Source organism: Streptomyces sp. NPDC054883 (assembly GCF_053610645.1).
In genome coordinates this window covers 1-57,671 of the sequence record NZ_JBSGYT010000038.1, presented here as the reverse complement: position 1 = coordinate 57,671, position 57,671 = coordinate 1, and the positions used below count along the sequence as shown (strand labels likewise).

Below are 57,671 nucleotides of genomic sequence, written 5' to 3'. Positions count from 1 at the left end.
GCCTGATGGCGCTGACGAACCTCCAGATGGTCTTCGCCCCGGAGCGGGACGACGCCCCCGAAGCCGTCAAACCCTGGCTGGACGCCGCGCTCCATACCGTCAGGGACGAGCTGCAGCTGGTGAACGACCAGCTCAGCCGCGACGACGCCTTCCCCGACGCGGCTCGGGGCCCGTTCGGCGCGATGACCGACAACGGCATGCTGTGGCAGCAGCAGCAGTGGGCCGACAGCGCGGCCGCGTTCCAGATGCACGGGGCCAGCTACTTCCGCGAGCTGTCGGAGCTCAACCGGGCCGGGATGGCCAAGGAGATCGCCGGGGGACAGGGCGAGCGGAACTGGGTCGGCGACGTCAGGAACAAGCTGACGACCGCGCTCCAGCAGAGCGTGCTGTGCCACTACACGGGCAGGGCACGGGCCGCGACGATGCTCGGCCAGGGGCAGATGAAGTCCAAGACCGAACTGCTCAAGGCGGACCCCGACGCGCCGAACACCTCGGAGGCGTACGACAAGCACGTCCTGGCCAACGAGGGCTTCGTCTTCTTCTTCCTGGAGGTGCCGGGCAGCCCCTTCCGGGAGACGAGGTTCACCGGCGACGCCGGTGACGAGCCGGCCCGGATCGAGATCCCCCTGATCCGGTCCCCCCTGATGAGCCAGGGCTGGCTGATGCTGAGCGACTTCGCGCAGCGCGAGTACCCCACCGTGCGGGCGAAGCCGGGGGACCCTGCGCAGACGCAGAGCCGGCTGGGCACGCGCCTGGACACCTTCTCGGACGAGTTCTCCCTGCCGGTACGGAACTTCGACGTCGGGGCGGGGAAGGCGGAACTGCCGGACACGGACGAGATGATGGAGGCGATGGGGGCGGAGCAGGACCCGGAGCGCAGGAGCCAGGTCATGTTCGCCATGACCCAGGCGCTGGCGGACCCGCACAGCGCCATGACCTACGGGTCCGGCCGGCAGGAGCAGGTCCATTCCGAGCGGCTGCGGTCCAACACCCTGATGGGCCGGGACATCGTGCCGGGTCTGGTGGAGCGGGGGATCGTGGAGATCCAGCGCATCGGGGAGGTGAATCCCCAGCTCGCGGCCCGGCTCAAGGCGATGTCCGGGGACGAGCTGATGCGCTACCTGCTCAAGGACCTCCTGCGGCCGCAGGTGATGCTGCCGAACACGGTCGACCTCAGCAACGCCGGCGTGGTCACGGCGTCCGGGCAGCAGATTGCGATCCCGACGGCCTGACCGGCCGGGGACGGGGGAGAGGGCCAAGATCAAGTCATCTTCGGCCCTCTCCCGAGGACGGCCCCCCGGGCCGCGTTCACCGTGCGGAACTTGGCGTCATGGGGTCGTACCGGCGGTAATGGGGACGTCTCGCCGATCGTCCGGGAGCCTGTTTTCGGACGGGGAGGCAAGGACTCCCCTTTGCTCGGGGGAAAACCTGACAGACGATGTCCCCACTGCTTGACTCACCTGAGGTCGCTCAGCACACCGCTCACATTGAGGACCTCGTGGCACTCCTGCGCCTGACGGCCGGTGGCCGGGGTGCCCGGCTTCGCGCAGGTCACCTGGACCGTCACCGTCTCGTTCTCGGTGATCCTGATGGGGGTGACCCAGTGATAGTCCTGGTTGCGGAACGTCTCCAGCGCGATCGTCGTGACCTTGCGTTCGCCGAAGTTGATGGTCACCACGCCCTCGTCGCCCTGGAAGTTGGCGACGACGATGTCCGTGATCCCGAACGTCTTGCCCGCGGGCACGGTGTAGGTGCCGGTCTTGCTCTGGCCGCCGCCGGTCTGCAGGTCGATGGTGGCCGAACCCTGTTGTCCGCCGCCCCCGCCGGTGCCGGTGCCGGTACCCGTACCGGTGCCCGTACCGCCCGCTCCCGCCCCGGGCTGGAGGTTCTTGCCCCCGCCGCCCGGCTGCTGGGCGCCGCCGGTCGCGGGATTCTGCCCGTTCACCTCCGCCCCGGGCACCGGCCGCTTCTGGGCCACCTCGTCGGCGGCCTCCTTGGCGGTACTGCGCACGGCCGGGCGTACGAGCATGAACCAGGCGAGCAGCAGCGCGAGCAGCGCGGCCAGGACCGCGAGCAGCCACTTCGGGAAGACCGGGATCTGGACGAACTCAACGTCCAGCGGCGCCCGGACGACGTCCGGTTCCGGGCGTTCGGTGTCGTCCTCGGTGGCGGCTTCGGCCACGTCCAAGGTGAAGGGCCAGGTCACCGGCGATCCGAACCACACCGGCCGGCCGGTGCGGACGCGCAGCCGCACCTGCGACGACTCGCCGGGCTCCAGCTCCAGCCCGGTGGGGCGGAAGTCGAACTTCAGCTCCTCGCCCGGCTGTGCGGGGGTGAAGGCCACCTTGACGGGGCCGTTGCCCTCGTTGCGCACGGCCAGCCGATAGCGGCCGCGCAGCCATCCGCGGCGGCGTCTGGGAGCGCTCTCGGCGCGCAGTTCCCGGAACTCCCCGATGTGCACGGTGGTCTCGGGGACCCGTACGGCTTCGGGGTGCTCGGTGGGCAGCAGGCGCACGGCGAGCGGCACGTCGCCCGCACGCACCTGCGGCGAGCGCGGCGGCGCCAGACGGAGCGTCACCGTCTCGGAAGTGCCCGGATAGAGGGAGACGCGGTCGGGCTCCACCGTGGTCCAGGCAGCGCAGTCGCCGACGACTTCCAGGCGGTACGCCTCGACGATGTCGCCGTCGTTGCGAACGATCAGGCTGGTGGACGCGGTACCTCCCGGCATCACCGACACCGGCGGGATGTCGAGGCCGGGCGCGCCAGGGCTGGGAGAGGCTGCTGGGGATGTCACACGGCGACGCTACGGCGGCGCCCCGGCCGCCTCCACGGTCGCGAGGGCAACGCCCCGGGCAGCCCCGATGCCCCCGCGGCCCACCAACTCCCGCCACAACTCCATCTGTTGGCTTCCGCCCACGGAATCCGATCCCGAAGCGTTCCCATCGACGCATCACAGACAGGTACGGCACATGACCTGCGTTGACCACAACGGACCCGTCCCCGCCTTCGGCGCCACCGCGCCCCAGGCACCGGCCCCGGCCGGGAACTCACCCGGAACACCCACCGCCGGCCCCGGCCGGCGGGTCACCGTCGCCGTGTACGCGTCGGACCCCGTCCTGCACGTGGGGATAGTCCACCAGCTGCGCCAGCGTCCCGAGATAGAGCTCGTCGACGACGCCGGCTCCCACCGCGCCCGGGTGTCGCTCGTGGCCGTGGACAAAGTGGACGACGAGACGGCCGCGCTGCTGTACCGGCTGCGGCACAACCCCGAAACGCGCACCGGTCTCGTGGTCGGCACGTTCGAATCGGGGGACGCCTTACAGCGGGCCATCGAATGCGGGGTCACCGCGGTCCTGCGGCGCGCCGAGGCCGACCAGGACCGGCTGCTGCGGCTGGTCCTGGCGATAGCCAAGGGAGAGGGCGTGCTGCCCGGTGACCTGCTCGCGAAGCTCCTCGACCACGTCGGCGTCCTTCAGCGCTCCTCGCTCGACCCGCGCGCGGTGTCCCTGTCCACCCTGACCGCGCGCGAGGCGGACATGCTGCGCCTGGTGTCGGAGGGGCTGGACACCGCGGAGATCGCGCGCAAGACCTCGTACTCCGAACGGACCGTCAAGAACGTGCTGCACGAGATCATCACGCGGCTGCACCTGCGCAACCGTACGCACGCGGTCGGGTACGCCCTGCGCAACGGGCTGATCTGACCGTACGGCGGCGCGCGGCTGCCCGAAAGCGCAGCCGCTGCTTCCCCCGGGTCCGGCCCCGCGGCCCTGCCGGCCGGCGGGGCCGGTCGGCAGGGTGGCGGGGTCATACGTAGATGCAGTACCGGACTGTGAGGTGGACCGTGATGGGCACGGGTGACTCGGGCAGTCGGCGACACCGCTGGGGGAGGGCCGGCGCTCCGCTGCTGCTGCTGGTCCCCCTGCTCGCGGTGACGGCGGCGGCGGGACCGGGCGCCGGGGCGGCGCGGTCCGTCGCGGCCGACGCCGGGGACAGCCGGGTCGTGTACGCCGGTACCCGCCACCGGAGCCTGGGCCGGGTGGCGGCGACCGGCAAGTCCAGCCCACCGCTGTTCGGGGAGGGCCCGGCCCACCAGGACGTCCAGCCCGCCGCGCTGGGCGACCGGCTGGTCTTCGCCAGCCGCCGGGACGAGCCGGCCCCGCAGGTCTACCTGCGGTCCGCGGACGGCTCGGTACGCCGCCTGACCAGCGGCCTGGACGCGGCGAACCCCCGGCTGACCCCGGACGGCAGGGCGGTCGTCTTCGACGCGGCCCAGCCGGCCAGGCCCGGCGGCGGTACCCAGCGCGACCTGTGGCGGGTACAGGCCGACGGCACCGGGCTCACCCGGCTGACCGACACCCCCGCGAACGAGGAGCACCCGACGGTCTCGCCGGACGGCGCACGGGTGGCGTACTCCTCCGACGGCGACCGGGCCGCCGGACGGCAGGTGTACGTACGCGCCCTGCGGGGCGGCCCGGCCACCCGGGTCTCGGATCCGGGCAACGGCACGGCCACCGAGCCGGCGTGGAACCCGGTGGACGACGCGGTGAACCGGGACGTGATCGCGTACACCGCCACCGGGCCCAACGGGCCCCGCCTGTGGTGGACCGACGGGCGCGGCGGCGGGCCGCTCCTGTCCGGCGCGCAGGCGGGCTGGCGCACCCACGGGGCAGCCTGGCTGCCCGACGGGGACGGGCTGCTCTTCCTCAGCCCGGACCGGACCTGCTCCTGCGAGGGCGACTGGGACCACGTGTTCCGGGTACCGGCGCACTCGGACAAGGCCCCCGACGTGGTGCTCAGCGAGGACCGCGAGGTCGGCTCGCCGACCTGGCTCGGTCCGTTGAACGGCGGCGGGACGGTGGTCGAGCGCACTTCGGCGGCCGGGCCGCACGTGGTGACCCTGCAGGACGCGCGGATGGACGGCTCCGACCCCCGCGACCTGGGCCTGACGATCCTCAAGGAGGATCCGGCCGCCGACACGAACACGGACCCGGCCAAGGACCCGCTGTTCCAGCCCGCCGCCGGGTCAGACCCGTGGACCGAACGGCAGAACTACACGCCCGACGGCCGCCGGATCGTGCTGACCCGCTTCGAGGACACGCCCGACGGCCGCATCGAGCGCATCTGGACGGCCGACGCCGACGGCGCCGACGCGGCGCCCCTGCCGCTCGCGGGCCGCGGCCCCAAGGACTGGGACACCGACCCGGCGTTCTCCCCCGACGGCAGGCTGCTGGCCTTCACCCGGACCTCGCCGGGCGGTGCCGGCGGGGCCTCGGGCCGGGGGCGCATCCTGATCGCGGACGCCGCGACCGGGGCGCTGCGCGGCGAGGTCAGCTCGCCCGAGGGCCAGGCCTGGGCCGGTGACGCCCAGCCCACGTGGTCCTCCGACGGCACGACCCTGGCCTTCACCCGCAACCACGTGATCAACGGCGGTGGCGGCAACAAGCACGTCTGGACCGTGCCGGTGGACCACCTGGACCGGCAGCGCGACCTGAGCGCCGGTATCTGCCCCGGTGCCTGCGAGGTCATCGACGACAGCCCGGCGTTCTCACCGGACGGGGTCACCCTCGCCTTCAACCGCAAGAAGGGCGGCGGCCGCCTCGACGAAAGCGGAGGCATCCTGCTGACCTCCGCGACGGGCGGCTCCTGCCGGGTCCTGTTGCCCGCCGCCGCCCGAGACGTACCCGGGGCCTGCGGCCGGGACCTGCCCGACACCCCGGCCGGCGGCCCGTTCCAGCCCCGCGACGCCGCCTGGACGGCCGACGGCAAGAGCCTGGTGCTCAGCGCCCGCGGCTCCCGGGCGGCCAACAGCCCGGAGAAGCTGAAGCTGGTGGACGTGGCCTCCGGCGCGCACCGCCTGCTCGTCACCGGCCTGCCGGGCCGGCAGAAGGAACCCGGCGTGCAGCAGTCGGTGGACCTCGCGGTCCAGGCGCCCGACAAGGCCGCGCCGCTCACCGTCGGTGACTCCGCCACCGTCCGGGTCGATGTCGTCAACCACGGCCCGGCGGCCTCACCGGGCACCCGGCTGACCGTCGCGCCGCCGGCCGGCCTCACCGTGACCCGGCTCACCGCGCCCGGCGCCACCTGTGACGCGGCGGCGCTGACCTGCGCCCTGGGCGTGGTGCGCCCCGGCGCCACCGTCCCGGTGACCGCCACCCTCACCGGCGTCACCCCCGGCGACCAGCCCGTGGACTGGTCGGTCACCGGCACCGTGCTCGACCCCCGCCCCACCGACAACGCCGGCCGGACCGTGGTGCCGGTGCGCGCGGTGCCCGAGCCCCCGAACTCGCCCCCGCCCACGCCGACTCCCACCCCGCCGGCCCCCACCCCGCAGCCGCCGACCCCGGCTCCGCCGACCACGCCGCCCGCGCCGCCGGCCGGGCCCGGGCTGAGCCTCACGGCGCAGCCGAACCCCGGCTACGTGGGGGGCCGCGTCGTGGTCACGTACACCGTCCGCAACGGCCGCAACGCCCTTGCCACCGGCCTGCGGCTGCGCATCGGCCTCCCCGAGGGCGTCCCCCACGGCGGGCCGCCGCCGGGCTGCGACCAGGCATGGACCTGCGCGCTGCCGGACCTGGCCCCGGGCGCCCGGACCGTCCTCCAGGTCGTCCTCAGTCCCGACAAGGCACTCACCGGCCTCCTGACCGGCGCCCTCACCACGACCGGCACCGACGCCGACCCCGGCGACAACGACGCCCGGGAGCAGCTGCGCATCCTCCAGCCGCGCATCGTCGCGGTACCGGCGATCGGCAAGCCCGGCTTCGTCACCTCGGTGCGCGGCGAGGACTTCCCGCCCGGCGTGCCGGTGCGGTTCACCTGGCAGCCGGGCATCACGGCGGCGGCGGCGCCGACCCGGCCCGGGCGGGACGGCCGGTTCATCGGCCAGCTGCTGATCCTCGCCAAGGACCAGACCGGCCCCCGGACCATCACCGCGAGCGGCCCCGGATTCGCCCCGGTGCAGACCGGCTTCCTGGTGGTCAGCGGCACGGTCCAGCCGCCCAACGAGATGATCCGCCGGTGATCCACGAGGTCGACGAGGGGCTCCGCCGGCTGCTGGCGGAGTCCGGGCTGGAGGCGTCGGGCGTCGAGGTGGTGTTCGACGCGCCGACGCGGGACTGGGCGGCGCGCCGCAGCGCCCCCACGGTCTGCGTGTTCCTGTACGACGTACGCGAGGACCACACCCGGCGCGCCAGCGGCGGGGGCGAGGTGTACGACGCGGACGGGTTCCTCGCCGCGCGCCGCGCCCCGGCGCGGTGGTTCGAGCTGACGTATCTGGTCACCGCGTGGGCGAGCCGGCCGCAGGACGAGCACCGGCTGCTCTCCCAGGTGCTGGCCTGCCTCGTGTCGACCGACTCGCTGCCCCCGCGCCTGCTCACCGGCTCGCTCGCCGAACTCGGCCTCATCGTGGGCATGGACGGCGGCGGCGCCGGGCTCGACGCACCCGCCGCCTCCGACGTGTGGTCGGCGCTGGGCGGGGAGCTGAAACCGTCGCTGGGACTGCGCGTACGGGCGCCGCTGGCCGGGGCGACCACGGCCGTCGCCCCGCCGGTGACCGAGGGGCTCGCCGTACGCTCCGAGCAGCGGACCGGCCGGGCCGGGCCGGACGAGCGGGACGCGCCGGAGGCCCTGCGCCGCCTGCGCTACGTGGAGGTGGCCGAGCCGGGCCGGGAGGGCTTCGGCGGCTCCCGGGAACGGGCGCAGGCTCCCGCGCGCCGCCGACGGGGGGAACGGCAGCCGTGACGCACACCGTCCGGGCCCCGGTCCACCCGGTCCCCTACCTGTGGACGCGGCTGCGGCTCGTCGAGGAGCGGGTACGGCAGGCCGTGGCGCTGCGGCGCGCCGTCGATCCCGATCCGGACGACCCGTACCGGGGCCAGTACCTCACCCCCGAGGCGGCCGCCCGGATCCTGGACCCGGGGCAGGAAGCCGCCCTGCCCGCGCTCGACCCGCAGGATCCGCCGCCCGGCTCCCCGCTGGACGTCCTGGCCAGGCGCTTCGCCCTGGCACCGCTGGACGTGGACCTGCTCCTGATCGCCGTCGCGCCGGACCTGGACGCCCGCTTCGAGCGGCTCTACGGCTACCTCAACGACGACCTGACGCGCCGCCGGCCGACCGTCGCACTGGCTCTCGAACTGTGCGGCCGCACCGGGACGGCGACGGCGCGGTTCCGGCTCGCCCCGACCGCGCCGCTCGTCGCGGGCGGCCTGCTGGAGGTCACCGAGCCCGAACGGCCGCCCCTGTCCCGGGTGCTGGCCGTTCCCGACCGGGTCACCGCCCACCTGCTCGGCGACGCCTCGCCCGACCCCCGGCTGGCCGACGTGCTGGGCGAACCCGCCGTCGACCCGGCCGTCGACCCGGCCGAGCTGCACCGGGCCTCCGCGGCGGCCGGCAGCGGCACCGGCCACGTCCACCTGCGGACCCGCGGCGGCGACGCCGAGGGGCTGGCCGCCGCCGCGCTGCGCGCGCGCGGGCTGCGCCCCCTGGGCCTGACCGCGGCGGCGCTGGCGCACGACACCCGCGCCGTGCCCGGCCTCGCCCGGGCCCTGGCCCGCGAGGCCCGGCTGCTGGGCGGCGGTGTGCTGCTCGGGCCGGTGGAGGAACTGCCCGACAAGCCCGACGAGCGGACCCGCCTCCTGCGCACCCTGTGCACGGTGCTGCGGGACATCCCCCTGTTCACCTACGGCACGAGCGGCTGGGAACCCGCCTGGGCGGCCGACACCCCCGTCACCCTGACGGTGGCGGCCCCCACCCCCGAACGGCAGGCCGTCCGCTGGCGGCACGCGCTGGAGCGGGCCGCCGGGGCGCACACCGGGGCGGGCGGACCGGCCGGGGCCGACACCGGGGCCGACGCGCTCGCCCGGTCCGTGTCCGCACACCGCCTCGACGCCGGGCAGTTGCGCCGCGCCGCCGGCGCGGCGGCGCGTACGGCCGCGCTCGACGGCCGCCCGGTCTGCGCCGCCGACCTGCGCACCGCCGTCCGCGCCCAGAACGGCGCGGGCCTCGCCCGCCTCGCCCGCCGCGTCGAGCCCGCGGTGGGCTGGGACGACCTGGTGCTGCCCGCCCCGACCCACCGCCGGCTACGGGAGCTCGCGGTGCGCGCCCGCCACCGCGACCAGGTGCTCGGCGAGTGGGGCATGCGGCCCGGCGGCGGGCGCGGGCGCGGGGTGATCGCGCTGTTCGCGGGCTCCTCCGGTACCGGCAAGACCATGTCGGCCGAGGTCGTGGCGGCCGACCTGGGCATGGACCTGTACGTGGTGGACCTGTCGACGGTCGTGGACAAGTACGTCGGAGAGACCGAGAAGAACCTGGAGCGGATCTTCACCGAGGCGTCGGCCGTCAACGCGGTGCTGCTGTTCGACGAGGCCGATGCGATCTTCGGCAAACGCTCCGAGGTGAAGGGCGCCCACGACAAGCACGCCAACATGGAGTCGGCCTATCTGCTCCAGCGGATGGAGTCCTTCGACGGCATCGCCATCCTGACCACCAACCTGCGGGCCAACCTCGACGAGGCGTTCACCCGCCGCCTGGACGTGGTCGCGGACTTCCCGGTGCCCGACGCCGCCCAGCGCCTGGCCCTGTGGGAGCGCTGCCTGGGCGGCCGGCTCCCCAGGGCCGGCGACCTCGATCTCGCCTTCTGCGCCGACCGGTTCGAACTGGCCGGAGGCTCGATCCGGGCCTGCGCGGTGACCGCCGCCTACTTCGCGGCCGCGTCGGGGGAGCCGCTGACCATGAGCCAGGTGGTGACGGCCGTCGCCCAGGAGTACCGCAAGCTGGGCCGGCTGGTGCTGGCCGGCGAGTTCGGGCCGTACGTGGACCAGGTCGCGCACGTGTGAGCCGGGCGGCGGCGGACGGGGCGGCCGCGCTGCCTGGACGGTCCGGCGGGGGCGACCGGGAGGGCAGCGCACCTGCCCCCGGCCAGGTCCGAACGCACCTCCCGCCGGTGATCGCCGCCGGAAAGGCTGTGGGCGGACCTGATGCACTGGCCGTAATACGAAGGAGCGAGCAATGGCGACGTACCTCACCCCGGGCGTGTACGTGGAGGAGGTGCAGTCCGGTGCCCGCCCCATCGAAGGGGTCGGCACCGCCGTCGCCGCGTTCGTCGGGTTCGCCCAGAGCGGGCCCTTCCACGAGCCGACGCTGGTCACCAGCTGGGACCAGTACACGCAGCACTTCGGCGGCTTCACCGAGGGCGCCTACCTGCCCCACTCCGTGTACGGGTACTTCGCCAACGGCGGCGGCGCCGCGTACGTCGTCCGCATCGGCGGGTCCGGCGCGGACGCCTCCGCACCGGCCGCCACCGGCGGACGCCCCCAGCCCCGCGCCGTGGAGCCGGTCGAGCTCGGCGGCTTCCTGGTCGCGGCCCGGCCGGGCGTCACCGGAGTGTCCGTGGAGATCGCCGACGCGGACGGCGAGAACCCGCCCGAGGACCGCTTCAAGGTCCTGGTCCGCCAGGGCGACCAGGTCGCCGAGACCTACGAGGCGTCCGCCCGCAAGAACGTCAAGGGCTACCTCGTGGCCCTGGCCCGCACCTCGAAGCTGATCGAGGTCACCGAGCAGCGGGGCGCGGTCCAGACCCGGCCCGCCGGCCAGACCGTGGCCGTCCCGGACGCCGCGGCCGCAGCGCCCGCTCCGGCCGGCCAGGGCGGCGGCGTGGCCCGGCTCGACCCGGCCGAGTACGTCGGCGACGCGGGGGCCCGTACCGGGTTCGCCGGCCTGGAGACCATCGACGAGATCACCATGGTCGCGGTGCCGGACCTGATGAGCGCCTACGAGCGCGGCGACATCGACTCCGAGGGCGTGCGCACCGTGCAGCTCGCGGTGATCTCGCACTGCGAGCAGATGGGCGACCGGGTGGCGGTCCTCGACAGCCCGCCCGGGCTCTCCGCGCAGCAGGTCCGCAGCTGGCGCAACGACGAGGCGGGCTACGACTCCCGCTACGCCGCCCTCTACTACCCGTGGATCCGGGTCTTCGACCCGGCCGCCGGGCGCAACGCGACCGTCCCGCCGAGCGGTCACATCGCCGGTGTGTGGGCGCGCAGCGACGCCGAGCGCGGTGTCCACAAGGCCCCGGCCAACGAGGTGATCCGTGGTGCGGTGGACCTGGAACTGCGCCTGAGCAAGGGCGAGCAGGACCTGCTGAACCCGATCGGGGTGAACTGCGTACGGGCCTTCCCCGGCCGGGGCATCCGGATCTGGGGTGCCCGCACCTTGTCCTCCGACCCGGCCTGGCGCTACCTGAACGTGCGCCGCCTCTTCAACTACCTGGAGGAGTCGATCCTCCTGGGCACCCAGTGGGTGGTCTTCGAGCCCAACGACGACCGCCTCTGGTCGAGCATCCGGCGCAACGTGACCGCGTTCCTGACCGAGGAGTGGCGAAACGGCGCGCTGTTCGGGCGCACGGCGGCTGAGGCGTTCTACGTCAAGTGCGACCGGGACAACAACCCGCAGGAGTCGATCGACCTTGGCCGGGTGATCTGTGAGATCGGCGTGTCGCCCGTGAAGCCCGCGGAGTTCGTGGTGTTCCGGCTGGCCCAGTTCTCCGACAGCACGAGCCTCGTCGACGAGTGACCCGCGCGACCGCCACATTCGTTTCCAGCAAGGAGAGGTGACAGACAGTCATGGCAGAGGGCGATGCTCTTTCCACCCATATCTTCGGCGTACAGCTCGGTGGTTACCTGGTCGAATCGGTCCAGGAGATCAGCGGCATGACCGTCGAGGAGGAGGTGGTCGAGGTCCGTCAGGTCAGCAAGGACGGCAAGCAGATCATCCGCAAGCAGCCCGGCGCCCGCCAGGCCGGCGAGGTCACGATCACCCGGGGACTCGACAAGAGCAGCGAGTTCACCAAATGGATCAAGGAGACCCTGAACAACGGGGCCGTCGACACCGCGCGGCAGAACCTCACCATCGAGATCAAGGATTCCACGGGCGAGACGGTCCGCCGCATCCAGCTGATGAACGGTTGGGCCTCCAAGTGGGAGGGCCCCTCCCTCAAGGCCGGCGAGTCCGCCGCGGCCACCGAGTCCGTGACCATCGTGTTCGAGGAGATCGTCGTCGAATGAGGCGGCGTACGGTGACGGCGGGCAGCCTGGAGGAGATCCTCCAGGTCACGGCGCCCGCCACGACCCCGGAGCAGGCGGCGGCACCCCCCGCCGCCGCTCCGGCGGCGGCGGCGCGACAGGACCACGGGCTGCGGACGGAGTTCGAGTTCGAGCTGCCGCGCGGGTACGTGGACGAGGCGGGCACCGTGCACCGGCACGGGTCGATGCGGCTGGCCACCGCCCGCGACGAGCTGCGCCCGCAGATCGACCTGCGGGTCAAGGAGAACCCGGCGTACCTGAGCGTGGTGCTGCTCAGCCAGGTGATCACCCGGCTCGGCACCATCACCGACGTGCACGCCGGGGTCGTGGAGCGGATGTACGCGACCGACGTGGCGTTCCTCCAGGACTTCTACCGGCGAGTCAACAGCGAGGGCCACACCCGCGCGGCGGTCACCTGCCCGCACTGCGAAGGCGGCTTCGAGGTCGACCTGTCCGGTGGGCGCCTGGGGGAATCGTGACGTACGCGCTCCCCCGGCTCAGGGAGGAGATCGCGTACATCGCCTACCACTTCCACTGGCAGCGCGACGAGATCCTCGACCTGACCCACGGTGAACGGCAGGAGTGGGTCACCGAGATCGCACGTATCAACACCCGGGTCAACGAAGGCGGTTGAGCAGATGGCATGGCGGGACAGGCTGCGCCGGCGTGCCGCGGCCACCCCGGTGGCGGCGGCCTCCGGTACGGCGTCGGCCGCGGCTGCCGCCGCACCGGCCGTCGGCATGCCGGCCGTCGGGGTGCCCGGCGACTGGGACGGCGGCTGGCGCAGGACGGCGCCGCCCGTGCTGACCGTGTCCCGCGCGCCGATGGGCGTCAGCGACGGGCTCGCCTTCCGGGCCGGCCTGGCCGCGTGGCGCGACCCGTCGTTCGACACCGGGCTCGCCCACGCCCTGCTGCCGACCGCCCCGGCCGGTCTCGTACGCGGCGTCGCCCGCCCCGCCACCGCCGACCCCACCCACACCGGCGGCGGCCCGCTGCTGCTGCGGGCGCTGCGCCGCCCGGACGAAGCGGAGGCCGCGCCGGGGGAGCAGACGCCGTTCGAGCCGGTACGCCGGTCCGGCGCGGCGGCGGTCGCCCGTGCCACCGCGCGTGGCGGCCCGGCGGCCACGGAGCCCGCCGCATCGCGCTCGCCGAGCCGGGGCCGGGCCGTACGGGGCTCCGCCTCGCCGTCGCCTGGTGCCGACCGCTCGGGTCCGCCTGCCGGCGGCGCGCCGGGCCCGGTCGCGGGGCGGGCTTCGGTCCGTGGCGGCGCGGGATCCGGGACCCCGGGTACGCCGACGCCCGCACAGCGGGCCGTGTCGGGGGCGCCGGACTCCGCCTCGCCGTCGCGCGGTTCGGCCGGCTCGGGCGGCCCCGCCGGTGGCACGCCGGACCCGGTCGTCGGGCGGGCTTCGGCCCGTGGCGGCGCGGGATCCGGCAGGCCGGGCGCGCGCGGTGCGGCTTCGTCGGCGGACGTTTCCGGGCCGGGTTCGGTACCGCCTGCCTCCGCCATGGGCACCCGTGGCGGCGCGCCGGGCCCGGTCGTCGGGCGGGCTTCGGCCCGTGGCGGCGCGGGATCCGGGACCCCGGGTACGCCGACGCCCGCACAGCGGGCCGCGTCGGGGGCGCCGTCTACTGGGCGGGCCGTGCCGGGCTCCGCCTCGCCGTCGCGCGGTTCGGCCGGCTCGGGCGGCCCTGCCGGCGGCACGCCGGGCCCGGTCGTCTCCGGGCCGGACCGGCCCGGGCCGGGTTCCGTACCGCCCGCCTCTGCCATCGGCTTCCGTGGCGGCGCGCCGGGCCCGGTCGTCGGGCGGCCCTCCGCCCGTGGCGCGGCCGCGGCCGCGGACGATTCCGGGCCGGGTTCCGTACCGCCTGCCTCCGGAGGTGACCGCTCGGGTGCGCCTGCCCTCGCGCGGGCCTCCGCCCTCGGCGGCGCGCGGGCGGCGGGCGGGACGGCTACCCGTGGCCTCACGCCCACGCACTCCGCAGCGGTGCTCGGCACGCCGCCCGCTGCCGTACAGCGGGCGGGCGCCGGCACCGCCGTGTCCCCGGACGCGCCCGGCCGTACGCCGACGCCCGCACGGTTCCCGCTGGTCCGCCGCATCGCGGTGGTCCCCGGAGCAGCCGCCGAAGCCGCCCCGGCCCAGGGTGCGTCCGCCGGGCCCGTCCCCGCCTCCGCCACAGAATCCGGATCCCGGTCCGTCCCGGCCGACGCCGGCGCCCGTCCCCGCCGCACGGGCGGGGAACGGTCCGCCCAGCGGGCCGTGGCGTCCGGGTCCGCCCCGGCCGCCACCGAGTCCCGGTCACTCCCGGCCGACGCCGGCGCCCGTCCCGGCCGTACGGGCGGAACCCCATCGGTCCAGCCCGCTTCGGCGGGCCGACCGGGATCCACGCGAGCCCCCGGCACAGCAGGATCCGGGCATGCACCGGGCGTTGCCGGGTCCCAGGGCGGTCGACCGGGAGCCGGGTCCGTGCCCGAGGCGGCCGCCGTGGTGCGGGCGCGCGCAGTCGGCCGGTTGCTGACCGTCGCCCGGGTGCCCGCGACGTCCGGGCGGCGCGTGGCCGTCGTGCGTCCCGCCGTTCCCCCGGTGGTCACGCCGCCCGTGCAGCGTGCCGGCAGCCGCGCACCGCTCGGCGCCCCCCTGGCCGAACTGCCGCCCACCGCGGTGCCGTCGGCCCCCGGCGCAGTCGCGGTCACAGCCGGCTCCGCTCCCGCCCCGGCGATGCCCGTGGTCCAGCGCCGGGTGGAGCCCGGCGACGGTGCGCAGCTCCACGCGGACCGCCCCGAGGCGCCTCGCGGGCCCGGCGGCCCGGGCGGAGCCAAGCCGCGCGTACGGAGCGGGCTGGGGGCGCCGCTGCCCTCGCTGCCGCCGACCGCCTCGGTGCCCACCGCCGCGCGGCCCCTCTCCCGTGCCGACGTACAGCGGGCCCCGCTGCTGGGGGAGCGGGGCGGCGTACAGCGCCGTCCCGCCGCGCCCGCCACCGCACCGGACTCCCCGGTCGCGTCCCCGGTCGTCCGGCGGGCCACCGCACCGGCCGGGACCGGCGTCGCCCCTACGGCACCGCACCTCTCGGGCCACCCCGACGCCCCCGCCGGGTACCGGCGCGCCGGCCGGCCGGCTCCGCCCGTCGTTACCCCCGCCGGCACCGAGCGAAGCGGAACTCCGCCCCACCGGCACACCGTCCAGCTCCTGGCGGCGCGGCCGCTGACCCTCGGCAGCACCGGTGACATGGGGAGCGCCGCCGCCCCCGCACCCCGCCCGGCGCAGAGCCGTCCCGTCGTCGCGGCACGCTGGCCCGGCCCGCCGCCCGCCCCGCCGGTCCAGCGCGCAGCGCCCGGCCGGCCGGCGCCGACGCCCGCGATGCCCGTGCGTGCCCCTGCCGCCGCCCCCGTCGTACGCCCGGAGCCGGGCCGCCACCCGGCGTCCGTCCCGGTCGCGGCGCCCGCCGCCCGGCTGCCCGTGACCGCCCCGCAGGCGCCGCCGCTCGTGGTCCAGCCCGCCCCGGCCGGGCCGTCGGCGCAGCCCGTCCCCGTGGTGCGGCCCAGGACGACGTCCCCGGCCGGCCGGCCGGCGGACCCGCCGTCGGTGCAGCGCGAGACGACCCGCAGCCGGGGCAACGGCAAACCCGCACCGGCCCCGGAGGCCACCGCCCCCGCCCGACCCGGGAGCACACCACAAAGCAGCGGCGGCGGCGGCGACCTCGACCTGGACGATCTGGCCCGCCGGCTGCTCGACCCGGTCGCCCGCCTGCTGCGTACCGAACTGCGGCGCGGCCGCGAACGCGCGGGCAGGCCGTTCGACGGCCGCCGCTGAGACGCACCCCGCCGAGAACACGTACGAACGAGAAACGGACCACGGACCGATGACGGACAACATCTTCGCGACCAGCGTGTTCTTCCGGCTGGCGATCGGAGGCAACGACCTCGGCGCCTTCCACACCTGCTCCGGCATGGGCGCCGAGGTCGAGCTGGAGAGCTACGCCGAAGGCGGCAACAACGGCTTCACGCATCAGCTGCCCGGCCGCGTGACCTGGTCGAACATCACCTTCACCCGGCCCGTCACCGCCGACACGGCGAAGATCGGCCGCTGGCTGGACGAGACGCTGCGGCGGGTCGAGCCCAAGGACGGGGAGATCGTCGCCCTGCGCCCCGATCTGAGCCGGATCATCAGCTGGCAGGTGTTCGGGATAGTCCCGGTGCGCTGGCAGGGCCCGTCCTTCGACCCCGCCAACTCCGAAGCGGCGGTGGAAACCCTGGAGATCGCCCACGAGGGCCTGCTCCCCTCCTGACCACCCCGCCCCCCGTCCCCCGCTCCGGAAGGAACCCCACGGCCATGGCCTCATCGGCACGCGCCAGCCGCGCCCGGGCCCAGCTCACCCTCAAAGAGCCCCCGGCCTCGGTCGGGGCCAAGCCCGGCGGGACGATCGCGAAGCTCGACCTGCAGTTCAACCCCTCCACCCTCCAGCTGGGCAAGACCACCGAGTGGCGGCGCACCCCCTCCCGGATGGCCGGCCAGTCGGCCCTGCCCGAGTTCGTGGGCAGCGGCCCGCGCACGCTGAGCCTGGAGGTGTTCCTGGACGCCACCGCCAAACACGACAACTCGGTGGAGCAGGCGGTGGAGAAGCTGATGAAGGCCTGCGTGCCGACCCCGGCCAGCCTCGGCCGCAAGAAGCCGGCGAGCCCCTGGGTGCGCTTCGAGTGGGGCAGCGCGCGCACGACGTCGTTCGACGGGGTGCTGTCGAACCTCTCGGTCTCGTACACGCTCTTCGACGTGGACGGCAAGCCGCTTCGGGCCACCTGCTCGCTGTCCATCGAGGAGGCGAGCGTCGATCCGCCCGGCCAGAACCCGACGTCGGGCGCGCGCACCGCCCGCAGTACGCACACGGTGGTGGCGGGCGACAGCCTGGCGATGCTGGCCTGGCGCGAGTACGGCGACGCGACGGCCTGGCGCGCCATCGCGGAGGCCAACCGCATCGACGACCCGATGGCGCTCGTCCCCGGATCCGAACTCGTGGTGCCGGGCTTGCAGGACACGGACGGCGCGGAGGAGCAGCGGTGAGCGGAGCCGAATCCGGGGGCCGGTCGTTCGCGGCGGACCCGATCGTGGAGTCGCCCGGCGAACTGGCGCCGATCTGGGCGGCGCAGCTGGTGAGCTGCGTGGTGGACGAGAACGTGGGCCTGCCCGACACGGCGGTGCTCACCTACCGCGACCCCGATCACGAGTTCCTGCGCGCCACCGGGATCACCATCGGCAGTCCGCTGCGCGTGTCGGTGATGACCGTGAAGGGCCAGGCGCGGGAACGGCTGTTCAACGGCGAGGTCACCGCCCTGGAGATCGACCGGGACCGGACCGGCTCGTTCACCGTCGTACGTGCCTACTCCAAGGCGCACCGCCTCCAGCGCGGTCGCAGGGTGGTGGCCTACCGGAACATGACGGCCGCCGCGATCGTCCGCAAGGTGGCCGCCGGCGCCGGGCTGGCCGTCGGGAAGGTGGAGGCGGCGCCGGTGACGTACAAGCAGCTGTCGCAGGCGAACGTTTCCGACTGGGACTTCCTGCAGTACCTCGCGGCCGAGAGCGGCGCGCTGGTGCGCGTCGACGACCAGGGCCTGCTCCAGTTCACCAAGCCCACGAAGGCCTCCGGGGCACCAGCCCCGTCGACGTCGGCCGCGCGCAACCCGATGGTCCTGGAGTACGGACGCAACCTCCTCGCCCTGCGCGCCGCGCTGTCGGCCGCCGACGGCGCCTCGAAGGTGCAGGTGCGCGGCTGGGACGTGACCACCAAGCGGCCGCTGGTCGCCGAGCAGCCGTCCGTGGTCAGCGACACCGTGCTCCCGGGCCTCAGCCCCCAGCTCGGCGCCCGGTTCGGGAAGTCGGCGGTGGCCGTCACCGACACTCCGTACCGTACGCAGGCCGAGACGGCGGCGGTCGCGAAGGCGGCGGCCGGCCAGGTCAGCGCCGGTTTCGGCGAGCTGGAGGCGGTGGCCGAGGGGAACCCGATGCTGCGCGCGGGCAAGCCGGTGGCGCTCGGCAACGTGGGACAGGCGTTCTCCGGCCGGTACACGGCGACGGCCGTGCAGCACGTCCTGGAGCCGCACGGCGGCTACCGCACCACCGTGTGGGTCAGCGCCAGCCCGGACCGCTCCCTGGCCGGCCTGGTGACCGGCGCCAACGCGCCCGGGCGCGGCCCGCGCATCCCCGGTCTGGCGATCGGCGTGGTGACGGACGTACGCGAGCCGAACGGCTCCCAACGCGGCGCGGTCCGACTGCAGTTCCCCTGGCTGGACGACACGTACGTCACCGACTGGGTGCGCACCGTCCAGTGGGGCGGCAAGGGCGGCGGCGGTGTGGTGAGTCCCGAGGTCAACGACGAGGTGCTGGTCGGCTTCGAGCAAGGGCTGCTCGACAGCCCGTACGTCATCGGCGGCCTGTACAACGGCGTGGACCAGCCCTCTCCGCACGACGTGCCGCTGATCGACAAGACCAGCGGCAAGGTCAACCGCCGCTCGGTGGTGTCGCGTTCGGGCCACCGCGTGGAGCTGCTGGACGCGCGGGCGCCGGGGCCCTCCGGACTGCGGCTGGTGACCGGGGACGAGCGGCTCGAAGTGCGCATGGACGACCGCCGGGACCGGATCGAGCTCACCGTGTACGCGGGCCGGGGCCGCCCGCTGACCTCCGTCCTCCTGGACAAGAACGGCATCACGCTGGACGCCCGGCAGGGCACCGTGAAGGTGTCCGGCCGACAGGTGGACATCGACGGCACCGCCGGGGTCAGCATCGGCGGCCGGTCGGTGCAGGTGAACGGAAAGTCGGACGTCACCATCAACGGCGGGCTGCTCGGCGTCCTCAAGGCCCGCCTCATCCGCATCAACTGACCTTCCCTCCTCCCCTCCCGCGACCTCTCCTCCCACGACCGCTTTCCCCTAGGAGCACCCGATGCCAGCCGCAGCACGTACCGGCGACCCCACCAACCACGGTGGCCGGATCGGCACGCCCCCGCCCGGCGCCGCCGCGACGGTGGCGACGGTGCTGATCGGCGGCCTGCCCGCGGCCGTCGTGGGCAGCCTGCACGTCTGCCCGGTCGTGCCGCACGCGGCCCTGGGCCCGGCCAACGTACTCGTACCGAACCCGGCCGCGGCCACCGCGGGCGTGGTGCTCATCGGCGGGCTGCCCGCCGCCCGGGCCCGCGACCAGACCGCCTGCGGCGCGATGGTCCTGACCGGCGCCCCCACCGTCCTGATCGGCGGTGTGTGATGAGCGAGCGGTTCATCGGACGCGGCTGGGCCTTCCCCTTGCGCGTCGGGCCGACCGGGGGGATCGCCATGGTCGAGCGGGAACGGGAGCTGGAGGAGGCCATCCGCCTCGTGCTCGGCACCGCGCCCGGCGAGCGGCCGATGCGGCCCGAGTTCGGCTGCGGCATCCACGAGTACGTCTTCGCCCCCGGCGACGGCGACACCGCCGGGCGGGTCGCCCAGCAGGTGCGCGAGGCGCTGGAGCGGTGGGAGCCCCGGATCGCGGTGGACGAGGTCGCCGTGGCCTTCGACGCCGTCGAGGCCGGCACCCTCTACATCGATGTGCACTACACGGTGCGCACCACCAACGACCGGCGCAACCTGGTCTTCCCCTTCTACACGATCCCCTCCGAGGAGGGGGCCGAGGAAATGGTCGCGGACTGATGGCCCTGCCCTCCCCCAACCTGGACGACCGGCGGTTCCAGCAACTCGTCGACGAGGCGAAGCGGTACGTGCAGCAGCGCGCCCCGGAGTGGACCGACCACAACGTCTCCGACCCGGGCGTCACCCTGATCGAGACCTTCGCGTACCTCGTGGACCAGCTGCTGTACCGGCTGAACCGGGTACCGGACAAGAACTACCTGGCGTTCCTGGACCTGCTGGGCATCCAGCTGTACCCGCCGTCGGCCGCCGTCGCCGACGTCGACTTCTGGCTGTCGGCTCCGCAGCCCGAGACGGTGACGCTGCCCGCCGGCACCGAGGTGACGACCGCGGCCGGCGAGAGCGATCCGCAGACCGACACCGAGGCGGTGGTCTTCGCGACCACCGACGACCTGCGCATCGTGCCGAGCGAGCTGACGCGCCTGGTCACCGCGCCCCGTACCGGTGACGTGACCGACCGGACCGGGGCGCTCGCCGAGGGCCTGGACATCCCCTGCTTCCAGGCGGCGCCCGAGCCCGGCGACGCGCTGTTGTTCGGCCTGCCGACGGCGGTACCGCGCTGTGTGGTCGCGGTACGCCTCGACAGCCGCGTCGAGGGTGTCGGCGTCGACCCGCGCCAGCCCCCGCTGGTGTGGGAGGCGTGGGACGGCGGCCGGTGGCAGCGCTGCGAGACCGGCGACGACAGCACCGGCGGCCTGAACCGGCCCGGCGAGGTCATCGTGTACGTGCCCGCCGGGCACACCGCGTCGCTGATCAGCGGGATCCGCGCGGGCTGGCTGCGCTGCCGGGTCACCGAGGCGGAACCCGGCCAGCCGTTCTACTCGGAGTCCCCGACCGTCCGCGAGGCCGAAGTGTTCACCGTCGGCGGCACCATGGCCGTGGAGCACGCCGAGCGGGTGGCCGACGTACCGCTCGGCGCGTCGGAGGGGGTGGCCGGGCAGACGTTCCGGCTCGGCCGGCCGCCCGTACTGCTCGACGGGGAGCCCCCGGTGGTGGAGGTGTCCTCCGCGGAGGGATGGCAGCGCTGGGACGTGGTGGAGCACTTCGGCCGCTCGGGGCCCGAGGACCGGCACGTCCGCGTGGACGCCACGACCGGCGAGTTCCTGTTCCCGCCGGTGCTGCGCGAGGCCGACGGCACGCTGCGCCCCTGCGGCGCCGTACCGCCCAAGGGCTCGCAGGTCCGCGTGGCCCGCTACCGCACCGGCGGCGGCCCTGCGGGCAACGTCTCCCGCGGCGCGATCTCCGTCCTGCGCAGTTCCGTCCCGTACGTCGCCCGGGTCGTCAACCGGGAGGCGGCGCGCGGCGGCGTCGCCGGGGAGAGCATCGACAACGCCAAGCTGCGGGCCCCGGAGACGCTGCGCATGCAGGAGCGCGCGGTGACCGCCGAGGACTACGAGATCATCGCCCGCCAGGCGGCGCCCTCGGTGCGCCGCGTCCGCTGCCTGCCCGACCGGGACGGCGGGGGAGGCGCGGGCGCGGTACGGGTCCTCGTGGTGCCGGACGCGGTGGCCGACGAGGGAGACCGGCTGCGCTTCGAGCAGCTGATCCCCTCCGACCAGGTGCTCACCGCGGTCACCACGAGCCTGGACGAACGGCGCCTGATCGGCACCCGCCTGATCGTGGAGCCGCCCGTCTACCAGGGCGTCACCGTGGTGGCCCGGCTGTCGGCGCCCGAGGCGGACGCCGACCGGGTCCGGGACGCGGCGCTCGCCGCGCTGTTCCGCCACCTCAACCCGCTGCGCGGCGGGCCGGACGGCACCGGCTGGCCGTTCGGGCGGCCGGTGCAGTACGGCGAGGTGTTCGGCGTGCTGCAACGAGCCATCGGCGACGTGCTGGTGGAAGAGATCCGGATGTTCGCCGCCGACCCGGTCACCGGGCGGCGCGGCGCCCCGGTCGACCGGATCGACATCGGCGCGGGCGCGCTGGTCTTCTCCTACCAGCACCAGGTGGTCGTGACGACGCACGAGCCGGAGGCGCGCGGATGAGCCGGGCCGCCGTCCCGGGCCTGCCCAGCCGGTACCCGATCGGCGAGCAGCTGCCCGCGCTGTACGCCGAGGACGACTTCGCGCAGCGGTTCACGGCGGGGCTGGACACGGTCCTGGCCCCGGTGTTCGCGACCCTCGACAACCTGCCCGCGTACTTCGACCCCCGGCTGGCGCCGGCCGACTTCCTGTCCTGGCTGGCCACGTGGGTCGGCGGCACCGACGACCCCCGGTGGCCGGTCGGGCTGCGCCGCGAGGCGGTGGCCCGCGCGGTGGAACTGCACCGCCGGCGCGGCACTCGGCGCGGCCTGGTCGAGGCCCTGCGGCTGGTCCTGGGCGTCGTAGCCGAGGTCAGCGGGGACGGCGGGGCCGCGTGGTCCCGTACCGCGGGTGCGGAGCTGCCGCCCGCGCCGGCCGGGGAGGTCCTGGTACGGGTGTGGCCGCTCGCCGGGGGTGGCGCCCACGAGGTGGACGCGGACCGGGTGCGCGCGCTGGTCCGCTCCCTCTGCCCGGTCCACACGGTCTGCCGGGTCGAGGTCCTGCCGGGCCCGCCCGAGGGTGAAGGAAGGTGACGGCGATGCGCGCGTGCCCCGTGTGCGGTGCCTCGAACGGCCCGACGGACGACTTCTGCGGCAATTGCGGCTCCTACCTCGGCTGGTCGCAGCCCGCCGCCACGCGGGAGACGCCGCCGCCGGAGCCGGGCGGCGCCACCCCGGCCCCCGCGGCGCCGCCGACCGAGCCCGCGCCGGCCGCGGCGCCGGCCGACGGCGCCCCGACCGACCCCGCGCCGCCGAACAGCCCCCCGCCGCCGCGCACCACGCCGCCGGCCGACCCCGTACCCCCCGCAGGTCTGGGGCACGCCGCCGCGGAGGCCGCGGCCACGCCGGCCGGCTCCGCGCCGCCCGCGGGGCGGCCGGCCGCCGATCCGCTGCCCGTGCGCCCGGCGAGGGCCGTCGCTCCGCGGCCGGTCGTGAACGCGCCCCCGGTGGGCGACGACGTGGACGGGGTGCCCTGTCCCTCCTGCGGTACGCCCAACCCGCCCGACCGTCGATTCTGCCGCCGTTGTGCGACGCCGCTGACGCCCGGCACCGTCGCGCCGCCCCTCCCCTGGTGGCGGACGATCTGGCCGCTCCGCCGCCGCACCCGCGCGGGCTCCGGCCGGCTGGTGCGCTTCCTCGTGATCCTGGCCGTCGTACTGGCCCTGTGCGCCGGCGGGTTCCTGCTGCTGCCGGCCGGCCGCCGGCTGATCGAGGACACCCGGGACAAGCTCGGCAAGAGCAAGGCGGTGACCGCGACCCGCGTCGAGGCGACCGCCGAGCTGCCCGGGCACCCGCCGGCCGGCACCACCGACGGGCTCAGCAACCGCTACTGGGGCGCGCCCGGCCCCGGCGTCTCGGTGACGTACACCTTCGCCAAGCCCTTCCGCCTGGTCGGCGTGATCGTCACCAACGGCGCCTCGCCTTCCCCGGAGGAGTACGCGCGCCAGGGCCGGGCGCTCCGGATCGAGATGGAGGTGACGGTGCGGGACGGCGGGACGGTCCGCAAGAGCCTCGCCCTCAGCGACAAACCGGGCCCGCAGACCTTCACCACCGGCATCAGCGACGCCACGTCGACCCGGCTGACGCTCGACGCGCCCGCCGGACTGGACCAGGGCCGCCATCTCGCCCTGGCGGAAGTGGAGTTCTTCCAACGCGCCTGACGCCTGCCCGATGCCGTGCAGCCACGATTCCCCCGGCCCTACTGGTCGGTGTGGAGCGCGGTGCGCAGCGTCGCTGCGGCCATGGTGATGGCGGTGTCGGCTGCGGGCGTCGCGCGCAGCGCGTTGAGCATCACGAAGTCGTGGATGACGCCCTGGAAGCGGACGGCGGTGACGGGGACGCCGACGGTGCGCAGTTTGTTGGCGTAGGCCTCGCCCTCGTCGCGCAGGACGTCGGCTTCGGCGGTGATGACCAGGGCCGGGGGCAGGCCGGTGAGCTGGTCGGTGGTGGCGCGCAGCGGGGAGGCGGTGATCCGGGCGCGGTCGGCTTCCCCGGTGGTGTACTGGTCCCAGAACCACTGCATGCCGTCGCGGCGCAGGAAGTAGCCTTCCGCGAACCGGTGGTAGGAGGCGGTGTCGAAGGCGGCGTCGGTGACGGGGTAGAAGAGGACCTGCTGGCGCAGGTCCAGGCCGCCGCGTTCTTTGGCCATGAGGGTCAGGGCGATGCTCATGTTGCCGCCGACGGAGTCGCCGGCCACCGCGATCCGGGTGGCGTCGAGCCGGTGGGCGGCGCCGTCGGTGACGATCCAGCGGGCCACGGTCCAGTTCTGCTCGATGGCGACGGGGTAGCGGTGTTCGGGCGCGAGGTCGTATTCGGGGAAGACCACGGCCGCCCCGGCGCCGACGGCGAGTTCGCGTACGAGCCGGTCGTGGGTGCGGGCGTTGCCGAACACCCAGCCCGCGCCGTGGATGTAGACGATGGCCGGCAGCGGGCCTTCGGCGCCCGCCGGGCGGACGATCCGGGCCCGCACCTCGCCGGTGGGGCCGCCCGGGACGGTCACCCATTCCTCGTCGACGGCGGGCGCCTCGACCTGGCCCGACTGGACCTCGTCGACGGCCTTGCGGCCCTCGGCCGGCGGGATCTGGAAGAGGAACGGCGGCTTGGCGGTGGCCTCCGCGAAAGCGGCAGCGGCCGGCTCCAGGACCGGACCTGCACTCTGCTCAGTCATATGGGCTCCAGGGCATGGATCGCCGAGGGCGGGCATGTGTCCCTCAGCCGTCGTGGTACCCGCCGTCCGGCAGGCACCACCGCAAAATAGCGCCGCCGACGTCTCCGGCAGGTGACGCGGACGGTCGCCGCGCCGCCCCCGGCCGCCACAAGGGAATCCCGCAAGACGGTCGTACCGGTCGACGGCTGTGCGACAGCGATGGAGCCGCAGAGGCCAAGAGCGCTGCTGTGGTCGTCCCGTGGGCCGCTGTGGCGGCGGGCCGCACGGAACGCGGCGATCCCGGCCCGGGGAGCGTGCCGAGCGAGCCGGGTCCCGGGCCGGGCCGCGGCCGGCCGAGACGGCGGGTGGTGACCTCAACGAGGTGAGGACGAACCAGGACGCGGGCGCGGGCAGAGCGCGCAGATCGGTGGGGCGGGGGGACAGCGCCGAAAGCGGCAGCCGGCCCGGAACGCGGCGTCTTCCCGTGGGCGGTGGCCGGCACCGCCGCGCTGATCCGGCACGCCGCAGTCCCGGGGTGGACGGACGCCGAGCGGTGGAACACCGACCGGGGCCGTCACTCCGTCGCTTTGCGTGCCCGTCGCTGCGGCCGGCTCCCGTGCCGGGTCCGTACGACCAGGGCGATCGCCGAGGCGGCGAACAGCCCGGCGGTGATCAGCAGCCACCGGGCCAGGAAGCCGTCGGCGGGGAGGGCGGTCGCGGCGGTGTAGTGCCCGACCTGTTCGAGGATCAGCGGCCACCAGACGAGCAGCAGGACACCGGAGACGAACGCGGGTACCCGGACGTGGTTCACGCTCGCCCGCGGCCCGGTCCGCCCGTCATCGGGCCACCGGCTGAACAGTGCCCGCATCGCGCGGTCGGTCACCGAGTACAGGGGGAGCAGGACCAGGTCGTGCAGGAGGGCCGCGCCGACGAACCAGACGGCCACGCCGACGGGGTCCCCTTCGAACAGGCGCAGGCCGGCGTAGACCGCGAGGGCGAAGGAGGCCAGGACGAGGACCAGGTGCAGCGGGGAGGCGCCGTAGCGGCGGCGGAGGGCGGCCCGGGCGCTCATGCCGGCTCTCCGAAGGTCAGCCGGGTGACCCACTTGGTGTTGTGCACCCCGGGGGCCCCGGGGACGATGATCCGCGCCGGGTGGCCGTGGTCGGGGGAGAGGGGCGCCCCGTTGACCCGGACGGCCAGCAGCGAGCGGCTGTCGCGGACCTGGTTGTCGCGCAGCACGGCCGCACTGAACGAGCCGCCGCGCTGCACGGATTCGACCAGCACCCGAGGGGTGCGCACGCCGAGCCCGACGAGGGCGGCCAGCTCGGTGAGCCGGACTCCGCTCCACCGCTGGTCGGGCGTCGACCAGCCTTCCACGCAGGCGATCGGCAGGGCCGACTCGTGCTGCGGCATGGCCAGCAGCTGCTGGTACGTCAGGTCCACCTGCCGTCCGGCGCCGCGTACGGTCAGCCGCCAGGCAGGACCGATGTCACTGGGCCGGACGCCGACCGAGGCGGCGGTCTTGTTGATCTGGAAGCCGTTCGGGCCCCGGCCCGGGTCCCGGCCGTGCGGTGCCAGCAGCGCGGTCCGCCGCCACCATCCGCCGACGCTCTGCCCCGCCGTGACCACCAGCAGGGCCACCGACCCGAGGCCGACCATGGCCACGGCGCCCCGGCGCGAGATGCTCGGCGCCGCCGGCCGCGGCGACACCAGCCCGGCGGCCTCCTCGGAACCCGCCGAGGGTCCGCCCGGACGGCGCCCGACGGCCCGCAGCGCCCTGGGCAGCCGGAACGACACGTGGACCACGAAGGCGCCGATGAACACCCACGCCCCGTAGAAGTGCAGCGTGTAGAAGGACCCGGGGAAGATGTAGTGCAGCTGTACGTTGAGGATCCCGGTGACGAACTCGAAGCCGGCGCCACCGACCAGCAGGAGCAGGGACACCCGGTCCAGGGCGTGGCCCACCGAGCGGACCGGAGGCCACTCGAACAGCTTCGGAATGACCGACCACAGCTTCGCCAGCAGTACCGGCACGAGCACGATCCCCAGCGTTACGTGGACGCCCTGGGTCAGCCGGTAGAGCCAGTACGGGGAAGTCGGCCAGGAGAACAGGTAGAAGCCGAGCCATCCCTTGTCGGGAGTCTCGTCGTTGACCGCCGCCAGATCCGGGTTGTACGCCGCGTACGACAGCAGACCGGTCACGAACAGCACGGTGATCCCGCACAGCAGGACCAGCCCGAACACCGCGGTGAGCCACGGCCCCCGCAGGGGGCTGCGCCAGAACCCCGGACGCGCGGGTCCCGGGGGAGGGCCCGCGGACCCGGCGGACGCCACGAGTGCGCGTACCCGGGCCACCGGCCCCGCCTTCGTCTTCTCGGCGGCGGCGGGCTTCCCGGGTGGAGCGGCGCTCCCCGACGGGCGGCCGGTCGGCGCGCCGTCGGCGCCCCCGGACGCGTGTCTCCCGGGGTGCCGTGGTGTGCCGCCCGTGGGCTGCCCACTGCCGTGCCCACCCATCAGGTAACCTCCGCCCACGGCTGTCCCGTGCTCACCGGAGAGCCACTCTCACCGAGAACCTCCAGATCAGGGCGGTCCGGCACGGGTGACACGCCGGATACGCCCTCTTGGGTCACCGGCCGCGAGCCGCAGCCGCCGCCGGGACGGAAGCACCCCGCGCGGCCCGCCACGGCGCCGCCCCGCCCTGGCCGCCGACCTGCGGGCACCGGCCCCTCTGAATTCCTGCCGCGGCCGCACGAGCAGGTCCGCATGTGCGGGCGCGAAGGGCCGGAAGTAAGCTATTGGGGGCCGGCGATTCGAATGGTGACGGCGTCCGCCGCCCCCGTCGCCGAACCCGGAAGCAGCGAACACGTATCCGGGTTGCAACGCCACCTCAGCCTCGCTGGTGCACCGCCTCGGCGTGCCGAGCCCGCTCGAGAACGGGCCCCGCCGCAGTTGCAGCCCGCTTACCGGCCTACAGGTACTGGCGCCCCAGTCCGCGCAGCCACAGATGCCCGAAGGTGAAGGAGGCGGACCGGATGCACCGCATCGGACACCGCAGAGCGATGGCCACACTGGCGCAGCCCCCGGAGGAGATCGGCCGGGCGGGCTGGCTCTTCATCGGTGCCGCGACGATGGCGGCGGGAGCGTTCTTCCACGCCGTCGCGGGCTCCGTGGAGATCGTCAGGGAGATGCTGGGAGGAGAGCCACCGGCCGCGCCCGAACCGGGTGGTGAGCCGGCCCGGCACCACAGGGCCGAGCCGCAACTGGACGGGTGGATCGTCTTCGGAGCCGTCTTGCTGGGGGCGACCACGCTCTTCCACGCCGCAGCGGCTCTGGTGAAGGTCATCAAAGGGCTGCGGGAGCACGGCCCCGGAGGGACAGGCGGATAGGCCCGGGCTCCCGGATCCCGTCCCCGGGATCCCGTCCCCGGGATCCCGTCCCTGCTACGCATGTCGTCCGTGGCCGGACAGCGCACCCCCACGGCCGCGCCCCCAGCGGGTCAGTACGGCCGGGCGCGCTTGGCGAAGGCCGGTGCCAGTTCGTTCCGCGAGGCGCTCGGGAAGGCGACGGTGTCCGGGTCGCCGTCGGAGACGTAGCGGTTCTTCCCGGCTGCGAGCTTGTCCAGCCAGCGCGACGAGCCGAACTCGGCGTCCTCGTCCTTGGGCCCCGCCGAGCGGATCCGGGGGATCGCGCCGGGGGTGAACGCCTTGGCGAACGGCGAGACCGAGGGGTTGGCCCCGACGAGGTACACCCCGTCGTAGCGGTAGCCGGTTCCCCGTACGGCGACGCCCTCCGGCTGCGGCATGGCACCGAAGGGCAGCGCGAGCGAGGTGACCCGGGTCCCCGGCGCGGCCTTCTCGATCGCCTGCTGTCCGGCGTAGATCGCCCGCGTCGCGCCCGCCTGGTCCAGGGAGCGCAGGTTCTCGTGTCGGTCGGTGTGGTTGGCGACCTCGTGCCCGTGCTCCTTCAACCAGGTCAGGGCCTTGGCGGAGCCCGTGGCGGAGAAGGCGTCCGCGTTGACGAAGAACGTCGCCACCGGCTTGAACGCCGGGTGCTTCTTCGCCGTCTCCGCCAGGATGGCGACGGCGGTGTCCGGGGCCGGGGTGCCGTCCGGGCCGAGGCGCACCTGGCTGTTGGTCGAGTCGTCGAAGGTGAGGACCACCGGGTGGGTGCCGGCCGGGATGTCGATGCGGCCCGTCTGGAAGTCCCGGGCGGTCACCGGTACGTAGTCCTCGCGGGCGAGGCGCTCCAGCTCGGCCCGGAAATCGGCCGGGGTGCGGTCGTAGACGCTGGCCGGCTTCTCGGTGAGCTGGTGGTACATCAGCACCGGCACCTGGCCGAGTTCATTGGCGCCGACCTCGGCCGGGGCCTTCGCGGCGGCCGGGCTGACCGCCGCCCGGGGGGCGGCCGCACGGCGTTCCCCGGCGGCCGGTGACGGTCCGGTGGAACAGCCGGAGACGAGCAGGGCGGCGCCGGCCAGGGCGCCGAGCGGGATGAGCGGGTGGCGCATGAGAAGCCCTCCAAGGCGGACGTGTCGCGCCATACCTACCTGCGGGAGGAGCCCGGATACCGCACTGTCCCCTGGGTGGCGTAGCCGCCACGCCGGGACGGAACGCCGCCGTTCGTATGAAATACGGGCGGAAAGGGACGACCGGCACACCGTGCGGCAATGAATGGAGGCAGCATCCGGCCCACGGCACGAAGGACGTCATGATGTCGCCCATACGCATATCGAACCCGATCCCCTCCCTCCGCCGCCCAGCCCGTAAGGGCGCCCTGATAGCGACGACCGGGGCGCTCGCGCTGGCCGGAGCGGGAGTCGGAGCCTGGACGTTCCTCGCGCCGGGTCCGGCCATCCAGGGTCTGGGCGACGGCGCCGTCCTCGACGGGCGCAAGGCCGCGCAGGTCAGCGCCTACCTCGCCGCCGACGAGGCCGGCGGCAGGGAGAACCTGCACGCCACCCTGGACGGCGCGGCGGTCCCCGTCACCGCCGAGGGCGCCCGCCTCAGACTGGGCCTCACGCACCTCAAGGAGGGCCGGCACACGCTGGTGGTGGAGGGCGACAGCAGTCTCCCCTTCGCCTCGTACCGCAAGACCCTCGGCTTCAGTGTGGACGCCACCGCCCCCGAGCTGAAGGTGGCCGACCCCCAGATCAAGAACGCCGCCGCCCCCGTGACCATCACCGGCAACGCCTCAAAGGACGCCGAGGTGACCGTCAACGGCAAGAAGGTGCCCCTCGACAAGGCCGGGGCCTTCAAAATCACGATGCCGAAGGGCACCCCCCTCGTGACGGTCACCGCAGTGGACCGCGCCGGGAACACCACCACCAAGAACGTGTCCGGCCGGGGACGCCGCCCCCTGATCCGGGCCGCGCACATCACCGCCATCGGCTGGGGCGACGACACGCTGCGCGGCGGCATCCTGGCCCTGGTCCGCAGCGGCAAGCTCAACGCCGTCGAGCTGGACGTCAAGGACGAGGACGGCGAGGTCGGGTACGCGTCCCAGGTGCCACTGGCCCGCCGGATCGGCGCGGCGAAGGGCTACTACGACGCCCGCAAGGCGATCGCCGAGATCCACGCCGCGGGCGCCCAGGTCATCGGCCGCATCGTGGCCTTCCGCGACCCCAAGCTCGCCGCGGCCTCCTGGAAGGCCGGCCAGCGCGACCAGCTCGTGCTGACCCCGGGCGGACAGCCCTACGACGGCGGCCACTACGGCGCCCTGTCCTTCACCAACTTCGCCAACCCCGCGGTCCGCAAGTACAACCAGGACCTCGCCGTCGAAGCGGCCCGGCTCGGCTTCGACGACATCCTCTACGACTACGTGCGCCGCCCGGACGGCCCGCTGACGCACATGCGCTTCCCCGGCATCGGCAGCGCCACGCCCGAGCAGTCCATCACCTCGTTCGTCGCCGACACCCGGACCGCGCTGCGTCCGCACGCCAAGTACCTCGGCGTCTCGGTCTTCGGCATCGCCGCCACCCGGCCCACCGAGATCGCCCAGGACATCGGGGCGCTGGTCAAGGTCACCGACTACATCGCACCGATGGTCTACCCGTCCCACTGGGGGCCGGGGGAGTACGGCGTCGCACAGCCCGACACCGCCCCGTACGCGATCGTGCAGCGCTCGCTCGCCGACTTCGCCCGCCAGGCGAAGGGCACGCAGACCGAAATCGTGCCCTGGCTCCAGGACTTCTCGATGGGCAGCACCTACGGGCCCGCCGAGGTGGCCGAGCAGATCAAGGCCGCGGCGGCCAACAAGATGAACTCCTTCATCCTGTGGAACGCCGGTGCCCGCTACCAGGGCGCCGCGCTCCAGCAGATCACGGCGCACTGACGGAGCCGGCCGCCCGGATCCGGACGGCCGCCGGCCGGGTGGGAGGCGGGGCAGCGGCCCCGCCTCCCACTGCCGTTCCCGGGACGGACCTCCTTCCGGAGGCGGCCTGTCCCGGGAAACAGGGACCGGCGAAACGGGACTTATCGCGGCGGCGGGCCGTCCATACGGTGGAGGTGCAAGCAAGCGGAGTCAGCGCCGCGCGTCCGCAGCGGCGTGCGGCCGAGGGAGTTGTCTTGGCCACTCAGGATCCGACCGGCCGGCCCACCGAGCCGTCGGTCAGCGTGTTCCGTGCATCGCGCGCCCAGCAGCGGATGTATTTCCTCCACGAGATGGAGGAGGGCAGGCCGACCTACCACATGCCGGTGTTCTACGCCCTCGACGGCGAGGTGGACCCCGGCATCCTCCGCCAGTGCGCGCAGCAGCTGCTGGACCGGCACGAAGCCCTGCGCACCCGCTTCGAGCTGCGCGACGGGCAGTTGCTCCAGTGCGTCGACGCCGCCGCGCGGCTGGACTGGTCGACGGGCACGGCCCGCACCCCCGAGGAGGTCGCGCGGTGGATCTCCGCCGAGCACCACCGGCCCTTCGACCTGCGTACCGGCCCGCTCTTCCGGGCCGCGCTGCTGCACACCCGGGAGGACGCCGGGCGGGACGGCACCGGCGCGGTACTCGCCCTGGGCATGCACCACATCGCCGGCGACGGCTGGTCGTCCGCCATCCTGATCCGCGAACTCCTCACCGACTACGCGGCCCTGAGCGCGGACGCCGGCGCGGACCCGCTGCCGGAGCCCGGGTTCCAGTACGCCGACTTCTCCGAGTGGCAGGACGAGTGGCTGCACACCGGGGGCGCACGGCAGCAGCTCGAACACTGGGCCCGGCAGCTGGACGGCGAACTCCCCGTCGCCCCGCTGCCCCGCGACAAGCGGCCCGCAGCGGCCGGCGACCCCGAGCGCGGGGCCGCCGCGACGTACGGGTTCGAGGTCCCCGCTGCCGTCCTGGCCCGGATGCAGACGCTCTGCCGCGCCACCGGGAGCACTCCGTACACGGCCATGCTCGCCGCCTTCCAGGTGGTGCTGAGCCGCTACACCGGTACCGAGGACGTGTTGGTCGCGACCCCGGTGGCCAACCGGAACCGCGAGGAGTTCCAGGACACCGTCGGACTGTTCGTCAACACCCTCGTCCTGCGCGCGGACCTCAGCGACGACCCCGCCTTCCGCGAGCACCTGGAGCGGGTACGGGACACGGTCCTGGACGCGCAGGACCACCAGGACCTCCCCTTCGAGCGGATCGTCGAGCAGGTGGGCCCCGAGCGCACCGACGACGGCCCGCCCCTGTTCGACGTCATGTTCGGCTTCCACGACGAAGGCGGGATGACCGACGGGCTGCCCGGACCGCGCGCCCGGCTGCTCGAAGGCCCGCCCGGCACCGCCAAGTTCGACCTCACCTTCGACGTCGTGCGCACGGGCACCGCGCTGCGCTGCCGGCTGGAGTACCGCGCCGACCTGTTCGAGGCCGCCACCATCGAGCAGTTCGCCCGCCACTACACCCGGCTGCTGGACGCGGCCACGGAACGCCCCGACGAGCACGTCAGCCGGCTGCCCATGCTCTCCGCCCGCGAACGGGCCGGCCTCAGCTCCCCGCAGCCGGCCCGCCCCGGTGAGGCCGGCCCCGGCTGCGCGCACGAGCGCTTCGCCGAACACGCCGCCCGCACCCCGGACGCCGTGGCCCTCGTCCACGGCTCCACCCGGCTCACCTACGGCGAACTGGACCGGCGGGCCAACCAGGTCGCGCACCGGCTGATCAGGCAGGGCGTCGGCCCCGACACCCTGGTCGGGCTCTGCGTCCGCCGCTCCGCCGACCTCGTCACCGGCCTGCTCGGCATCCTCAAGGCGGGCGGCGCCTACCTGCCCCTCGACCCCGACAACCCGTCCGAGCGACTGCGCTACATCATCGGCGACGCCCGGCTCGGCCACGTCGTCGGTACCACGGACACCCGGCCGCTGTGGGACGCGCCCTCCCTGCACACCGTCGACCTCGCCGCCGACGCCGAACTCGCCGCCGAACCGGAGACCGCCCCCGCCGTCACGGTCACCCCCGACCAGCTCGCCTACGCCATCTACACCTCGGGCTCGACCGGCCGGCCCAAGGGCACCCTCGTACCCCACCGCAACATCACCCGGCTGTTCACGGCGACCGACCACTGGTTCGGCTTCGGCCCCGACGACGTCTGGACGCTCTTCCACTCCATCGCCTTCGACTTCTCCGTCTGGGAGCTGTGGGGCGCCCTGCTGCACGGCGGCCGCCTCGTCGTGGTGCCGTACGCCACCAGCCGCTCGCCCGAGGAGTTCCACCGGCTGCTGCGCGACGAGCGGGTCACCGTCCTCAACCAGACCCCCTCGGCCTTCTACCAGCTGGCCCGCGCGGACGAGGAGTACGCGGACCGGCGGACCGCCGACGACCCGGGACTCGCGCTGCGCCACGTCGTGTTCGGGGGCGAGGCGCTGGACGTCAGCGCGCTCGCCGGCTGGTTCCGGCGCCACGGCGACACCCGCCCGCGCCTGGTCAACATGTACGGGATCACCGAGACGACCGTGCACGTCACCTACCGGCCGCTCACCGCCCGCGACGCGGCCGAGGGCCGGGGCAGCGTCATCGGCGTACCCATCCCCGACCTGCGCCTCCACCTCCTGGACCAGCGCGGCCGCGCCGTGCCGCGCGGCGCCGTCGGCGAGCTGTTCGTCGCGGGCGCGGGCCTGGCCCGCGGCTATCTGCACCGCGCGGCGCTCACCGCCGAGCGCTTCCCGGCCGACGGCACGGCGACCGGCACGGACGCCGCGGAGGCCGGCGCCACCGGCATCGCCGGTGCGGGGCAGCGGCTGTACCGCACCGGCGACCTCGCCAGGGTGCTGCCCGACGGCGACCTCGAATACCTCGGCCGGATCGACGGCCAGGTGAAACTGCGCGGCTTCCGCATCGAGCTCGGCGAGGTCGAGGCGGCCCTCGCCAGCCACCCGCTGGTCGACGCCGCGGTCGCGCTCGTCACCCGGGACGGCGCCGGCTCCGACACCCTGGTCGGCTACCTCGCCGTACCGGGCACGGACGGGGGCCCCACGGGCCCCACCGTGGAGGCCCTGCGCGCCCACCTGGCCGAACGCCTGCCCGCGTACATGATCCCCGGCGCCTTCGTCACGCTGCCCGCCTTCCCGCTCACCGCCAACGGAAAGGTCGACCGGCGCAAGCTGCCCGCACCCGGCACCGCCGGCCTGGCACCGGCCCGGTCGTACGAGCCGCCGCGCGGCCCCGTCGAGACGGCGCTCACCGAGATCCTCGGGCAAGTGCTGGGCCACGAGCGGGTCGGCGCCGAGGACAACTACTTCTCCCTCGGCGGGGACTCCATCCGTTCCCTCCAGGTGCTGGCCCGCGCCCGGGAGCGCGGCATGCGCTTCGCGGTCGTCGACCTGATGCGCCACCAGACGGTCCGCGCCCTCGCGCCCAGCGTGGTGGTGGAGGACCCGGCGGCGGCCGGCCCGGGGCACCCGCAGGCCCCGTACGAGCCGTTCTCGCTGGTCGCCGAGCGGGACCGGGCGGCGCTCCCGGACGGGCTGGAAGACGCCTATCCCATGACCCGGCTCCAGGCCGGCATGCTGTTCCACAGCGACCTGCCCGCCGCCGGCGGGCGGACCTACCACAACGTCGCCTCCTACCACGTCAAGGCTCCCTACTCGGAGAACGCCTGGCGGCGCGCGGTGGCGGCGGTCGCCGCGCGCCACGAGATGCTCCGTACGTCCTTCGACCTCAACGGCTTCGGCGAACCCCTGCAACTCGTCCACCGCGGGGCCCGGCCCGAGATCACCTTCGAGGACCTCGGCGGACTGGACCCGCAGGCCCGGGAGACGGCGATCGCGGCCCGCTACGCGGCGGAGCGCGGCCGCCCCTTCGACTGGGACCGCGCCCCGCTGATGCGCTTCCACGTCCAGCGGCGCTCGGACGAGGACTTCCACCTCTTCATCGCGGAGCACCACGCCGTCATGGACGGCTGGAGCGAGCGGTCGCTGTTCACCGAACTCAGCTCCGTCTACGCGGAGCTCTGCTCGGCGGAACACACCGACGGGACCGGCCACACCGACGTGAGCGGCGACTCCGGTGGCGCCGGACGCCCGGCGCCGTCCGCCGGCGGCCCGAGGTCGCGCTTCGCCTCGTTCGTCGCGCTGGAGCGCGCTGCCCTGGCCGACCCGGCCCAGCGGGCCTTCTGGACCGCGCGGACGGCCGGCGCCTCCGTCGCCCGCCTGCCCCGGCCCGAGGCCCGCGGTGGTCCGGCCCGGATGGACTGGTGCCTGCGGCCGCTGCCGGCCGGACTCCAGGAGCGGCTGGCCGCCGTGGCGGCCGAACTGGGCGCACCGCTGCGCACCGTCCTGCTCGCCGCCCACGTGCGCGTCATGGCCCTGCTCGGCGGCAGCACCGACGTGACCACCGGAGTCGTGCACAACGGCCGCCCCGAGGAGGCCGACGCGGACAAGGTGATCGGGGCCTTCCTGAACACCCTGCCGCTGCGGGTCGACCTGGACGCGGCCGGGCAGACCTGGCGCGGGCTCGTCCGGCACGTCGCGGAGCTGGAGGTGGCCGTCCACGAGCACCGCCGGTTCCCGCTCGCCGAGATCCTGCGCACGACCGGCGGCACCCCGCTCTTCGAGACCTTCTTCAACTTCACGCACTTCCACATCGAGCGCGACGGGCCCGGCGACGCCGCGTTCGCCGTCCTGGAAGAGACCGGTGAAGCCAGTACGGACTTCGCCTTCGGGGCCGAGTTCTCCCGCACACCCGGCGGCGAGCTCCTGGAACTCGGCCTGCGCTTCGACGCGGCGCAGTTCTCCGCCGCGCAGATCGCCGCCGTCCACGGCTACTACACCGCCGCCCTCCAGGACCTGGCGGACACCCCGGACGGCGGCGCCCGCGGCCGCGGGCTGCTGTCCGCGGCCGAACGGGACCGCTTCGCGCGGTGGAACGACACCGGCCGGAGCTACGACCGGCCGCACGTCCTGACCCGGCTGATCGAGGAGCAGACCCGCGCGACCCCCAACGCGCCGGCCGTCCGCTTCGAGGGCGACCAGCTGAGCTACCGGGCACTGGACGAGGCCGCCGAGCGGCTCGCCGTCCGGCTGCGGGCGGCCGGGGCCGGCCCCGGTTCCTTCGTCGGACTGCTGCTGGACCGCTCCCTGGAGCTGCCGGTCGCCCTGCTGGCCGTCCTGAAGTCGGGTGCGGCGTACGTGCCGCTGGACCCGGATCACCCGCGGGCGCGGGTCCTGGCGCTGGTCGCCGAGGCGGGGATCGGCCCGGTGGTGGCCGACGGCCGCTGGGAGGCGCCGCTGCGCGCCGCCGGAGCCGCCGTCGTCCGCCCGGACGGCAGCGACGGCGACCACGCTGACCACGGCGACGCCGACCGCCCGCCGACCGGGCCCGTACGGCACGCCGCCCCCGACGATCCGGCGTACATGATCTTCACCTCGGGTTCGACCGGCAAGCCCAAGGGCGTCGTGGTCTCGCACCGGGCGATCGCCAACCGGCTGCTGTGGATGCAGGAGGAGTACGCCCTGCGGCCGGGGGAACGGGTGGTGCACAAGACCCCGTACACCTTCGACGTCTCCGTGTGGGAGCTGTTCTGGCCGCTGCTGACCGGCGCCACGATCGTCGTCGCCCGACCGGGGGGCCATCGCGAACCGGCCTACCTGGCCGAGCTCCTGCGCTCCGAGTCCGTCACCACGGCACACTTCGTGCCCTCGATGCTGAGCGTGTTCCTCGACGACCCGGAGGCCGTCGCGGGAGCCGCCGGACTGACCCGGGTGGTGTGCAGCGGGGAGGCCCTGCCGCTCGACGTGCAGAACCGGTTCCTGCGACTGCTTCCCGGAGTCAAGCTGCACAACCTCTACGGGCCGACCGAGGCTGCCGTCGACGTCACCTCCTGGCACTGCCGTCCCGACGGCGGGGACACGGTCCCCATCGGCCGGCCGATCGCGAACATGCGCACCCACATCCTGGACTCCCGGCTCGCCGAAGTCCCCCTGGGGGTGACGGGCGAACTCCTCCTGGAGGGAGTCGGCCTGGCCGAGGGCTACCACGGCCGCCCGGACCTCACCGCGGAACGCTTCATCGAGCACACCGCTCCCGACGGGACGGTCCGCCGCCTCTACCGCACCGGTGACCTGGCCCGGTACCGGGCGGACGGCGCCATCGAGTACGCGGGGCGCACCGACCACCAGGTGAAGATCCGGGGACTGCGGGTGGAACCCGGCGAGATCGAAGCGGTCCTGGCCGAACACCCGGCGGTGCGCGCCTGCGCCGTCCTGGCGCGCGGCGACCGGCTCGTGGCCTACGTCGTCTTCCCGGACGGCGCCGCCGACCCGGCGCACCTGGCCCTGCACGCAGCCGACCGGCTGCCGCAGTACATGGTCCCCGGCGCCTGGGTCCGTCTCGACTCGCTGCCGCTGACGGCCAACGGCAAGCTCGACCGGGCCGCGCTGCCCGATCCGGAACCCGCCGGCGCCCGCGGCGGGAGGCTGCCGGCGCCGCCCCGCGACGAGACCGAGTCACGGCTCGTCGGCATCTGGGAACAGCTCCTCGACACCGGCCAGGCCGGCGTCCACGACGACTTCTTCGCCGCCGGCGGGCACTCCATCCTGGCCCTGCGGCTCATCGGGCGGATCAACCGGGAGTTCGGCGAACGCCTCGGGGTGCAGGCCGTCATGGAGCACCCGACGGTGGCCCGGCAGGCAGGACTGCTGCGCGACCGGCACCGGGGCGCCACCACGGACCCGGTGGTGCGCATCCAGCCCGACGGGGAGCGCGACCCGCTCTTCCTCGTCCACCCGATCGGCGGGCACGTCTTCTGCTACCGCGCGCTCGCCGGCGCCCTGGGCCGGGAACGGCCCGTCTACGGACTGACGGCGCCGGGGCTCGCCCCCACCGCCGCGGACGCCGAGGAGGCCCCGGCCACGGCGGACGGCACCGGGACCGCCTCGGTGGCGGAACTGGCCGCCGCCCATGTGGCCGTCCTGCGCCGGATCCGCCCCACCGGGCCCTACCACCTGGCCGGCTGGTCCTTCGGCGGACTGCTCGCCTACGAGATGGCCGCCCAACTGCGGGCGGCGGGCGCGGAGGTGGCCACCCTCACCCTCCTGGACACCGCCTATCCCGAGCCGGACCGGGTGCCCGACGACGAGTGCGCCCTCCTGGAGTGGTTCCACGAGGACCTGGCCCGCTCCGCCGGCACCGACCCCGGGGAGGAAGCGCGGGCGGCCCTGCGCACCGCACTGTCCGCGCAGCCGACCGCCGCCGGCCGGATCGGGGTGCTCGCCGGACAGGTGGCGCGCAGCGGCATCGCACCCGGCGTGGAAGCGGCCGAACTGGCCCGCTACTACGGGGTCTTCCGGACCGGCCTGCTGGCCGCCGCCCGGTACCGGCCTCCGGTGGGCCGGGGCCCCGTCCACTTCCACCAGAGCGCGACCGGCGCCGCCGACCGCGCCGTCGAGCGGTGGGCCGCCCGGGTTCCGGAGGGCTTCACGGCGTACGAGGCCCCGACCGACCACTACGGGATGATCCGGCTCCCGCACGCCGCCGGCGTGGCGGAAGCCGTCCGCGCCGCGCTCGACGCGGCGGACGCCCGCTAGTGCGGTGACCGGAAAGGTCCACCGGGTCGCGGCGCCCGGCACGGCACCTCGCCACGTTGTCGGACCGCGCAAGTACGTCCAGTACGAGCCGCGGCCCTCCGCCTTGCGATGCACCGCACCGAACACCGCAACCCGGCAAACCTTCCCGGCCACAGCACTAGACCGCCCGCGCGTCCCCCCTTCCGACCGCCGCCCGCGGCGCACCCGCGGGCGGCGGCCCTCCCGCCGTGCCGCGAACCGCACCGCACCAGACCAGAACGGAACACCACCACGTGACGAGCGAAGTCCCGGGACCCACCGCCGCGCTCAGCGGCCGCATCCGCAGCGGCCCGAGCGAACTGCTGCACGACGAGGTGCTCGACCCGCAGTTCAGGTTCGAATCCCGCCACCTGCTGCACCACTACGTCGCCATCGAGAAGACCCTCACCGCCGAGTACGCCCGGATGGACCTGGTCACCGCCGACGAGGCCCGGGACATCGCGGGCCGCCTGGACGGGGTCGGAGCCGGTACCCTCACCGCCGAACCCGGCGCCAACATGTCGGACATCGCCTTCGCCCTCGAACGCCACGTGGAGGCCGGACTGCCCCGCCCGGTCGTCCGCTGGCACGTGGACCGCAGCCGCAACGACCTCCAGTCATGCGCCCAGGTGATGTACGGACGCGACCAGCTCAGCCGGTTCGCCGAAGCCCTGCTGGAACTCGGTTCGGTGACGGCGCAGCTGGCCGGGGCCACCTGCGAGCTCCCCATGCCCGGCTACACGCACTTCCAGGCCGCGCAGGTCATCACCCCCGGCTTCTACCTGGCCGCAGTCGCCGAGCACCTCCTGCACACCCAGCGCCGGCTGGTGCAGGCGTACGACGGCATCGACGCCTGCCCGCTGGGCGCCGGCGCCATGGCCGGGCAGGAACTGCCCTGGGACCGCGACCGGATGGCCCGGCTGCTCGGCTTCTCCCGACCGCAGCCGCACGCCCTGACCGCGGTCGCCTCGCGCCGTTGGAGCGCCGAACTCACCGCGGAGCTGAGCCTCCTCGGCACCGCACTCAGCCGCTTCACCACCGACCTGCTCACCTGGGGCAGCAGCGAATACGGCTTCATCGAGCTGCCCGACGAGCTGTCCGGCATCTCCTCCGCCATGCCGCAGAAGAAGAACTACCCGGTCCTGGAACGCATCCGGGGGCGCACCGCACACCTGGCCGCCTTCCACCTCGACGTGCTGCTCGGCCAGCGCAACACCCCCTTCTGCAATCTGGTCGAGGTCTCCAAGGAGGCCGGCACCCACCTGCTGAACGCCTTCGACTCGGCGCACGGCACCGTCCGCCTGCTCACCGAGGTGCTGCGCCGGCTGGCCTTCCGCCCCGACGCGATGCGCGCCGCGTGCGAGCGGGAGTTCCTCGGCGGCTTCAGCCTGGCCAACGCCCTCACCCTGACCGAGCGGGTGCCCTGGCGCACCGCACAGGTGATCGCCGGCAAGTACGTCGTGCTCGCCGCCGCGGCCGGCGCCGCCCCCGCACCGGGGGAGCCCGGCCTGCTGACCGAGGCCGCCGCCGCCCACGGCGTCGTCCTCACCGCCCCGAAGGCCCTGCTCGCCGCCGCCTTCGACGTGGACCTCGGGCTGGAGCGCATGGTCTCCGCCGGCTCCGCCCGCCCCGCCTCCGTACGCGAACTGCTGGGAGCCCAGCAGGACGAGCTGGAACTGCTGCGCGCCGACTGGGCGCGGCGGGCCCGCGCCGTACGCGCCGGAGCCGAGGAGCGGGACCGGGAGCTGTACGGAGCGGCCCGGGCCCAGGACCGCACGACCGGAACGGAGGAGGGCCGCGATGCTGTCGGCAACGACGTACACCCCGGGCACTGAACCCGGGCCGCCCGCACCCGCCGTCGGCCACGCCTTCGGCACGTTCGGGGAACTGCTCCAAGGCGCGCTGCCCGAGCCCGACGGCGACTTCCTGGTCACCTTCCCGTTGGCCCGCTGGGCCACCGCCACCTTCCGCCACCGGCCCGGACAGCGCGGCGTGCGCGTCCACCCCGCCCACAAGGGCAAGTCCCGGCGCGTCGCCGAAGTGGTCCTCGCCTCGCTCGGAGTCGAGGGCGGCGGCCTGCTGGAGATCGGCGGCGGGCTGCCCGAGGGCAAGGGGCTGGCCAGTTCCTCCGCCGATCTGGTGGCCACCGTGCGGGCCGTCGGGGCCGCCTTCGGGCGGTCCTTCGGCCCGGACCGCACGGAGGCGTTCCTGCGCGGCATAGAACCGGCCGACGGGGTGATGTACGACGAGATCGTCGCCTTCCACCACCGCGAGGTGCGGCTGCGCCGCCGGCTCGGAGTCCTGCCGCCGCTCGCCGTCGTCGCCCACGACGAGGGCGGCCAGGTCGACACGGTCGCCCACAACCTCCGGGCCCGGGCGATCGGCCCGGACGAACGGGGGGAGTACGCCCGGCTGCTGGACCGGCTCGCCGCCGCGATCGCCGGCGCGGACCTGCCCGAGGTCGGCGCCGTCGCCACCCGCAGCGCGGAGATGAACGCCGCGCGGCGGGCCCGCTCCGGCTTGCGCGACCTGCGAGCCGTGTGCCGCGAGGTCGACGGCCTCGGGCTGGTGCTCGCCCACAGCGGCACCATGCTCGGCGTCCTCCTGGACGCGGCCGACCCGGAGCTGTCCGCGAAGACCGACCGGATCCGGACCGCCTGCGCCCCCCTCGGCGGGGAGGTGTCCGTGCACCGCTCGCTCGGCGCCGGCGACCGCTGGACCCCGGCCCACGGCGAACCCGCAGCGGAACCGCCCGCCACCCCTGCCACCCCCGCGGCGGCCACCACCGCTCCCGACCGACTTCCCGAGCTGGAGACCTGACCATGCTGTACGACACCATCACCGATGCGATAGGCCGGACCCCGCTGGTCCGGCTCCGCCTGGGCGAGGCACGCGGGGTGCAGGTCTACGCCAAGCTGGAACTGCAGAACCTGTTCGCCATGAAGGACCGGGTCGCCCGCAACATCCTCTTCGAGGCCCGCCGGCTCGGCGTCCTCGCGCCCGGAGCCCCCGTCATCGAGAGCTCCTCCGGCACCATGGCCCTCGGCGTGGCGCTGGTCGGCCGGGCGCTCGGCCACGACGTGCACATCGTCACCGACCCCCGCATCGACCCCGTCACCCTCGCCAAACTGCGCGCCCTGGGCTGCCGGGTGCACGTCGTCGAGGCGATGACCAGCCACGGCTGGCAGAGCGCCCGCCTGGAGCGGCTCGCCGAGCTGATGCGCGAACTGCCGGGAGCGTTCTGGCCGCAGCAGTACACCAACCCCGACAACCCCGGCGCCTACCGCGGGCTCGCCGCCGAACTGATCGATGACCTCGGCGAGTTCCACGTCCTGGCCGGGGCGGTCGGCAGCGGCGGCTCGCTGTGCGGCACGGCCCGCGCCGTCAAGGAGACCCTGCCCGGGCTGCGGGTGGTCGGCGTCGACTGCGTCGGCAGCGCCCTCTTCGGCCAGCCCGACGTACCCCAGCGCCTGCAGAGCGGACTGGGCAACAGCCTGCTGCCGGCGAACCTCGACCGCCCGCTCGTCGACGAGGTGCACTGGCTCAACGACCACGAGGCCTTCGCGGCCGCCTGGGACCTGGCCCGCGAGCAGCAGATCTTCGGCGGCAACACCTCGGGTTCCGTCTACCGGGTGCTGGGCGACCTCGCGGAGCGGGCCGAGCCGGGCACCCGTATCGTCGGCATCCTGCCCGACCGGGGCGACCGCTACGCCGACACCGTGTACGACGAAGCGCACTGGGCCGCCCACGCCCTGCGGGAGGTGCCGCGCGCCACCCGGCCAGCCGCCGTCCCCGCCGGGGCGACCGCGCATACCTGGTCGCGCCGGGACTACGAGGCGCCCGCCGGGATCCGGCGCCGTCTGCTGTTCGTGGAGTCCAACACCACCGGCACCGGCATGCTGGCCCTCGACCTGGCCCGGGAAACCGGCTGCGTACCCGTCCTGCTGACCGGCGACCCCGACCGCTACCGGGGCCTCGACGCCACCGGCGCCGAGGTGGTGCGCTGTGACACCAACTCGGCGGTCGCGCTGCGCACGGCGGTCCAGGAGCGCTTCCGCCGCGAGGAGATCGCCGGCGTCACCACCACCAGCGACTTCTACGTACCGGCCGTGGCTGCCCTGGCCCGCTGGCTCGGTCTGCCCGGCAACCCGGAGGAGGCGATGGCCGTCTGCCGTGACAAGTCCGCCCTGCGCGCCGCGCTGAACACCGCCGGAGTGCGCCAGCCCCGGTACGCGATCGTCCGGGACCCGGCGCAGACCGCCGGCGCCGTGGCCCGCACCGGACTGCCCTGCGTGGTCAAGCCCGCCGACGACTCCGGCTCCACCGGCGTCCTGCTCTGCTCCGACGAAGCCACCGCCGCCGCCCAGGCCGCCCGGATCCTCGCCGTCACCACCAACGTCCGCGGCATGCCGACCGCGGGCACCGTACTCGTCGAGGAGTACCTCGACGGGCCGGAGTACAGCGTGGAGATGTTCACCTGGGACGGGCGCACCGAGTGCGTCGGCATCACGGCCAAGTCGGTCACGGGCAGCCCGCACTTCGTGGAGCACCGCCACCTGTTCCCGGCGCCGCTCCCGGCCGGGGTGGCGCAGCAGATCACCGAGACGGTGACCGCGGCACTCGAAGCGGCCGGCGTCCGCCTCGGCGCCACCCACACCGAGGTGAAACTCACCCCCGAAGGACCCGCCGTCATCGAGATCAACCCCCGGCCGGCCGGCGGCATGATCCCCGAACTGGTCCGGCTCGCGACCGGAGTACGGCTGCTGGAGCAGCAGCTGCGGGTGGCCGTCGGACTGCCGCCCGAGCTGAAAGCCGCGTACGAGGGCCACGCGGGCATCCAGTTCCTGCTCGCCGACGCCGACGGGGTCCTGGAGGCCGTCGAAGGCACCCGGGCGGCGGCCCGGACCGAGGGCATCGAGGCGGTCACGGTCACCGCCGCCCCCGGCGCCCCCGTACGGCGCGCACAGCACGCCGGCGACCGGCTCGGGTACCTCATCGCCCGGCACGCCGAGCCGCAGCGGGTCACCGAGGCCCTCGACGCCGCCCGCAGCCTGGTGCGCCTGTCCGTGGGCCCCGCGCCCTCTCCCGGGTGCTGACCGGCCCGCCCCCGCAGTTCCGCCCTTCCCTTCCGAACCCCTACACCTTGAGGTGACTTCCCATGAGCAACCCCTTCGAGAACGACCAGGCCTCCTACACCGTCCTGCGCAACGAGCAGCTCCAGCACTCCCTGTGGCCCGCCGCGCAGCCCGTTCCCGCGGGCTGGACCCTGGTCCACGGACCCGACGGGCGCCAGAGCTGCCTGGACTACGTCGAGCAGAACTGGACCGACATGCGGCCGGCCTCGCTGGTCGCCGCCCTTTCCGGGAACGCCCCCCGGTGACCGCCCGCGAAACCACCCTCCGCACGCTGTTCGCGGAAGTCCTGGGCCTGCCCGCGGTCGGCCCCGGGCAGAGCTTCACCGGCCTCGGCGGCGACAGCATCCAGGCCATCCAGGTCGTCGGCCGGGCCCGCCTGGCGGGCCTGGTCGTCACCACCCGCGAGGTGCTGCGCAGCGAGAGCGTCCGCGCCCTCGCCGCCGCGGCCCGTACGGACGACCGGGGCCGCCGGCAGTGCGGGCCGGTGCAGCCGCCACGGCGTTTCGGCCCGCTCGCCCCCACCCCGATCATGGAGTGGCTCGGCGAGCTGGACGGCCCCGTCGACAGCTACAACCAGTCGCTCGTGGTCCGGACACCGGCGGGCTTCGACGCCCCGGCGGCCGAACGCGTCGTACAGGCCCTGCTCGACACCCATGACGTCCTGCGGCTGCGGCTGCCCGAAGGCCTCGCGACGCCGGTGCCGGCGGCCGAGATCCCCGAACCCGGGACGGTGGCCGCCGCCGGGCTCGTCGAGCGGGTGGACGCCCGCAGCGTCGCCGACGGGGACCTGCCCGCCCTGATGCGCCGGCACGTGCGCACCGCGCGCCGACTGCTCTCGCCCCGGGACGGGGCGGTGCTGCGGGCCGTACTGCTCGACCGCGGCCCCGGACGCCGGGGACGCCTCGCCCTGGTCGTCCACCACCTGGCCGTCGACGGGGTGTCCTGGCGCATCCTCCAGGACGACCTGCGCGGCTGCTGGGCCGCCCTGGCCGCGGGCGCGGCCCCGGCACCCGACCCGGTGCACACCCCGTTCGCGCACTGGGCGGACCTGCTGCGCGCCGAAGCCACCTCGGGCCGCCGGATGGCGGAAGCCGCCCGCTGGAACGACGTGCTGAGCACGGCCCCCGCCCCGCTGGCCGGCGTGCGCGAACCCGGTGGCCTCGACCCCGAGACCCGGCAGAACACCCATGTGCTCACCCTGCCGCCGGAGTTCACCGGGCCCCTGCTGACGGCCGCCCCCGGCCTGGTCAACGGCACCGTCAACGACGTCCTGCTGACCGCCCTGGCTCTGGCGGTGCTGAGCTGGCGCCGCGGACTGCCCGGCGGCGCCGAGGAGGACGCCGCCCACGACCCCGCCGGCGGCCGGGTCCTCGTCGACGTCGAGGGACACGGCCGGGAGGACGTGGTCGACGGCCTGGACCTGTCCCGTACCGTCGGCTGGTTCACCACCGTCTACCCGGTCCGCCTCGACCTGGGACGGACCGACACCGCCGACGCCCGCGCCGCCGGTCCCGCCCTGGGCGCCGCCCTGCGCCTGGTCAAGGAGGAGCTGCGCGCCGTTCCCGACAAGGGCATCGGCTTCGGGCTGCTGCGCCACCTCAACTCGCACACCGGCCCGGGACTCGCCCGGCGCGGGATCCCCGAGATCGGCTTCAACTACCTCGGCCGGTTCCCGATGGGCGACGACGGGGACTGGTCCGCCGCCCCCGGGCACGCCTTCGCCCTCGACGACGCGGAGGAGGGCTTCCCGATGGCCCATGCCGTGGAGGTCAACGCGGCCGCCCACGAGGGACCCGGCGGACTCACCCTCAGCGCCACCTGGACCTGGGCCGGCAACGCCTACCCCGGCCCCCGGATCCGCGCCCTCGCCGAGGAGTGGTTCGCGATGCTGCGGGCCCTCGCCCGCTACACCGCCCGGCCCGGCGCGGCCGGACTGACCCCGTCCGACGTGTCGCTGGCCGACATCAGCCAAGCGGACCTCGACACCTTCGAATCCCAGCTCGGAGAATTGCTGTGATCCCTCTGTCCCACGCCCAGCAGCGGCTGTGGTTCCTCGGCCGCGACGGCGCGGACGGCGCGCAGTACAGCATCCCCGTGGGGCTGCGGCTGCGCGGCAGGCTCGACCGCGCGGCGCTCGGCGGCGCCCTGGCGGACGTCACGGACCGGCACGAAGCGCTCCGCACGCTCTTCCCGGACGAGAACGGCCGGCCCCGGCAGCAGGTGCTCGCCGCCGGAGCCGTCGCACCCGGCCTGCCCGTGGTCCCCTGCACCACGGGAGAGCGCGAGCGGCTCGTCGCCGCAGCCCTGCGCCGGCCGTTCGACCTCACGGCCCACCTCCCGCTGCGCGCCCACCTGTTCGCCCACGGGGACCAGGACCACTACCTGCTGCTCGTCCTGCACCACATCGCCGGAGACGGCCGGTCCCTGGACATCCTGATCCGGGACCTCGCCGCCGCCTACACCGGCCGGGTCCGCCACCAGGACCCGAAGTGGCCCGTACTCACCCTCCAGTATCCGGACTTCGCCATCTGGCAGCGGGAACTGCTCGGCGACCCGGCTGATCCGCAGTCGCTGCACGCCCGGCAGCTCGCCCACTGGACCCGCACCCTGGAAGGACTGCCCGAGGAGCTGGAGCTGCCGGCCGACCGGCCGCGGCCGCCCGTCGCCTCCCACCGCGGGGCGCTGGTGACCGCGTACCTCGACCCCGCCCTGCACACCGCGCTCGCGGACCTCGCCCAGACCCGCCGGGCGACCCCGTTCATGGCCGTCCAGGCCGCCTTCGCCGCCCTGCTCACCCGGCTCGGCGCGGGCACCGACCTGCCGCTGGGCTGTCCCGTCGACGGGCGGGACGACGAGGCGCTGGACGACGTCGTCGGCCTCTTCGTGCACACCCTCGTCGTCCGCGCCGACACCTCCGGCGACCCGGCGTTCGAAGAACTGCTCGACCGGGTGCGCGACGCGGTCCTGGACGCCCATGCCCATCAGGACGTCCCCTTCGATGCCCTGGTCGAACGGCTGAACCCGGCCCGCTCCGCGTCCCGGCACCCGCTCTTCCAGGTCGCCGTAGCCGGACAGCGGGGCTCGGGCCCTGGCCCCGAACTGCCCGGCCTCGGCGTGGAGGTGGAGGCGGTCCGCACCCCGACCGCCAAGTTCGACCTGACCCTGGAGGTCGACGAGCGGCGCGAGCCCGCCACCGGAGCCCCCGCCGGGATCCGACTGGGCCTGGAGTACGCGGGCGACCTCTTCGACGCCGCCACGGCGCAGGCACTTCTCGACCGGCTGGTACGGCTGACCGCCGCCGCCGTGCGCGACCCCGCCGCGCCGCTCGCCGACCTGGACGTCCTGGCCCCCGAAGAACGCGCGGAACTGCTGGAGGGCCGCCTCGGCGGCCCCGCGCAGCCGCAGGACCCCCACTGCACCGTGCACGCCCTGTTCGCGCGGCGGGCCGCGGAGCACCCCGACCGCACCGCCGTGGTCTGCGCCGACCGCGAGGCCACCTACGGGGAGCTCGACCGGCTCTCCGACGCGGTCGCCGACCGCCTGGAGGACCTGGGCGTGCGGCCCGGCGAGGCCGTCGCCGTACTGATGGAGCGCTCCGTCGAGCTGATCGCCGCCTGCCTGGGCGTGCTGAAGGCCGGCGCGGCCTACCTGCCGCTGGACGCCCGGGCCCCGCGCGGGCGTTCGGCGGCGGTCGTGGCCGGAGCCGGTGCGGCCGTGCTGGTCACCGACTCCGCGCGGCCCGACGAGGGGCTCGCCGACGACCTGGGCGTGGGCCGCGTGCTGCGGCCCGGCCCGGATACGGAAGCCGTCCGGTCCGCGCGCACCGCCGTCCGCGGCCCCGGCCACGCCGACGCCCTCGCCTACGTGATGTACACCTCCGGTTCGACCGGCACCCCCAAGGGCGTCGCCGTGCCGCACCGCGAGGTCGTCGCCCTCGCCCGGGACGGCCGCTGGCGCGGCGGCGCCCACGAGCGGGTGCTGTTCCGCTCCCCGCACGCGTTCGACGCCTCCACCTACGAACTCTGGGTGCCGCTGCTGAACGGCGGACTCGTCGTGGTGGCCCCGCCCGGGGACCTGGACGTCGCGGAACTCGCCCGGTTGATCGCCGACCGGAAGGTCACCGGCACCTTCCTCACCGCCACCCTGTTCAACGTACTGGCCGACGCGCACCTGCCCGAACTCGCTTCCCTGCGGGAGGTGATGACCGGCGGCGAGGCCGCCTCGCCGCCCATGGTCCGCCGGGTCCGCGAGGCCTGCCCCGACACCACCGTCACCAACGCGTACGGGCCGACGGAGACCACCACCTTCTCGGCCACCTTCCCCCTCGCGCCCGGCCGGCCGGTCCCCGACGGCCGCATCCCCATCGGCCGGCCCCTGGACGGCACCGCGCTGTACGTCCTCGACGACCGGCTCCAGCCCGTCCCCCCGGGGGTGCCCGGCGAGCTCTACATCGCCGGCAGCGGCCTGGCACAGGGCTACCTGGGCCGCCCCGCACTCACCGCGGAGCGCTTCGTGGCCTGCCCCCACGGCCCCGCGGGACAGCGGATGTACCGCACCGGCGACCGCGCCCGCTGGAACGCGGCCGGGCAGGTGGAGTACCTCGGCCGGGCCGACCGGCAGGTCAAGATCCGCGGCCTGCGCATCGAACCGGGCGAGATCGAGAACGTGCTCGCGGCGCACCCCGCGGTGGTACAGGCCGCCGTGACCGTGGTGGCCGGCCCCACGGGCCCCGCGCTCGCCGGCTACGCCGTGCCGGCCGTCGGCGCCGGGACGCCGAGCGCGGCCGTACTGCGCGAACACCTCGCCGCGGCCCTGCCGGACTACATGGTGCCGGGCACGATCACGCTGCTGGACCGCTTCCCCGTGACCGCGAACGGCAAGATCGACACGGCGGCGCTGCCCGCTCCCGGGCCGGCCGCCGCCGACCGGGCGCACGTGGCCCCGCGGACGGGGACCGAGCGCGCCCTGTGCGCCGTGTGGGAGTCCGTCCTCGGTTACGAGCGCATCGGGGTCCACGACAACTTCTTCGACCTCGGCGGCCATTCGCTGCTCGCCACCCGGCTGCTCGCCGACGTCCGCTCCGCGCTCGGCAGCACCGTGAGCATCCGTACGTTCTTCGCCGCGCCGACGGTGGCGGAGCTGGCGGCGTTCCTGGCCGCGGGCGCGCCGGCCCAGGGGCGCGCCCCGGCCGACGAACCGGCGGTGGTCCGCCGCCCCCGCCGCCCGGCGACCGCCTGACCCACCCGCCCGCTCCGTCCGGCGGATCCCGGCCGAACCGTCCCTGACGGGCCGTCCGACGCATCGATTCAGCCCCGTCGGCGTTTGAGGCGCAGGGTCCGGGGCGGAGGCCCGGGAAACCCGGCTCCGCCGGGCACCGGGTCTGCCCGGACCCGCGCCTCGAACTCCCCCGGCTACCGCCGGCAGGTACCCCCACGACGCTGACTCGGTCCGGCCCGGCCCGGCCGGACCGCCCCGGCCGAGGGGCTCCGGCCCGGACCCCACCCACCCGCACCGCCCCACCCGCACCACGGAGGAACCCCATGAACCGCCCCCCGACCGAGCCGTCCGCCGACTCCGTCCGGTCCCGCGTCGAGGACGTGCTGCCGCTGTCCCCGCTCCAGGACGGCATCCTCTTCCACTCCCTCTTCGACGAGAGCGAACGCGACGTCTATGTGGCCCAGTTGCTGCTCGACCTCGCCGGGCCCCTCGACGCCGGACGGCTGCGGGACGCCGCCGACGGCGTCCTCGCCCGGCACGCCAACCTCCGCGCCGGCTTCCTGCGCCGCGCCTCCGGCGAACCCGCCCAGGTGGTCCGGCGCGACGTCCGCGCCCCCTGGCGGGAGGAGGACCTCTCCGCCCTCGACGGCCCCGCCCTGCACCGCGCCCTCGACACCCTGCTCGCCGAGGACCGGGCCCGCCGCTTCGACCTCGCACGCCCCCCGTTGCTGCGCTTCACCCTCATCCGCACCGGTCCGCAGAGCCACCGGCTGCTGCTCACCTACCACCACATCCTGATGGACGGCTGGTCCTGGCCGGTCCTGGTCCGCGAACTCCTCGCCGCCCACGATGCCGGCCCCGACGCACCCGCGCCCGCGCCCGTCACCCCCTACTCCGCGTTCCTGCGCTGGCTCGGCACCCGCGACACCTCGGCCGCCCGGGACGCCTGGAGCCGCTCCCTGGCCGGTCTCGCCGGCGGCAGCCGGACGGCCCCGGCGTCCGTGCCCCCCGGCTCGGTCCTCCCGGACCGGGTGGAGACCGAGCTCACGAAGGACACCACCGACCGGCTCACCGAACTGGCCCGCGCCCACCGGCTGACCCCGGGCACGGTGCTCCAGGGCGCGTGGGCCCTGCTCCTGGGCCGGCAGATCCGCTCCGAGGACGTGGTGTTCGGCGCCATCGTCAGCGGCCGCTCCCCGGAGCTGCCCGGGGTCGCCGACATCGTGGGGCTGTGCATCAACACCATCCCGGTGCGGGTGCGCATCGACCGCGCCGAGCCCCTCGCCGAGTTCTTCGAACGGCTCCAGGAGGAGCAGGCGGCGCTGATCGAGCACCACCACCTCGGCCTCGTGGAGGTCCAGCGCCTCGCCGGGGCGGGGGAACTCTTCGACTCCTGCGTCGCCTTCCAGAACTACCCCGTCGACGCCGACGGACTGGCCGCCCTCTCCGGCGGCGACCTCCGCGTCGTCGGGGTCGACCCCCACGACGCCGCCCACTACCCGCTCACCCTGACCGCCGTCCCCGGCACCCGGCTGCGCCTCCAGATCGACTACCGCCCGGACGTCTTCGGCGCGGAGCAGGCCCGGGCCATGCTCGACCGGCTGGTCCGCCTCCTGGAGGCCGTGGTCGAGGACCCGCACCTGCCCGTCGGCGCACTGGACCTGCTCTCCGCCGCCGAGCGCCACCGGGTGCTGGTGGAGTGGAACGACACCGCCCGCGACGAGGACTACGCCGAAGTGGTCGAGCGGATACGGGCGCAGGCGGAACTGGATCCGACGGCGACGGCCGTCACCGACGACCACGGCCGGGAGATCGACTACGCCGGGCTCGTCGCCCGCACCGACACGCTCGGCCTGCGGTTGCTGGACGCCGGCGTGGGCGCCGGCGACCTCGTCGCGGTCCTCAGCGAGCCCACCGCCGCCGTCCCCGTCGCCCTGCTCGGCATCCTGGGCGCGGGCGCCGCCTACGTACCGCTCGACCCCGAGGGCCCCGTCGCGCGCACCGCCGACCTGCTCGGCGCGGGCGGGATCGGCTGGCTGCTGGCCGCCCCCGCCCAGCGGGAACGAGCCCGGGAGATCGCCGACGCGTGCGGGGGAGCCGTCCGCGTCCTGGTGCTGGCGGACCCGGTCGACAACCCGGCCCCGGCAGCGCGCGCCCCCCTCGCCGGCGGCCCCGACGCCCTGGCGTACGTCTGCTTCACCTCCGGCTCCACCGGCAAGCCCAAGGGCGCCATGGTGCACCGCCGGGGCATGAACAACCACCTGCTGAGCAAGCTGGACGACCTCGAACTGACCCCCGGCGACCGGGTGGTGATGAACGCCCCGCTGACCTTCGACATCTCCGTCTGGCAGATGCTCGCCCCGCTGATCACGGGCGGCCGGGTGCACCTCGTGGGCCGGGACACGGCCCGGGACCCGGCCGTACTGTTCGCCGAGGCCGCCCGCCGGGGCATCACCGTGCTGGAGACGGTCCCCTCCTTCGTCCGCGCCGCCGTCGACCTCTGGGACACCGGCGCGGTCGCGCCCGAACTCCCCGGCCTGCGCTGGTTCATCGTCAACGGCGAAGTCCTGCCGCCGGAACTGTGCGAACGCTGGTACGCCCGCCACCCGGACGCGGCGATCATCAACGCCTACGGCCTCACCGAGTGCTCCGACGACAACACCCACGCCTTCATCGGCCACGACGTGGGCGCCCTGCTCGAACACGGACGGCTGCCCGTCGGCCGGCCGCTGCGAAACAACCGCCTGTACATCCTCGACCCCGGCCTCGCCCCCGTACCGCCGGGAGTCCCCGGCGAACTGTTCATCGCGGGCACGGGCGTGGGCCCCGGCTACCTGCGCGACCCCCGCCGCACCAGCGAGCGCTACGTACCCGACCCGTTCGCGGCCGAGCCGGGCAGCCGGATGTACCGCACCGGCGACCTGGCCCGGTTCCGCGCGGACGGCCAGCTCGACTTCCTCGGCCGCCAGGACCACCAGGTCAAGATCCGCGGCAACCGCATCGAGCTGGGCGAGGTGGAGACGGCGCTGCGCGGCGTGCCGGGCGTCACCGAGGCAGTGGTCGCCGTCGACCGCGACCACGCCGGGCAGCAGCGGCTGATCGCCTACTACACCGGTTCGCCCACCCCCGAGGAGGTGCGTTCCGCCCTCGGGCTGGCCCTGCCGAACTACATGGTCCCCGCCATGTTCCTGGCCCTGGCCGCCTTCCCGCTCACCACCAACGGCAAGCTGGACCGCAAGGCACTGCCGGACCCGGCCACCGTGGCGCGGCCGGTCGGCCGCGCCCCCGCCACCCCGGCCGAGCAGACGGTCTGTACGATCTTCGCGGAGGTGCTGGGCCTGCCCGGCGCCGGCCCGGACGACGACTTCTTCGCGCACGGCGGGCACTCCTTGCTCGCCACCCGGCTCATGGGCCGCATCCGCAGCGAGTGCGGCGCCGAGCTGACGATCCGGGACCTCTTCGAGACCCCCACCCCCGCCGGACTCGCCGTCCGCATCGCCGCCGCCCCGGCCGGAGCCGGCCGCCCCATCCGTCCGGTCCTGCGCCCGCGCGCCCGGGACCATGCCTGACCGGCGCCCCGCCCGACCGCCCAGCCGCCCCGCCCGCCCGACGGCCGGCGCTCGCCCCGGCCGGGGGCCCACCCGTACCGACCTGGAGAGACCATGATCCCGACCGAGACCCCCGTACCGCTGCTCATCGCGCGGCAGGCGGGCCGCACCCCCGACGCGATCGCGGCACACGGGCCGGAGGGCGAGCTGACGTACCGCCTGCTCGACCGACGCGCCCGGGCCCTGGCCCGAGAGCTGCGGGCGGCAGGCGCGGGCCCGGAGGACACCGTGCTGCTCGGCGTGCGGCGCGGCCTGCACTGGGCGGTCGGCGTCCTCGGCATCTGGTACGCGGGCGCGGCGCTGCTCCCGGTGGACCTGGACGCCCCGGACGAGCGGCTCCGTACGCTGACCCGCGCCGCCGGTACCCGGTACGCCGTCGCCCCCGGCCACCTCGCGGCAGCCACCCTGCAACGGCGCTGCGGGCGCGAGCTGTTCTGGGCGGACACGGGCGAAGGGGCGCTGGACGAAGGGGAGCGGACGGCGCTGCCCGAGCCGGTGCGGTGCGATCCCGGCTCGCTCGCCTACGTGCTGTTCACCTCGGGCTCGACCGGGCAGCCCAAACCCGTAGCGGTGGCCCACCGGGCTCTTGCCGCCCAGAGCGCGGTCCTGGCGGAGCGCTACGAGCTGACCGCGGCCGACCGGGTGCTGCAGTTCGCGGCGCCCGCCTTCGACGTGGCGCTGGAAGAGGCCCTGCCCACCTGGTGCACGGGAGGCACGGCCGTCTTCGTCGAGGACAACGTCCTCTCGCCCGCCGAACTGGAACCCTTCCTGGCCGGGCGCGGGGTGAGCGTGGTGAACCTGCCCACCCCGTACTGGGCGCAGTGGGCGAAGGACGTGGAGCGCCGGCCCCGGCAACTGCCCGCAGCGCTGCGCCGGGTGATCATCGGCAGCGACGCCGGACGCACCGCCGACCTCAAGCGCTGGGCCGCCGCGGGCGGCCCGCCGGTGGTCAGCTGCTACGGCCTGACCGAGTCCACGATCACCGCCACCTCCTTCGAGGCCGGACCGGCGCGGCTGGCCGCCTTCACCGGCGACGAGGTCATCCCGCTCGGCACCCCCCTGCCCGGCGTACGGGCGTACGTCCTGGACGAGGCACTGACCGAGGCGCCGGCCGGCGCGGCGGGCGAGCTGTACCTGGCCGGCGACTGTCTGGCCCGCGGCTACCACGGCAGGCCGGCGCTGACCTCGGAGCGCTTCGTCGCCGACCCGTTCGGCGGGCGGCCGGGCGAGCGCATGTACCGCACCGGCGACCGGGTGCGGTGCACGGCCGACGGCACGCTGGAGTTCCTCGGCCGCGCGGACGATCAGGTCAAGATCCGCGGTTTCCGGGTGGAGCTCAAGGAGGTCGAGGCAGCCGTCGCCGGGCACCCGGACGTCCTCGATGTGGTCGCCCGCGCGGTGGGTGATCCTGGCGAACCCCAGCTCGTGGCCTACGTGACGGCCGTGCCGGGCAGCGGGCTGGACGGGCAGGGGCTGCGCGGCCACCTCGCCCGCCGGGTGCCGGGACATCTGGTTCCGGCCCATGTGGTGCTCCTGGCGGAACTGCCCCGCACGCCCGGTGGCAAGCTCGATCCGCGGACCCTGCCCGCGCTGCCCGCCGCTGCCACCGCGTCCCGCTGACGCGGACCCCCGAACCCCTCCGGAAAAGGAACCCCCAGGTGTCCCTCCCCGCCGCGGAACCAGTGTCCGCGTCCACGTCCCCGTCCGGCCCCGCGGTCGAGCCGCCCGCCCTCGAACGCAGGCGGCGGCGCGACTTCCGTCTCTTCATGTCCTCGCACATCTGCAACGAGCTGGGCAACAGCATCACCTACGTCGCCCTGCCCCTGATGGCGGTCCTCACCCTGCACGCCTCGGCGATGGAGGTCGGCCTGCTGGCCGCGGCCGAACACGCGGCCTTCCTGCTGCTCGGACTGCCCGCGGGCGCGTGGGTCGACCGGATGCGCCGACGCGGCGTGATGATCGCCGCCGACCTCGCCCGGGCCGTACTGCTGACCGCGCTGCCGCTCGCGTACGCACTGGACCTGCACTCCATGCCGCTGCTGTACGCGGTGGCCCTGCTGCTGGGCTGCGCCCGGCTGTTCGGCGACGTGGCCGACCAGAGCTACCTGCCGGCCCTGATCGGCGAGTCCACTCTGATCAGCGGCAACTCCAAGCTGGAAACAGTGCGTTCGGCCGCCGAGTTCAGCGGTCCCGGCGTCGCGGGTTTCCTCGTCCAGCTGTTCGGCCCGGTCGGCACCCTCGCCGGGCAAGCCGTCACCTCGCTGGCCTCCGTCGTCCTGCTGGGCCGGATCGCGGCCAGGGAGGAGCGGCCCGCCCCGGCCGGGCGGGGGCACCTGCTGCGCGACATCCGCGAGGGCCTCGGCTACGTGCTGGGGCACCGCGTCCTGCGGCTCATCGCCCTCAGCACGGCCTCGGTGAACCTCTTCCTGAGCGGGATCTTCGCGGTGGAGGTCCTCTTCCTGACCCGGACCGTGGGGCTGGCCCCCGCGGCGGTCGGCTGGGTGCTCACCACGGCCACGGTCGGCTCGCTGCTCGCCGCCCTCGCCACGGAGCGCCTGACGCGCGCCGTCGGAGCGGCCCGGCTGACCTGGCTGTCGCTGCTGGTCACGATGCCGTTCGGGCTCCTCCTGCCGCTGGCCGGCCACGACTGGCGCATCGCGCTGTTCGTGCTGGGATCGCTGGTCCAGTCGGCCGGAGTCACCGTGTACAACATCTGCCAGGTGGCCTACCGGCAGACCGTGTGCCCGCCGCACCTGCTCGGCCGCATGACGGCCACCATGCGCTTCCTGGTGTGGGGGGTCCTGCCGGTCAGCGGTGTGCTCGCCGGCGTCCTCGGCGAGCTGTTCGGCGTCCGTACCGCCCTGTGGCTCTTCGCCGCGGCGCTGTCGGCGGCCCCCCTCGTCCTGGTGTGCTCACCGCTGCGGCGGATGCGCGAGTTCGACGGGCAGTTCCCCGCACCGGCCGCGGCTCAGTAGCCGTAGCCGTAGCCGAGCTGGAACGCCAGGTGGGTGAGCTGGGTGCGGTTGACGGCTCCGGTCTTGCTGCGCAGCCGGCGCAGGTAGGTGTCGACGGTGTGCGGGCTGAGCCCCATCCGGCGGGCGATGATCCGGTACGTGTCCCCCTGCGCGAGGTGGGCGAGGACCTCCCGCTCGCGCGGGGTGAGGGCGATGGTGTTCACGGCGGTGTCGGGCACGGCGAGTCTCCGGTGGTGTGGGTGGTGCGGGGCGGGAACGGGGCGCGGCGCGAGGCGCACCCGGCGTCCGGCCGGGAGCGTCACACCGGCGGGCCGGTGTGAATTCCCGTCATTCGTCCGGCTGGTTGACGCCCTCGGCGGGCTGGGGCCGCCGCGATCCGTAGGAACAGACTTTCGTCTTGTCTATCCTGGGGCCAGGGGACGGGCACCTCACCAACATGCCTGGCAGCAAAGCGACCCGGGGTAAAAAGTGCAAAATGGTGCAAGTGCGGATTCCGACCTGGTGCCCGATCTGGAGGACGCCGATCTGGACGTCTACGGATGGGTGCTCGAACACCGGAGCCTCGAAGTGGACGCCATCGCCTCCGCGACCGGCCGCGACCCGGAGGAGATCCGCCGCAGCACGCAGCGGCTGCGCCGGGCCCACCTGCTCCACCAGGCTGCCGACGACACCTCGGTGGCCTTCGCCGTCGCGCCGGACACCGCCGCGTCACAACTCGTCGCGCCGCTGGAAGTGCAGATCCGCGAGCGCGAGCGGATGATCAGCGGGATCCGCGCGGAGCTCGGCCGCTTCGAACCGCACTACCTCCAGCGGCGCTCGACGGGCGAGTCCCTGGAGGTCCTGGAGAACCTCCAGGACGTCCGCGGCGCACTCAACCGGGCCTCGGACGCCTGCGTCAGGGAGATGCTGACCTCGCAGCCGGGCGGTGGCAGCCGGGTGCCGGAGGCCATGCAGGAAGCGCTGCGCCGGGACGAAGCCATGCTGAAACGCGGCATATCCATCCGCAGCCTCTACCATCACACCGCGCGGTTCAACGGCCCCAGCCAAGCCTATGTCGCCGCGGCATCGGCCCTGGGCGCGGAGTACCGCACCGCGCACGAGCTGTTCGGCCGCCTGATCGTCTTCGACCGCGAACTGGCCTTCATCCCGGCCCAGGACGGCAGCTGGGGGGCGGTGGTCATCCGTGAACCGTCCACAGTGGCCTACCTCTGCTCCATCTTCGAGCAGACCTGGGACCTGGCCACGCCGTTCTCCAACGCGGCGGGCCAGGGGCTGGAGGAGGTGGCCCGGGAGATCCACGAGACGATCATCAAGCTCCTCGGTGCGGGCCTGAAGGACGAGGCCATCGCCAGGCGGCTCGGCATGTCCCTGCGTACGGCGCGCCGGCACATCGCCGACATCATGGAGGAACTGGGCGCCGGCAGCCGCTTCCAGGCGGGGGTCGCCGCGGCCATGCGCGGGCTGCTCGGCCCCGGCCCCGGCCTCGCCGCCGCCGAAGTGCCCGAGGAGTGAACCCCGGCCGGCGCCGGGGTTCCAGTCGCGCGAATCCGGGAACGTGCTTACGTGTCTGGTGCCCGCGCGGCCTCGTGCCGGATGCTTCCCCGATGAGAGCCGTGGGCTGACGGTCCGTCGCCCGCGCGCCGTGCCGGGAGGCGGCCCACGCCGAACGGCGGCCGAGCGGCGCCGAGTCAAGGGGACGGGTACATGGACATGCCGGACGACGGATCCACGGGGTGCTGGGCGGGACCCCGCCCCGTGGACGAACCGGCGGCGCTGCACCTGCGGGAGCTGGGCCTCTTCCTGTCGGTCCACCTCGGACGCGCCCCCGGCATCCTGTGGCCCGAGTACGACCATCCCGCCCTCGTCGAAGGGGCCGGAGCCGGCGATCCGGAGCTGACCGCCGCCCAACTGGGCCTGCTGACCGCCGGATTGGGTTGCCTCACGGGGCTTTCGGCATGCACCGTCGCCGTGGACACCGCGGACGGCGGCGAGGACACCGCGCACGGGGTCCGGCCGGGCGCCGACGGCGGCGACCACCTGCTCGTCCACCAGATCGCGGGCGCCGCGACCTGGCGGCTGTCCCGTACCCGGACAGCGGCGGGCGCCGAGCCGGGCCCCACGTCGTTCGCGTGCCGCCTGCGCCCCGGTGAGGTGCTGTACGTACCGGCGCACTGGTCGCGCCGGGCCGAGTTCACCGGGGGCGCCCGCTACGCCGTCACCCGGCTCGGCGAGCCGACGGGCTGACACCCTCCGCCCGTCGACCCCAGCGGCCCGGCGGCGACGTGCGCGACGGAAGAGGGAGGGGCCGCCTCGATGAGGC

At 74.8% G+C, this 57,671-nt stretch carries 38 protein-coding genes (1 of these 38 running past the window's edge); 32 read left to right on the top strand and 6 right to left on the bottom strand.

All coding sequences use genetic code 11. The features are described from left to right. Nucleotides 1–1,232, top strand: the 3' portion of a protein-coding gene (locus ACWGH1_RS25105) for an eCIS core domain-containing protein (protein ID WP_453352927.1). Its footprint begins 808 nt before the window's first position; only the last 1,232 of its 2,040 coding nucleotides appear in the window; its start codon lies off the left edge, out of view; it ends in the stop codon at nucleotides 1,230–1,232. Between the two features lie 224 nt (nucleotides 1,233–1,456). Here the strand turns inward: ACWGH1_RS25105 and ACWGH1_RS25100 are convergent, their stop codons facing one another. Further along, a complete protein-coding gene (locus ACWGH1_RS25100) occupies nucleotides 1,457–2,794 on the bottom strand; it encodes a COG1470 family protein (RefSeq protein ID WP_453352928.1) in 1,338 nt (445 codons plus the stop codon). A gap of 175 nt (nucleotides 2,795–2,969) precedes the next feature. Here ACWGH1_RS25100 and ACWGH1_RS25095 point away from each other — a divergent pair, with 175 nt between their 5' ends. From ACWGH1_RS25095 to ACWGH1_RS25015, 17 genes are all read left to right on the top strand, one after another. Further along, on the top strand, nucleotides 2,970–3,701 hold the full coding sequence (locus ACWGH1_RS25095) for a response regulator transcription factor (protein ID WP_453352929.1): 732 nt from the start codon (nucleotides 2,970–2,972) through the stop codon (nucleotides 3,699–3,701). A 143-nt stretch (nucleotides 3,702–3,844) separates the two neighbouring features. Beyond that, entirely contained in the window at nucleotides 3,845–7,018 is a 3,174-nt protein-coding gene (locus ACWGH1_RS25090; RefSeq protein WP_453355902.1) for a hypothetical protein, read from the top strand. After that, the gene (locus ACWGH1_RS25085) at nucleotides 7,015–7,737 is read left to right on the top strand and encodes a DUF4255 domain-containing protein (RefSeq protein WP_453355901.1); all 723 of its coding nucleotides are present in this window, start codon (nucleotides 7,015–7,017) and stop codon (nucleotides 7,735–7,737) included. Before ACWGH1_RS25090 ends, ACWGH1_RS25085 begins: the two co-directional genes overlap by 4 nt. Beyond that, nucleotides 7,734–9,830: an AAA family ATPase gene (locus tag ACWGH1_RS25080; RefSeq protein WP_453409013.1), complete on the top strand. Its 2,097-nt coding sequence runs from the start codon at nucleotides 7,734–7,736 to the stop codon at nucleotides 9,828–9,830. The genes ACWGH1_RS25085 and ACWGH1_RS25080 overlap by 4 nt, the downstream gene beginning before the upstream one ends. Before the next feature lie 172 nt (nucleotides 9,831–10,002). Next, complete coding sequence (locus tag ACWGH1_RS25075) at nucleotides 10,003–11,565, top strand: phage tail sheath family protein (protein WP_453356392.1); 1,563 nt, start codon at nucleotides 10,003–10,005, stop codon at nucleotides 11,563–11,565. 50 nt (nucleotides 11,566–11,615) lie between these two features. Beyond that, complete coding sequence (locus tag ACWGH1_RS25070; protein WP_190184833.1) at nucleotides 11,616–12,056, top strand: phage tail protein; 441 nt, start codon at nucleotides 11,616–11,618, stop codon at nucleotides 12,054–12,056. Then, nucleotides 12,053–12,553, top strand: coding sequence for a hypothetical protein (locus tag ACWGH1_RS25065; protein ID WP_453356391.1), 501 nt, complete (start codon nucleotides 12,053–12,055; stop codon nucleotides 12,551–12,553). The genes ACWGH1_RS25070 and ACWGH1_RS25065 overlap by 4 nt, the downstream gene beginning before the upstream one ends. Next, nucleotides 12,550–12,708: a DUF6760 family protein gene (locus ACWGH1_RS25060; protein WP_167739575.1), complete on the top strand. Its 159-nt coding sequence runs from the start codon at nucleotides 12,550–12,552 to the stop codon at nucleotides 12,706–12,708. The genes ACWGH1_RS25065 and ACWGH1_RS25060 overlap by 4 nt, the downstream gene beginning before the upstream one ends. Nucleotides 12,709–12,712: 4 nt before the next feature. After that, a complete protein-coding gene (locus tag ACWGH1_RS25055; RefSeq protein ID WP_453409012.1) occupies nucleotides 12,713–15,886 on the top strand; it encodes a hypothetical protein in 3,174 nt (1,057 codons plus the stop codon). A 49-nt stretch (nucleotides 15,887–15,935) separates the two neighbouring features. Further along, on the top strand, nucleotides 15,936–16,361 hold the full coding sequence (locus ACWGH1_RS25050) for a phage tail protein (RefSeq protein ID WP_453355178.1): 426 nt from the start codon (nucleotides 15,936–15,938) through the stop codon (nucleotides 16,359–16,361). A 44-nt stretch (nucleotides 16,362–16,405) separates the two neighbouring features. Then, nucleotides 16,406–17,131: a CIS tube protein gene (locus ACWGH1_RS25045; protein ID WP_453409011.1), complete on the top strand. Its 726-nt coding sequence runs from the start codon at nucleotides 16,406–16,408 to the stop codon at nucleotides 17,129–17,131. Beyond that, entirely contained in the window at nucleotides 17,128–18,945 is a 1,818-nt protein-coding gene (locus tag ACWGH1_RS25040) for a VgrG-related protein (protein ID WP_453355180.1), read from the top strand. The genes ACWGH1_RS25045 and ACWGH1_RS25040 overlap by 4 nt, the downstream gene beginning before the upstream one ends. A gap of 61 nt (nucleotides 18,946–19,006) precedes the next feature. Next, a complete protein-coding gene (locus tag ACWGH1_RS25035; protein WP_190184826.1) occupies nucleotides 19,007–19,324 on the top strand; it encodes a PAAR domain-containing protein in 318 nt (105 codons plus the stop codon). Beyond that, on the top strand, nucleotides 19,324–19,746 hold the full coding sequence (locus tag ACWGH1_RS25030; RefSeq protein ID WP_453355181.1) for a GPW/gp25 family protein: 423 nt from the start codon (nucleotides 19,324–19,326) through the stop codon (nucleotides 19,744–19,746). The genes ACWGH1_RS25035 and ACWGH1_RS25030 overlap by 1 nt, the downstream gene beginning before the upstream one ends. Continuing rightward, nucleotides 19,746–21,728, top strand: coding sequence for a putative baseplate assembly protein (locus tag ACWGH1_RS25025; RefSeq protein ID WP_453355182.1), 1,983 nt, complete (start codon nucleotides 19,746–19,748; stop codon nucleotides 21,726–21,728). Before ACWGH1_RS25030 ends, ACWGH1_RS25025 begins: the two co-directional genes overlap by 1 nt. Next, nucleotides 21,725–22,297, top strand: coding sequence for a phage tail protein (locus ACWGH1_RS25020; RefSeq protein ID WP_453355183.1), 573 nt, complete (start codon nucleotides 21,725–21,727; stop codon nucleotides 22,295–22,297). Before ACWGH1_RS25025 ends, ACWGH1_RS25020 begins: the two co-directional genes overlap by 4 nt. Nucleotides 22,298–22,302: 5 nt before the next feature. After that, nucleotides 22,303–23,424 carry an NADase-type glycan-binding domain-containing protein gene (locus tag ACWGH1_RS25015; RefSeq protein ID WP_453409010.1) on the top strand — a complete coding sequence of 374 codons (1,122 nt, stop codon included), beginning with the start codon at nucleotides 22,303–22,305 and terminating at the stop codon, nucleotides 23,422–23,424. Nucleotides 23,425–23,462: 38 nt separating this feature from the next. Here the strand turns inward: ACWGH1_RS25015 and ACWGH1_RS25010 are convergent, their stop codons facing one another. The 3 genes from ACWGH1_RS25010 to ACWGH1_RS25000 form a co-directional block, all read right to left on the bottom strand. Then, complete coding sequence (locus ACWGH1_RS25010) at nucleotides 23,463–24,431, bottom strand: alpha/beta hydrolase (RefSeq protein WP_453354651.1); 969 nt, start codon at nucleotides 24,429–24,431, stop codon at nucleotides 23,463–23,465. A 553-nt stretch (nucleotides 24,432–24,984) separates the two neighbouring features. Continuing rightward, a complete protein-coding gene (locus ACWGH1_RS25005) occupies nucleotides 24,985–25,482 on the bottom strand; it encodes a hypothetical protein (protein WP_453354650.1) in 498 nt (165 codons plus the stop codon). After that, nucleotides 25,479–26,744, bottom strand: a complete 1,266-nt coding sequence (locus tag ACWGH1_RS25000) for a molybdopterin-dependent oxidoreductase (RefSeq protein WP_453354653.1) — start codon at nucleotides 26,742–26,744, stop codon at nucleotides 25,479–25,481. Before ACWGH1_RS25000 ends, ACWGH1_RS25005 begins: the two co-directional genes overlap by 4 nt. 698 nt (nucleotides 26,745–27,442) lie before the next feature. Between ACWGH1_RS25000 and ACWGH1_RS24995 the strand changes: the two genes are divergently transcribed. Further along, a complete protein-coding gene (locus ACWGH1_RS24995) occupies nucleotides 27,443–27,796 on the top strand; it encodes a hypothetical protein (protein ID WP_453354649.1) in 354 nt (117 codons plus the stop codon). 110 nt (nucleotides 27,797–27,906) lie between these two features. Here ACWGH1_RS24995 and ACWGH1_RS24990 read toward each other — a convergent pair whose 3' ends face one another. Beyond that, on the bottom strand, nucleotides 27,907–28,917 hold the full coding sequence (locus ACWGH1_RS24990) for a polysaccharide deacetylase family protein (RefSeq protein WP_453354648.1): 1,011 nt from the start codon (nucleotides 28,915–28,917) through the stop codon (nucleotides 27,907–27,909). Nucleotides 28,918–29,117: 200 nt separating this feature from the next. Here ACWGH1_RS24990 and ACWGH1_RS24985 point away from each other — a divergent pair, with 200 nt between their 5' ends. The 11 genes from ACWGH1_RS24985 to ACWGH1_RS24935 all read left to right on the top strand — a co-directional run bounded on the left by ACWGH1_RS24985 (nucleotide 29,118) and on the right by ACWGH1_RS24935 (nucleotide 55,351). Then, the gene (locus tag ACWGH1_RS24985) at nucleotides 29,118–30,740 is read left to right on the top strand and encodes a putative glycoside hydrolase (protein WP_453409009.1); all 1,623 of its coding nucleotides are present in this window, start codon (nucleotides 29,118–29,120) and stop codon (nucleotides 30,738–30,740) included. Nucleotides 30,741–30,973: 233 nt separating this feature from the next. Then, nucleotides 30,974–38,398: an amino acid adenylation domain-containing protein gene (locus tag ACWGH1_RS24980; protein WP_453409008.1), complete on the top strand. Its 7,425-nt coding sequence runs from the start codon at nucleotides 30,974–30,976 to the stop codon at nucleotides 38,396–38,398. Between the two features lie 272 nt (nucleotides 38,399–38,670). Beyond that, a complete protein-coding gene (locus ACWGH1_RS24975) occupies nucleotides 38,671–40,251 on the top strand; it encodes a lyase family protein (protein ID WP_453409007.1) in 1,581 nt (526 codons plus the stop codon). After that, on the top strand, nucleotides 40,217–41,236 hold the full coding sequence (locus ACWGH1_RS24970; RefSeq protein WP_453409006.1) for a GHMP family kinase ATP-binding protein: 1,020 nt from the start codon (nucleotides 40,217–40,219) through the stop codon (nucleotides 41,234–41,236). The genes ACWGH1_RS24975 and ACWGH1_RS24970 overlap by 35 nt, the downstream gene beginning before the upstream one ends. Before the next feature lie 2 nt (nucleotides 41,237–41,238). Continuing rightward, nucleotides 41,239–43,512 (top strand): pyridoxal-phosphate dependent enzyme, encoded by a 2,274-nt coding sequence (locus ACWGH1_RS24965; RefSeq protein WP_453355409.1) that lies wholly within the window; start codon nucleotides 41,239–41,241, stop codon nucleotides 43,510–43,512. A gap of 62 nt (nucleotides 43,513–43,574) precedes the next feature. Beyond that, nucleotides 43,575–43,796: an MbtH family protein gene (locus ACWGH1_RS24960; RefSeq protein ID WP_453355410.1), complete on the top strand. Its 222-nt coding sequence runs from the start codon at nucleotides 43,575–43,577 to the stop codon at nucleotides 43,794–43,796. Beyond that, on the top strand, nucleotides 43,793–45,568 hold the full coding sequence (locus ACWGH1_RS24955) for a condensation domain-containing protein (protein ID WP_453355411.1): 1,776 nt from the start codon (nucleotides 43,793–43,795) through the stop codon (nucleotides 45,566–45,568). Before ACWGH1_RS24960 ends, ACWGH1_RS24955 begins: the two co-directional genes overlap by 4 nt. After that, nucleotides 45,565–48,789 (top strand): non-ribosomal peptide synthetase, encoded by a 3,225-nt coding sequence (locus ACWGH1_RS24950; protein ID WP_453409005.1) that lies wholly within the window; start codon nucleotides 45,565–45,567, stop codon nucleotides 48,787–48,789. The genes ACWGH1_RS24955 and ACWGH1_RS24950 overlap by 4 nt, the downstream gene beginning before the upstream one ends. A gap of 302 nt (nucleotides 48,790–49,091) precedes the next feature. Beyond that, nucleotides 49,092–52,337, top strand: coding sequence for an amino acid adenylation domain-containing protein (locus tag ACWGH1_RS24945; RefSeq protein WP_453409004.1), 3,246 nt, complete (start codon nucleotides 49,092–49,094; stop codon nucleotides 52,335–52,337). A 93-nt stretch (nucleotides 52,338–52,430) separates the two neighbouring features. After that, nucleotides 52,431–53,996, top strand: coding sequence for an amino acid adenylation domain-containing protein (locus ACWGH1_RS24940; RefSeq protein ID WP_453355629.1), 1,566 nt, complete (start codon nucleotides 52,431–52,433; stop codon nucleotides 53,994–53,996). Between the two features lie 38 nt (nucleotides 53,997–54,034). Continuing rightward, a complete protein-coding gene (locus tag ACWGH1_RS24935; RefSeq protein ID WP_453355630.1) occupies nucleotides 54,035–55,351 on the top strand; it encodes an MFS transporter in 1,317 nt (438 codons plus the stop codon). On the opposite strand, the gene ACWGH1_RS24930 is transcribed toward ACWGH1_RS24935, so the two are convergent. Beyond that, on the bottom strand, nucleotides 55,345–55,569 hold the full coding sequence (locus ACWGH1_RS24930) for a response regulator transcription factor (protein ID WP_453355631.1): 225 nt from the start codon (nucleotides 55,567–55,569) through the stop codon (nucleotides 55,345–55,347). The two genes, ACWGH1_RS24935 and ACWGH1_RS24930, sit on opposite strands and share 7 nt — an antisense overlap. Nucleotides 55,570–55,852: 283 nt before the next feature. Here ACWGH1_RS24930 and ACWGH1_RS24925 point away from each other — a divergent pair, with 283 nt between their 5' ends. Together ACWGH1_RS24925 and ACWGH1_RS24920 are read left to right on the top strand one after the other, a co-directional pair. Beyond that, nucleotides 55,853–56,863 (top strand): LuxR C-terminal-related transcriptional regulator, encoded by a 1,011-nt coding sequence (locus ACWGH1_RS24925; RefSeq protein WP_453355632.1) that lies wholly within the window; start codon nucleotides 55,853–55,855, stop codon nucleotides 56,861–56,863. Nucleotides 56,864–57,055: 192 nt separating this feature from the next. Continuing rightward, complete coding sequence (locus ACWGH1_RS24920; protein ID WP_453409003.1) at nucleotides 57,056–57,595, top strand: hypothetical protein; 540 nt, start codon at nucleotides 57,056–57,058, stop codon at nucleotides 57,593–57,595. Nucleotides 57,596–57,671: the final 76 nt, after the last annotated feature.

Excerpts from the sequence above, each read along its gene's own strand:
- ACWGH1_RS25075 (WP_453356392.1), top strand. The coding sequence starts at position 10,003 with ATGGCGACGTACCTCACCCCGGGCGTGTACGTGGAGGAGGTGCAGTCC.
- ACWGH1_RS24965 (WP_453355409.1), top strand. The coding sequence starts at position 41,239 with ATGCTGTACGACACCATCACCGATGCGATAGGCCGGACCCCGCTGGTC.
- ACWGH1_RS25070 (WP_190184833.1), top strand. The coding sequence starts at position 11,616 with ATGGCAGAGGGCGATGCTCTTTCCACCCATATCTTCGGCGTACAGCTC.
- ACWGH1_RS24920 (WP_453409003.1), top strand. The coding sequence starts at position 57,056 with ATGGACATGCCGGACGACGGATCCACGGGGTGCTGGGCGGGACCCCGC.
- ACWGH1_RS25030 (WP_453355181.1), top strand. The coding sequence starts at position 19,324 with ATGAGCGAGCGGTTCATCGGACGCGGCTGGGCCTTCCCCTTGCGCGTC.
- ACWGH1_RS24990 (WP_453354648.1), bottom strand. The coding sequence starts at position 28,917 with ATGCGCCACCCGCTCATCCCGCTCGGCGCCCTGGCCGGCGCCGCCCTG.
- ACWGH1_RS25025 (WP_453355182.1), top strand. The coding sequence starts at position 19,746 with ATGGCCCTGCCCTCCCCCAACCTGGACGACCGGCGGTTCCAGCAACTC.
- ACWGH1_RS24985 (WP_453409009.1), top strand. The coding sequence starts at position 29,118 with ATGATGTCGCCCATACGCATATCGAACCCGATCCCCTCCCTCCGCCGC.
- ACWGH1_RS24960 (WP_453355410.1), top strand. The coding sequence starts at position 43,575 with ATGAGCAACCCCTTCGAGAACGACCAGGCCTCCTACACCGTCCTGCGC.
- ACWGH1_RS25010 (WP_453354651.1), bottom strand. The coding sequence starts at position 24,431 with ATGACTGAGCAGAGTGCAGGTCCGGTCCTGGAGCCGGCCGCTGCCGCT.
- ACWGH1_RS25055 (WP_453409012.1), top strand. The coding sequence starts at position 12,713 with ATGGCATGGCGGGACAGGCTGCGCCGGCGTGCCGCGGCCACCCCGGTG.
- ACWGH1_RS25045 (WP_453409011.1), top strand. The coding sequence starts at position 16,406 with ATGGCCTCATCGGCACGCGCCAGCCGCGCCCGGGCCCAGCTCACCCTC.
- ACWGH1_RS25005 (WP_453354650.1), bottom strand. The coding sequence starts at position 25,482 with ATGAGCGCCCGGGCCGCCCTCCGCCGCCGCTACGGCGCCTCCCCGCTG.
- ACWGH1_RS25050 (WP_453355178.1), top strand. The coding sequence starts at position 15,936 with ATGACGGACAACATCTTCGCGACCAGCGTGTTCTTCCGGCTGGCGATC.
- ACWGH1_RS24940 (WP_453355629.1), top strand. The coding sequence starts at position 52,431 with ATGATCCCGACCGAGACCCCCGTACCGCTGCTCATCGCGCGGCAGGCG.
- ACWGH1_RS24970 (WP_453409006.1), top strand. The coding sequence starts at position 40,217 with ATGCTGTCGGCAACGACGTACACCCCGGGCACTGAACCCGGGCCGCCC.
- ACWGH1_RS25015 (WP_453409010.1), top strand. The coding sequence starts at position 22,303 with ATGCGCGCGTGCCCCGTGTGCGGTGCCTCGAACGGCCCGACGGACGAC.
- ACWGH1_RS25035 (WP_190184826.1), top strand. The coding sequence starts at position 19,007 with ATGCCAGCCGCAGCACGTACCGGCGACCCCACCAACCACGGTGGCCGG.
- ACWGH1_RS25020 (WP_453355183.1), top strand. The coding sequence starts at position 21,725 with ATGAGCCGGGCCGCCGTCCCGGGCCTGCCCAGCCGGTACCCGATCGGC.
- ACWGH1_RS24945 (WP_453409004.1), top strand. The coding sequence starts at position 49,092 with ATGAACCGCCCCCCGACCGAGCCGTCCGCCGACTCCGTCCGGTCCCGC.
- ACWGH1_RS25065 (WP_453356391.1), top strand. The coding sequence starts at position 12,053 with ATGAGGCGGCGTACGGTGACGGCGGGCAGCCTGGAGGAGATCCTCCAG.
- ACWGH1_RS25090 (WP_453355902.1), top strand. The coding sequence starts at position 3,845 with ATGGGCACGGGTGACTCGGGCAGTCGGCGACACCGCTGGGGGAGGGCC.
- ACWGH1_RS25095 (WP_453352929.1), top strand. The coding sequence starts at position 2,970 with ATGACCTGCGTTGACCACAACGGACCCGTCCCCGCCTTCGGCGCCACC.
- ACWGH1_RS24995 (WP_453354649.1), top strand. The coding sequence starts at position 27,443 with ATGCACCGCATCGGACACCGCAGAGCGATGGCCACACTGGCGCAGCCC.